The organism is Spirochaetales bacterium, assembly GCA_016930085.1.
Classification (GTDB): domain Bacteria; phylum Spirochaetota; class Spirochaetia; order SZUA-6; family JAFGRV01; genus JAFGHO01.
On the sequence record JAFGHO010000082.1, the window covers coordinates 1 to 47906 of the forward strand.

General features: G+C 50.7%; 25 protein-coding genes. 13 read left to right on the forward strand and 12 right to left on the reverse strand.

Annotated features, from left to right (window positions below):
* The 4 genes from JW881_14050 to JW881_14065 all read right to left on the reverse strand — a co-directional run.
* Positions 1-7052: DUF2341 domain-containing protein (locus JW881_14050; protein ID MBN1698633.1), on the reverse strand; the 7052-nt coding region annotated here is incomplete at its 3' end.
* A gap of 268 nt (positions 7053-7320) precedes the next feature.
* The gene (locus JW881_14055) at positions 7321-8634 is read right to left on the reverse strand and encodes an orotidine 5'-phosphate decarboxylase (protein MBN1698634.1); all 1314 of its coding nucleotides are present in this window, start codon (positions 8632-8634) and stop codon (positions 7321-7323) included.
* Positions 8635-8640: 6 nt separating this feature from the next.
* A complete protein-coding gene (locus tag JW881_14060; GenBank protein ID MBN1698635.1) occupies positions 8641-9615 on the reverse strand; it encodes a hypothetical protein in 975 nt (324 codons plus the stop codon).
* Positions 9616-9814: 199 nt separating this feature from the next.
* Positions 9815-10711 carry a hypothetical protein gene (locus tag JW881_14065; GenBank protein ID MBN1698636.1) on the reverse strand — a complete coding sequence of 299 codons (897 nt, stop codon included), beginning with the start codon at positions 10709-10711 and terminating at the stop codon, positions 9815-9817.
* A gap of 575 nt (positions 10712-11286) precedes the next feature.
* On the opposite strand from JW881_14065, the gene JW881_14070 reads away from it, so the two are divergent.
* The 4 genes from JW881_14070 to JW881_14085 all read left to right on the forward strand — a co-directional run bounded on the left by JW881_14070 (position 11287) and on the right by JW881_14085 (position 18670).
* Positions 11287-12177: a class I SAM-dependent methyltransferase gene (locus JW881_14070; protein ID MBN1698637.1), complete on the forward strand. Its 891-nt coding sequence runs from the start codon at positions 11287-11289 to the stop codon at positions 12175-12177.
* 44 nt (positions 12178-12221) lie between these two features.
* The gene (locus tag JW881_14075; protein ID MBN1698638.1) at positions 12222-14876 is read left to right on the forward strand and encodes a response regulator; all 2655 of its coding nucleotides are present in this window, start codon (positions 12222-12224) and stop codon (positions 14874-14876) included.
* Positions 14877-15131: 255 nt separating this feature from the next.
* Positions 15132-16607 (forward strand): threonine synthase, encoded by a 1476-nt coding sequence (locus JW881_14080; protein MBN1698639.1) that lies wholly within the window; start codon positions 15132-15134, stop codon positions 16605-16607.
* 35 nt (positions 16608-16642) lie between these two features.
* Complete coding sequence (locus JW881_14085) at positions 16643-18670, forward strand: ATP-binding protein (protein ID MBN1698640.1); 2028 nt, start codon at positions 16643-16645, stop codon at positions 18668-18670.
* 67 nt (positions 18671-18737) lie between these two features.
* Here JW881_14085 and JW881_14090 read toward each other — a convergent pair whose 3' ends face one another.
* The 3 genes from JW881_14090 to JW881_14100 form a co-directional block, all read right to left on the reverse strand.
* Positions 18738-19685: a response regulator gene (locus JW881_14090; protein ID MBN1698641.1), complete on the reverse strand. Its 948-nt coding sequence runs from the start codon at positions 19683-19685 to the stop codon at positions 18738-18740.
* A 104-nt stretch (positions 19686-19789) separates the two neighbouring features.
* On the reverse strand, positions 19790-21826 hold the full coding sequence (locus JW881_14095; protein MBN1698642.1) for a hypothetical protein: 2037 nt from the start codon (positions 21824-21826) through the stop codon (positions 19790-19792).
* Between the two features lie 362 nt (positions 21827-22188).
* Positions 22189-22383: a hypothetical protein gene (locus tag JW881_14100; protein MBN1698643.1), complete on the reverse strand. Its 195-nt coding sequence runs from the start codon at positions 22381-22383 to the stop codon at positions 22189-22191.
* 1 nt (position 22384) lies between these two features.
* Between JW881_14100 and JW881_14105 the strand changes: the two genes are divergently transcribed.
* From JW881_14105 to JW881_14140, 8 genes are all read left to right on the forward strand, one after another.
* On the forward strand, positions 22385-22843 hold the full coding sequence (locus JW881_14105) for a hypothetical protein (GenBank protein ID MBN1698644.1): 459 nt from the start codon (positions 22385-22387) through the stop codon (positions 22841-22843).
* Between the two features lie 239 nt (positions 22844-23082).
* Positions 23083-24936 carry a hypothetical protein gene (locus JW881_14110; protein ID MBN1698645.1) on the forward strand — a complete coding sequence of 618 codons (1854 nt, stop codon included), beginning with the start codon at positions 23083-23085 and terminating at the stop codon, positions 24934-24936.
* Positions 24937-25054: 118 nt separating this feature from the next.
* A complete protein-coding gene (locus JW881_14115; GenBank protein MBN1698646.1) occupies positions 25055-28018 on the forward strand; it encodes a fused MFS/spermidine synthase in 2964 nt (987 codons plus the stop codon).
* Between the two features lie 16 nt (positions 28019-28034).
* A complete protein-coding gene (locus JW881_14120) occupies positions 28035-29558 on the forward strand; it encodes an extracellular solute-binding protein (GenBank protein ID MBN1698647.1) in 1524 nt (507 codons plus the stop codon).
* On the forward strand, positions 29545-30726 hold the full coding sequence (locus tag JW881_14125; protein ID MBN1698648.1) for a hypothetical protein: 1182 nt from the start codon (positions 29545-29547) through the stop codon (positions 30724-30726). The genes JW881_14120 and JW881_14125 overlap by 14 nt, the downstream gene beginning before the upstream one ends.
* Before the next feature lie 17 nt (positions 30727-30743).
* Positions 30744-33593: an ABC transporter permease gene (locus tag JW881_14130; protein MBN1698649.1), complete on the forward strand. Its 2850-nt coding sequence runs from the start codon at positions 30744-30746 to the stop codon at positions 33591-33593.
* A 3-nt stretch (positions 33594-33596) separates the two neighbouring features.
* Positions 33597-34283: an ABC transporter ATP-binding protein gene (locus tag JW881_14135; GenBank protein ID MBN1698650.1), complete on the forward strand. Its 687-nt coding sequence runs from the start codon at positions 33597-33599 to the stop codon at positions 34281-34283.
* Positions 34280-35191 (forward strand): ABC transporter ATP-binding protein, encoded by a 912-nt coding sequence (locus tag JW881_14140; GenBank protein ID MBN1698651.1) that lies wholly within the window; start codon positions 34280-34282, stop codon positions 35189-35191. Before JW881_14135 ends, JW881_14140 begins: the two co-directional genes overlap by 4 nt.
* 224 nt (positions 35192-35415) lie before the next feature.
* On the opposite strand, the gene JW881_14145 is transcribed toward JW881_14140, so the two are convergent.
* Complete coding sequence (locus JW881_14145; GenBank protein MBN1698652.1) at positions 35416-36255, reverse strand: dockerin type I repeat-containing protein; 840 nt, start codon at positions 36253-36255, stop codon at positions 35416-35418.
* A gap of 367 nt (positions 36256-36622) precedes the next feature.
* Between JW881_14145 and JW881_14150 the strand changes: the two genes are divergently transcribed.
* Entirely contained in the window at positions 36623-39529 is a 2907-nt protein-coding gene (locus JW881_14150; protein MBN1698653.1) for a substrate-binding domain-containing protein, read from the forward strand.
* A gap of 1171 nt (positions 39530-40700) precedes the next feature.
* Here JW881_14150 and JW881_14155 read toward each other — a convergent pair.
* The 4 genes from JW881_14155 to JW881_14170 all read right to left on the reverse strand — a co-directional run.
* The gene (locus tag JW881_14155; protein MBN1698654.1) at positions 40701-42833 is read right to left on the reverse strand and encodes a methyl-accepting chemotaxis protein; all 2133 of its coding nucleotides are present in this window, start codon (positions 42831-42833) and stop codon (positions 40701-40703) included.
* Between the two features lie 294 nt (positions 42834-43127).
* Positions 43128-44516, reverse strand: a complete 1389-nt coding sequence (locus tag JW881_14160) for a sigma-54-dependent Fis family transcriptional regulator (GenBank protein MBN1698655.1) — start codon at positions 44514-44516, stop codon at positions 43128-43130.
* Positions 44513-46138, reverse strand: a complete 1626-nt coding sequence (locus JW881_14165) for a hypothetical protein (protein MBN1698656.1) — start codon at positions 46136-46138, stop codon at positions 44513-44515. Before JW881_14165 ends, JW881_14160 begins: the two co-directional genes overlap by 4 nt.
* 26 nt (positions 46139-46164) lie before the next feature.
* The coding region (locus JW881_14170; protein MBN1698657.1) for a molybdopterin-dependent oxidoreductase at positions 46165-47906 on the reverse strand (1742 nt) is incomplete at its 5' end.

Genomic DNA, 47906 nt, shown 5'->3' on the forward strand with positions numbered 1-47906 from the left:
CGGTTGGTCATGTCGACGATATCCGCGGCCGTTCCGATCGTCAGGGTGCCGGACACCGTGCAGTTGTAGGAGGCGACCGTCAGCCTCGAGCCGCCCTGTTTCGTGAGATTCGCGAACTCAGAACCGCCCGTGACGCAGCTCTGTCCTGCCGCGCTGTCGAAGACGACCGCGCCGCCGCCCGCCGTGTATAAGGCCGAAGACGAGACGGTCCAGTCGCCCGAAAGGGTGATGGTGTTCCCCGAAGCGGATAATGTTCCCGCGATGATGTCGATGTCGTTCGCCACTTCACAGGAAGCGGCCAGGGTAAAGGTCTGCGAGGCGCCGTTGATCTGGAGATCGTAATAATCAGGCCCGGCGTAGGTCTGGATGCCGCCGCCCGCCGTCCCGTAGACGACGGCGCCCGAATCCGCGTCCGTCCGGCTGACCGCGTCCCCGCCCCTCCGGTACAGGGTCCCTTCGTTCTGGAACGTACTGTTGATCGTCAGCGTGTTGCCTCCCGTATCGAGCGAGGCCCCGGCTTCGATGGTGATGTTTTCGACCGTAACCGGGGTCGTATCGATGACCGGCATATACGCGGGGCCGAACGGAATGACGACGGTACCGCCCGCGCCGGGCACTACCTGCGGGAACCAGTTGGTACCGGTGTTCCATGACGTGAGTGCTCCGCCCGTACCGCCGACCCAGGTAAAAAAGGTCTGGTTGATCGTCCAGTTGATGTTGTTCCCGTTGCCGATACTGTCATCGGCCGTTATTGTGTCTCCGCCCGTATTGTCCGAATCCCGTATATCGGCGAAATCGACATTTTCCGTGTTCAGGGTATTTAAAATATTCCACCTGGTCGGTCCGGATGTGCTTTCGAGCACGATGAGGTCACCCGCCGCCCCCTGAATGACGAAATTATTCTGGATTGTCTGTGTTTCGTTCGCGCCGAAGCTGAGCGTTTTCCCGGGCGTCGAACAGGTAAAATTGTAGAAGCCCGTCGTACCGGTAATCGCCGAGGGCTTGTTTTCATCGATAAATATGACGGTATTGTTGCCGTGGGTAAAGGTCCCGTTGTTGGTCCAGTCACCCCCGACATTGATCGTGTTGCCCGCGGCATCGAGCGTCCCCCCCGAAATCGCGAGGTTGTTCGCGGCCGTTACTGTCCCTGACAATGTTCTCGTCCCGGTCTGGTTTTCGAGGTTCCAGAAATCCCCGGTACCCGGCGTGAGGGTGCCGCTTCCGTCGAAGCGCACCGTCCCGCCGTTATGGGTGAACGCGCCCACGTTCCAGTCACCGGCAATGGAGGCGACACCGGTCGTCCCCGTCATTGTCGAGACCGATATGTTCCCGTTCACGTCGATCGTCCCCGTCCCCCCCGAAAGCGTTCCGGTTCCCGTTACGTCCCCGGCCGCCGTTATCGAATAACCGCCCTGCTCGAGCGTTCCGCTTCCGGAAAATGCGAGGTCGCCCGCCACACCGAGGTTCCCGGTGAGGGTGAAGGACGCCCCGTCGATCGTGAGGTCGTAATAATCGTAGCCCGTGCTTCCGTAATCCTGGATCGTACCGCCTGTGGTCCTGTAGATGGTCAATCCGGAATCGGTGTCCGTATGGCTGACGTAGTCCCCGCCCTGACGATAAAGGGTTCCTTCGTTATCGAAGTCCCCCGTAACGGTCAGGGAATATCCGTCCGTATCGAGGCTCCCGCCCGCCTGGATGGTGAGGGTTTCGACCGTGACATCCGCGTTCATGACGGGCGGGTTTCCCGTGGCCGGGATGACCGCCGTATCGCCCGCCTGCGGATAGTCGACACCGCCCGACCAGTTGCCGGTATTGTCCCAGTTCTGGTCGCCCCCGCTTCCCGTCCACGTAAAAAAGGTCGTCCCGCCGGGGAAACTCCACCGGCCCGCATCGACGCCGCTTTCCGTATCGTTGTTGCCGTCGTCGATACTCGAATCCGCCGTAATGACGGTGGCGTTGGTGATGTCGCTGTCCTGCACGCGTGCATAGTCGACATCGGCATTCACCGTGTTGATGATCCACTGATTCGCGTCAGTGCTGTCGAGGATGACATAGTCGCCGACGGCCCCCTGGATGGTGAAGGTGCCGTTTACCGCCTGCGTCGAAGTCCCCTCGAAAAGGATCGTCTTGCCCGGTGACGTACAGGAGAGGTTGTTGAACGTCGTATTGCCCGAGATCGTCGATGTCCTTGTGTCATCGTTGAAGTAGACGGTACTGGAATGATTTAATGTCCCGCCGCCGTTCGTCCAGTTTCCGCCCACAGCGATGAAGTTCGTGCCCGCATTCACCGTCGTCCCGGAGGTGAACCCGAAATCGCCAGTGACGGTAAGGGAGCGCTGCACGGTAACCGAACCGCCAATGTCCAGGATGAGGTTGTAATAATCGGGGGAACCGTAATCCTGTATCATCGTCCCCGCCCCGCCGGATATGTATTGTACGGTTCCCGAGTCCGTATCGGTTTTCGTGCATTTGTTTTCGATCGAACTGGCCGTTCTGTAGCGCCTGAGGGTCCCCCGGTTTTCGAAGCTTCCGTTGATCGTGAGGGTGTATCCGGCAATATCCAATGCCGCGCCTTCCCGGATTTCGAGATTCGTCACCGTACGATTCGCCGCTAACGCCGGCGCCGCGCCGGTCGCCTGAATGATCGCGGTATCGTTTGTCTGGGGATAGCCGGTCGAAGGACTCCAGTTTGCCGCAGTCGTCCACGACGTACTTCCCGAACTCACCCACCGGTACACGGTGCCGGAAAAGATCCAGTTCGCATTATTGTTGCCATTGTCCATCGAATTACTCGCCGTAAACGAAGGCGCGCTGACCGTACTGTACTGAATCGCCGCGTAATCCGCCGTTCCCGCCGCGGTACTGTTGACCAGGGTCCACGTCGCGGCCGAGGTCCCTTCCAGGGTCACGTATCCCCCCAGTTCGCCCTGGATGACAAAGCTGTCCGTGATCGTCTGCGAGGTGCCGGACTCAAACCGGATCGTTTTGGACGGCGTCGAACAGGTGAGGTTCGAAAAGGTCGTCGTCCCCGAAACGACGCTGATCCGGGACGCGTCGGTAAAGGTGACGGTGCTCGTACCGTAAGTGAAACCAACCGCGCCGACCGCGTTGCTCCAGCTGCCGCCGACTGTTATGGTATGGTTGTTCGGGTTGAGGGTTCCGTTCGATATGGCGAGGTTGTTCGCGACACCGATACCGGCGGGAAGGCTGAAGGTCTGCCCCGCTTCATCGATGGTGAGGTTATAGTAATCATTCCCCGTATATGTCTGTATGTTTCCGCCCGACGTGCGGTAGGTGACGGTTCCCGAATCGGTATCGATTCTGTTCACCGTATCCCCGCCCCGTCGATAGAGGATGCCCTGAACCTCGAAGGTGTTCGATATATCGAGACTGTTCCCGCCCGTATCGAACGAAGCGCCGGAAGGAATCGTGAGGTTGAAAAAGGTGGTGTTGACGCCGAGGGTTCCGGCGCCGTCGCAGATCACGGTCCCGGTTCCCGGGACAAAGCTTCCGGTGACATTCCAGTTCCCCCCCGCGTAGGTGTATCCCGATGTCGCGGTGTAATTCGCAACCCCCAAACTCCCGTTCACATCGATTGTGCCCGAGCCGCCGGCGAGCGTGCCCGTGCCTCCGAGATTCCCCGCGACCGCGAGATTATGGCCGGACATGGAAAGGCTGCCTGGGTTGTTTATCGTGAGGTTCCCCTGTACCGTCAGGTTTCCCGAAGCGGTCCTGGTTCCGGCGCTTACCCCGAGGTTGTAGAAGGTTATTGCCGGTACCGTCCCTCCGGCATCGAAACTGACGGTACCGGTATTATGGCTGAAACTCGTGACGCCCCACTCCCCGCCTATCGTCGTCGTTCCCGTTGACGCGCTATATGTCTGGACGCCGAAATCCCCCGTCACGTCGATCGAGGCGGATTCGCCCCTGAGGATACCCGTTCCGTACACGTCACCGCCGACGGTCAGTGTGCCGCTCCCCGCATCCATGGCCCCCCCCGCCCGGATGACGAGGTCCCCGTATACGGTGACGGAGTACGCGCCGGGATCGAAGGTCCCCGCCGTTATCTCGAGATCGCCCGCGACGACGAGATTCGCGCCGAGGGTAAAGGTCTGCCCGGAGCCGTCGAAACCGAGGTTATAGTAATCCGTCGCCCCGTAGTCCTGTATCGCGCCGCCCGACGCGTCGTAATAGACGACGGTGCCCGAGTTCGTATCGCTCAACGTGATGGTATCACCCGTTCTTTTTCTGATGATTCCGAAATTCTCGAACTCGAAAACCGGCGGATTGATGATATCAAATCCGTTCGTGTCAAGGATCGCCCCGTCATTGATGAATATTTTTGCGGTATCGCCAGGGGCAGGTGTATCGAGATTCTTGGTGAGTACCGGCATGACGGAAGCGCTTGCGGGAATCACCGCCCTGTCGCTGGCCAGGCCGCCCGGCACCGCGTTCTTGTCCCAGTTCGCTGCGACCTGCCAGTTGTCCGGGTCGCCGAGATCGCCGCCCTGCCAGAGATAGTCGTCATCGTCCGGATTGATGATCCAGTTGAGGTTGTTCCCTTCGTCGACGCTATTGGTGGCGGTAATCGCCGGGCCCGGACTTGCGTCGCTGTCGGACACGATAACGTCATTGACGTTATTGGCTCCCCCGGAATCGATCCGCCATTGTATTCCCGGGATCGTGCTTTTCAGGGTGGTAAGCAGTCCGTTCGCGACGCCGATATCGAAACGGACGTTGATCGTCTGGAGACTGCCCGCTTCGAATTCGAGAATTTTCCCCGCCGCGTTGCAGTAAAACTCGTCGAAGGTATTGTCGCCGGTAATGGTACTCGTCACCGTATTGTCGAGAAAATAGACGGCGCACCCGGTTTCCGCGGTAAAGGCGCCGGCATTGTTCCAGCTGCCGATGATGGTGATGTCATAGCCGTTATCGTCGAGGTCCCCCGAGGAAATGGCGAGGTCGCCGTCGACATTGATACTGCTTAAAAGCGCCGCGCCGTCAGAGACGGCGAGATTGTGGAAATTGTTTGTCCCCCCCTGGGTTATCTGTGCATTCGTCGAGGTGAGGGTAATGGTTCCGGCGGGCGGGATGAAGGTGACGGCCGAATCGTTCCAGTTTCCGGCGACAGCGTGATTGTATGTTCCGGGAGAAAAGCTTCCCGAAGCAAGTATCAACCCGGCGGTTATCGTAAGTGCGCCCGTCGCCGTACGGGTTCCGCCGTTAAGCCTGAGGGTCGAAAAACTTTCGGAAGCCACGACACCCGTCCCGTCGAACGCCACCGTCCCCGAATTGTGGGTGAACCCCCCCACGGTCCAATCACCGCCGACCGAGGTGGTCCCCGTTGTCGCGTTATAAGCGGTAATACCGAAGGCGCCGTCGATATCGATGGCCGCGGTCCCGCCGTTCAGGGTGCCGCTTCCCGTGACATTTCCCCGCACATGAAGGGTATTCGCCGCGTTGAAGGTGCCCTGAATCTTCACGTTCGCCGCCGCCGAACTCCCCGCGGAGAGGTTTCCGTTCTGCTGAAAGGTTTGGCCGGCCGGCACGTAAAAGGCTGTCCCGTCGTTCGTCGTGACCGCCGGGGTTGCCTGTGAATACGGAATGTCCGTGTCCCCGTTGTGCGCGGCGGCCATAATAGTGTTGGACATGGAGCCGCCGTTATCGTGACGCACGATAACATGGTTTTGATAGATATCCATTCCCGCGAGGTTTCCGCCATCGGTGACACTGACCGTCGCCCCTTTTTCCGTTTCCCCGTCGATAAAAAGAAGAATCGCGTTTCCGGCGGCGATATTGGCCGTGGGAACGATCAGTTCGTACATCCCGTTCGAATCAGTATCGCCGCTGAAGAGGCTTGTTCCGGCAACGGTGCCGCCATTGACGGAAAGTGCCACGGTTTTTCCCGCCCCGACGGGTGACGTCCCCTCGCCGGTATACACGGTGCCGGAGATAACTATTTCCTCACGGAAGGTGCAGTAGGAGGATGGATTGTTCTGATTATTATAGGTGGCGGCCAGCCATGCATTCGACCTTCTTGAATGTGAAATCCGTATCTCGTCGAGGCTGCCCATAAACGACCTGTCAGGGTCAATGGCATTCGCATCCCCAAAAAGGAGGTTCTGGTCCGCGGGTGAATCGGGAAGAGGTCCCGCCGCCGTTGCTTCCGGGCCATACGAACTCCCGTCCATATACACAGATAACTCTTGGGCAACTCCGTCCCATAATAGAACGGCGTAATGCCATCCTCCAGCCGTCATGTTGGCCCCGTCCCGGCCATACACCGTACTGTTGTAATGGACCTGGCCGCGGAGAGGATCATTCAGCTTGAAAAGCGTAAAGAGGGTATCATCTCCAGAGGTACCATTTGCTTTGCATATAAGGCGGAAATAGGTAGAACCGTCTTCCGAATCGTAATTCCCCGACCAGTTGTACCATACCTCCACGGTCAGGGCGGACCAACTGTTCGTGTCGAAATTATTCACGTCGATATAATCGTCGACATTTTCATCGCTTCCGTCAAACTCCTGTGCCTGCGCGATTTTCCCGGCCTGAAGGGTCCCGTTTCCGTGCTGGCTTCCGTGCGACTGGTTGGCCGTGGAATCGTAATGGATCGCGGTCGTCTCGTCGTCCGTTGCGGCCTCGTTCAGGTGCCAGACCCCGGCGTAATCCGAATCCCAGACATTTTCGGCATCCTCCTGGTTCGAGGCGGCGGAATTACCGTAATACATATAGATGACCGTATCGGACCCGGCATAGAGTGTCTGCACCTTTACCCAAGCATCGAGTTCGGTTGAGCCCGTGTCCTCGTAATACTCGATTTCATGGGGGATTTTCGTTGTCCCGTCCGAAGTGGTAAAAAGGATGTCGTCGCCGTCGGATTGTGCCGATGTGAAAAGATTGTTTGCACCGGTTATTTTAATAAGGAAAGGAAATGCGGAAAGGTTCCCTCCCATACCTAATGAAGCGCTGTCAATGGTAATCTCCTGCCGGTATTTCCAGGCAGGATCGTACCAGCCGCTTTGCGCGGAAAGAAAAACCGTCTGACCCAAAAAACATATGAGTATAAGGATGAGTTTATAGCGTAATTTCTGCCGAATCGGTTTACCCGCCCTTCTTTCGAAAACTTATACCCCTTTTAAAAAATACCCCATCTTTTTACGAAAAACAACAAAAGTACATGATTTTTATCTTCTCTTTTTAGCACAATAAAAAACAAAAATAAAGTGAGTGACCGCACGGGAAAAGGGATTTTTCCCTTCTTCCGGACGGCATTGTGACCGGATCGCCGGAGTTTTCCGGCCATTTTAGCTTTTCCGGCTATCCGATCGCGCCCCCCACGCCTTTTTTTTCCCATTTCCGCAGACTGACGACCTTGGCCAGGGTCGAATTGTTTTCCCTGATCTCCTGGCGGATACGGTTTTCCGCTTCGAGCACGTCCGAGGCCCTGTTCGCCATTTCGACGACGCGGTCCTTTTCGAGGACGATGACCCCGTCGTCGTCGGCGGCGATCCAGTCCCCGGGTTCGATCTTCTGATTCGAAATGACGATCGGCACATTGATTTCCCCCATACCGTGCGGGTCGCCGGCATGGGATGTAACGAGCTTTGTCCAGACGGGAAATCCGAGTTTTCTGATATCGGCCGTATCCCGCACCGCCCCGTTCACCACGAGGCCCGCGATCCCCTTGTTCTTCGCGCTTTCCGTCGCGAGTTCCCCCCAGATCGCCGGTGCCATGCCGCAGGCATCGATGACGATAATATCGCCTTTTTTCGCCGCATCGATCGCCTCGACCGGTTTTGCCCAGTCGCCCGGCATCGTTCTTACCGTCACGGCGGGCCCGCATACCTGAAGCCCCTGAATAAGGGGCCGTATCCCCTCGAGGCACGGTTTCCTGTGGCTTCCGTCCGAAATATTGCTGGTCCTTACCACGGAGAGGATCTTCCGGAGTTCCTTTGACGTCACCCTGCGGAAGAGTTCCGTTTTGACGGGTGTTGCGGTATCGATCGCCCGCCTGATATCGGAGGCGGCCCGTTTTACATCGATCGCCTTTGTGATGGCGCCGCCCACGATCACCACGTCGGCCCCCGCTTCCACGGCAAGGGCTGCGGTTTCGCTGTTGATGCCGCCCGCGACCGCCAGGATCAAATCGGTCTTGCGCCGTACCTGCTTCAAAAGGCCGAAGGGGTCTTTGCCCTCCATCTGCGCGTCGATAGCGCAGTGGACGTCAACCCATGCGGCCCCGAGTTCTTTGAGCCGCGGCAGCAGCGCGAGCGGGTCATCGACCCCCAGGAGGTCCACGGCCACCCTGATGCCGTAGTGACGCCCCGCTTCCACGCATTCCCGGATCGTCGATTCGGCGGCGGTCCCGAGCACGGTGATAATCCCCGCGCCGGCCTTTGCCGCGGCCTCCGTCTCGATCTTGCCCGCGTCCATGGTTTTCATGTCGGCGATAATGGTCCTGTCGGGAAAGATACTCTTCAGCTTTCTCACTGCCTCGAGTCCTTCGGACTTGATAAGCGGGGTTCCGGCTTCGATGTAATCCGCGCCCCCTTCGACGGCTTGGGCCGCGGCATCGAGGGCCCTGTTGAGATCGACAAAATCGAGCGCTACCTGTAACCGGCAATCACCCATGTTCCGTCACTCCCCCTTTCCCTGTTTTTGATACCCCGCCAACATTTCAGCGGTCAGGCGGATGTCCCGCGTAATTTCGATCCGGATTTTTTCTTCCGGCACAATGGAAGGAACGGAAAGAAAGGGATCGCCGTCCGTAGCCTCGACTTCCCCGCCGTACCGCTTCGGGACAAAGGCGGGATCTAATCTGTCCGAAGGGGCTGTCGTGAAAAAATCGCCGGGCGGCATGAGTGTCAGACCGATGGTTACCCGATAGGCGTCCCCCGCTTTGTACGGTGTGGAGTAATTGTCGTTCCACTTGCGAAAAAAATCATTCATATGAAGGATGACCCGGCACACTCCCTTTTCTTCGCGTATGATACGCGCCTCGGTATCCTTTCTGCCGCCGGGTTCAGCCGCCGCGTCCGAACTCATGCCGTAGAGACTCCCGAACGACACCCCGGCGTTTTTTTCCTTCCATCCGGCAGGATAGGAAAAAGCGTACTCCATTTCTTCCTTTCCCGCGGACATCCTTTCTTTTACCGAAAAAAGCGAGAAATCGACCGTATATATTAAGGAAGAAAACCATTCACCGGGATAATACCAGCTGTATGTTGTGCTGTCGATACGGGATGAAGATGGAATGATCCGGTTGTCAAAAACCGTTTCGATAAAGCTGTGATGATAGCGTACCTTTTTTCGGAAATATCCGGCGGCATCGAGTATCTCCCCGGAAGAAACCTCATCTCCGGTGACAATTTCAAAGGGAAGTCCTGCCGAAGGCTTCCCCCCATTGGTCACCGTTAATTGCAGGGTAAGATCGCGGGGCTGGTCTATCGCATGCAGCGCCCGATCATATTCTTCCTGGTTCCAGTAAGCGGGTTGCAGGAGTTCTTTATCGCTTCCCACACTATCCTCCATGGCGGTCAGGGTCATAAAGATCAAAAGCAGGAAAAAAACAAGTGAAAGAAATGCGAGATTCAGCAGTGTATTTTTTCTCACGAAAATGCCTTTCCGGGGCGGCCGGCGCATACCGGTCTTCGACCTATTTATAAAAAGTATAGCCTCAAACGAGCCGCCTGGTCAAGCATGGATGTCCGGCGCGTGGACGCATCTCATGCCCGGTTTCCGACCGGGGGCGCCGGCCGGTATTTTTTGCAGTACGACATATGTCGGTAATAAAAGAATGGCTTTTTTGCCCTTATTTCAGATTTCCCAATAGAATCGCACCCGCGAGGGCCAGGGCGATACCGGTCAATGTGATCGCGGCCGCTTTTGACCGCGGCTCGACTTCCTTGAAAATAAAAATTCCGATAAACGCATGAAACGCGACATTCAGCTGGGCGATGGTAAATCCCTTTCCCGTCCCGATGAGTTCCATCATACGAAGCGATGTATAATTGCCGATTCCCCATAAAAGCCCTGAAAGTATTACTCTGGAATAATGGGAAGGTTTATCGAGGAGTATTGATTTTCCGGTAAGTAAAACCAGGATTGTGCTTCCCGCGAAAATACCGACCGCCATTGGAAACGCCGCCACCCACATCGATAGCGATCCGAGCTGGATGGGAATGAAATAGGTTCCCCAAAGGATACCCGCCCCGATCGCGCCAAGTAAACCGGTTTTATACAACCGTTTGTCGGCTTTCGTTTTTTCGCCCCCGGATTTTCCCCTGGCAAAAATGATAAGGAGAATACCGCTGATGATGGTGAGGACCGCCAGTACGGAAAGACCGATGATAAAAAAGCCGGATCGAATAAACTCCCCGAAGAGAACGATTCCCCAGACGATTGAAACGAGAAGATTCATCGGCGCCCAGATGCCGACGGCTTTGGCCATTCCTATTCTGCTTGTCCCGATAAAAGCAAAATAACCGCTCAAGGCCCAGATGAGGCCTCCCGCGAACGGAAACCAGAATGTCTCGGCGGTAAGTTCCCTGAATCCCTGAACCAGTGCGACACCAAGGGCCAGAACCAGATTTGCGACCGATACGTAAAAAACCTTGATCTGCTGGTTTTTAAAGGAAATCCGCTGACTCGGTGAAAGCCACGTTCCCCATGCCAGCACGGTGACTATCGCAAATAAAATACTTTCCACCTGCCGCTTCCTTTCCTGGGAGCATTTGTCCCGAACACTATTGAACATCGCTTTGAAAGAAAAATCAAGTCCTCCGTTAAAATATTGTCGACCGCGCGCTTCCCGCCATATCCGTATAATAAGGCGATCATGGTTTCAGGCGGAATCGTTCGCATATCCCTCCGTTCGGGGAATATCGCTTTACCGCATACCGTCCTCTATATGCCAAATGGTACGGGATGTTTTGCGGTCACCATTAAAAAAAAAATTTATTGCTTGACATATAAAAATCCTTTGGGTATCCTTTTAACGATTGATGTTTGTTTGTCGATTATAAAAACAGGTGTATGTGTTTTCAAGAAAAAAGTATGAACATGAGGGTCGCTTCGGTATCAATACCAGACATTTCTCTCTTTCATATCACTCAAACGGTATATTATGCATCATTTATCATCACGATATCCTCATGCGGAAAAGCCGGCGGTGTGGCACCGGCACACTGGACAAACCGGTCCGCTGTTTGTCGAAACACGGGACGGCACGACGGGGGCGGGTATTCGATGACATAGCGGGCGGCGACAGAGGGGATCAGGCACATGGAATATTTGATGAATTATCTGCAGGGATTGGTTCAAAAGGGGGGACCGGATAAGGAGGATTACGGAAAACTGACTGCATGGGCGGACAAGGTTGTCGAATACAAGAAGAAAAAGATGATCGGTTCGGAAGAACTGTCCCGAATAAACGATATCTGGGGCGATGCGGCGTCCATGGAAACCATCCAGGGATTCGCCTTGAAACGGCCGTACGGGTATCCCGGAGATTTCGAGCTGCTGGAAAAAATATATAATAAACACCTTTCTCCGCGCCGGGAACTGGTGAAATGGGATGAATACATACACTTTCATAAAGCATCCGAAGCGCTTCGCAACAGAAAAAAATACTTCATTAACGTCATAATGGCGCATGTAAATAAAAAATTCATCGTTAATGTGTTGAATCTCGGCAGCGGCCCGGGCAGGGACATGTATGACCTGTTCAATTCCCGGGACCTCGGGAGAAAAATTCTTTTGTTCGACTGCGTCGATCATGACCTGCGGGCGATCCACTACGCCAACCGGCTGTGCCGCGCTTATCTCGATCATATAACATTTATCAATGAAAACATCCTTTTTTTCGTCCCCGACAAGCCATACGATGTTATCTGGGCGGGCGGCGTGTTCGATTATTTCAGCGACAGGATTTTCAGGCGCGTGCTGCAACGACTGGCCGGCGCCGTCAAGAAAAACGGAGAAATCGTGATCGGCAATTTTTCAGTCAACAATCCCGCCAGAAATTACATGGAGATGTTCGGATGGACATTACATCATAGAAGCCAACAGCAACTAAACGAGCTTGCACTCTCATGCGGCATAGATCAGCACGACATTACCATCGGGAGCGAAGAAACCGGCATTAACCTTTTTTTGCATATAACACAAAAATAGATTATGATTGAGACATATTCGATTTAATAAAGGGGACTTTATTTGTGAAAGAAGAACAGTCAACCGGCTTACAGGTTGAATTGAAACACGTCATTACCGGATTCAACAAGGAACTTGAAAAAGAGTTCTATAATGATTTTCTGGAAAGCTCCCTTTTTTTCATACGGGTCTCGCTCGTTTTCGGTATCATCCTCTATGCCGTTTTCGGGATTCTGGATATCTGGATTGTTCCTCAATCAAAAGAAAAAATATGGTTTATCCGCTACGTTATCGTATGTCCGATCATCACCATTTATTTGTTCATGTCGTCCGCGGTTATGTTCAAAAAGTATTCACAATTATTGCTGAGTATTTTATCGGCAATACTCGGTATCGGTATTGTGGCAATGATCGGTATGATAAAAGAATCGGAACCGGGTTTCAGGTATTATTATGCCGGTCTTATTCTTGTCACCATGGCGGTTTATACCGGCTTCCGGTTGCGTTTCATTAATGCGACAATAATGAGCTGGTTTGTCGTCTTCTCCTATGAGATTGTCGCGGTTTTTTTCAATGGCATGCTCGCCTCCCAGGATAAATTTCCGGTGTTTCTCAACAACAACTTCTTTCTCATCTCATCCAATATCATCGGGATGTTCGCTTCTTTTTCCATCGAATATTTCATCAGAAACGACTTTCTTCTGAGAAAAAAAATTAAAATCGAGGAAGAAAAGGAAAAACAACGGGCAAAGCAGGAGTTGATCAAGACAAAAATCGAGCGTGATTACGCACAATATGCCGTCCAGTCGATAGAAGAAGAAACCGATGCCGGGTTGCGCAATATCGCCCATTCCATCAAGAACAAGCACATGATTCAGCAGGCGATGAATAATGAAATAAAGGATATCGTGGTCCTGCTGAAACGTTCGATCAAGACCTTGAAAAAGACCACGCCGCGATTGATCAAGGACAACCTTTCACGGGCGCTCGAGCAGTATACCAAAAAACTCGTCTACCGGATAAAGAAAGAGAATCCCCAAACGGCCCGTATTCTTGTTTCGGAATACATGCCGGCTATAAAGGCCATGATGAAACGAATCGCCGCAGGATTCGAAGCAAGGAGTACACCGAAAATAAGACATTATATGCTCGGGAAACTCGATACGATTTCAAGAAAAATCGACAATTCACTGAATAACGCCTTCGATAACATGACCGATATCCTCAACTATATTTACGCGATTATTTCCTACCAGCGGGGAAAAGATATTTCGATGAGCGGGGAGGTATTTACCGATCTGGGACGTATTTTCGGACACATCCAGGACGCGTACGCAGACTGGCTGGCACAATATAATATCGGATTTTCATATAAAAATTACTCAGGCGAAAATGTACGATTACATATCTATGATTTTATCCTCGAGGAGGATATTCTCCGCAATCTGTTCATGAACTCACTCAGGGCGTTGATAGAAAGCGATCCGGAAAACTTAAGGCAGGACAAAAGAATATGGATTGAGGTTTTTATTCGGACACTCAAGGATTCCACGCAATACTACATCATCCATTTCAGGGACAACGGGCCGGGAATTCCCGAAAACAGGAAAAAACTCGTTTTCGAAGGATTCACATCCAAAGGAAGAGCGGCGGATGAAGACGATCCCGAAGCCAAAACGGAACACGGCATCGGATTACGGACAGTGAAAAAAAGGGTCGAAGAAGCCGGTGGCGTGATAAAGGAAACCGGGGTTTTTGGTAAAGGATGCAATGTCATCATAAAGTTCAAAAAGTACGGCAAAAAAGAAATCAAGCCGGGCGATGCACTCACCGATATTTCCGCGGGCCAGAGTATACGGGAGGTGCCGGATAACAGAAGAAGATATTCGGCGATTCAAAACAAAAATATCCTGATCGTCGATGACAGTGAAGATATCCGCGAATCCCTCGGAAAGATGTTTCGAAAAATCGGTATGCTGATCTGTTTCGCTTCGACAATCGATGAAGCGCGCGATCGTCTGTACAACCCGAATAAAAAACCCGATATCATCATTCTGGACCTCGATCTCGGCTTGCAGAAGGGCGAAATACTTCTGCTCGAAATGATCGGCAGAAAGGGCAAGGAGATACCCGTTATCGTCGTATCAGGATCGGAGAGGGCCTCGAACGATGAGGGGTTGAAACGGTTGCATGCGCGGGCGGTGTTCATCAAACCGGTTAATGAAAAAATACTCTGTGATTGTGTCTTGGATTTATTGTCGGATCATGAAGAATCGAGGGAAACAGCCGATGGGTTGAGCCGCGGCAAATGGGAAGTGCCTGAACGAATAAAAGAAAAAAAGCTTCTTATCGTCGACGATGAACCGGAACCCCGCAAGATCATCGCGGACCTTTTCGGCGGATTGACGATAATTTTTGCCGCCTCGAACAGCGAAGCGAAGGAAAAGATTATCGAATTTCAGCCCGATATTATTACCCTCGATCTCGCATTGGGCAAGGAGAACGGAAGGGATCTTCTCTCCTGGCTGACCGAAAACGAATTGGCGATTCCGGTGGTTGTCATTTCAGGCGAAATCGATGACGATGAGGACGAATCCATAGAAACCCTGATGAGGATCGGAGCCCGAAGCGCTTACCCAAAGCCTATAAACGAAAAAATCGTTTTCAACACGATCGTCAGACTGCTTGAAAAACAATCACGAGATTCATTCGTAAAGTGAGCGTAAAAAACCGTCAACGCTTGTAATATCCCGGCATCGTTTTTCCGTTCAATACATACGGCAATACTTGTGCTCCATACTTCACTGACGGTCCCGGATAATCGCATTTACGAAGCGGGATTTTCACGGAAGGGGATATTGTAAAATTTCCGAAATCAATGTAATCTGGATGACCGGATGAAGAAATTACTGCGATCCGACAGCGAGAAATAGTCCGGGAATACGGAAAAAGGGACGAGAAAGAGGGATATACGAATGCGTTATATCAGTACGCGGGCCAACTGGAAACCGGAAGCGTCAAAAACCGTTATCCGGCTCGGGATGGTGCCGGACGGTGGATTGTTCGTTCCGGAGGTCTTTCCCGCGATCGATATGGAACAAGTAAAAAAAGCATGTTCTTACAAAGATTGCGCCTTTGAAATCATGAAACAGTATCTTTCTGATTTCGAAGAACCGGAACTTCGCGGTATTATCGATGCATCATACGGAAACAACTTCAATTCTCCGGACGTCGCGCCGGTTTACCGGCTGGACGATACGACGTCAATCCTTGAACTCTGGCACGGCCCGACCGCCGCATTCAAGGACATCGCACTTCAATGTATGCCGCGGCTTCTTATCGCCGCGATGCGAAAGGAATCGGAATCACTCAGGGTAATGATACTGGTTGCCACATCGGGCGATACGGGCAAGGCGGCGCTCGAAGGGTTCAGGGATGTCGAAGGGACCACGATTATCACCTTCTATCCCAGCGACGGCGTCAGCAGTATCCAAAAACAGCAGATGGTGACCACGGAAGGACAAAATACCGCCGCGGTCGGGGTACGCGGTAATTTCGATGATTGCCAGACCTCGGTTAAAAATGCCTTTCAGGACAGGGACCTGCGCAAGGCCGCGGCGGAGCGTGGAATTGTTTTTTCATCCGCCAATTCGATTAATTGGGGGCGGCTTGTCCCGCAGATTACCTATTATTTCTGGGCATATCGTGCGATGCACAAACGGAAAATGATCGGGTGGAAAGACGGCATTAATATCTGCGTGCCGACCGGTAATTTCGGCAACATACTCGCCGCATACTACGCGTATAAAATGGGTCTACCCGTGAATCGATTGATCTGCGCCTCGAATATGAACAATATTCTTACCGATTTTATCAATACCGGGACCTACAATATCAATCGCACGTTTTATTCAACCGTTTCTCCGTCGATGGATATTCTTATTTCATCGAACCTCGAACGGCTAATATTCGATCTGACGGGCCGTGACGGGGGCAACGTGGAAGATTATTACGGGAGGCTTAAACGTGACGGGTCATTTTCATTAACGCCCGGCGCATTGAATACCATACGAAAGCTTTTTTACGGCGGTTTCGCCTCCGAAGACCGGACATATGATGCAATCAACAGGGTGTACCACGACCACTCCTATGTACTCGATACGCACACCGCTGTTGGTTATCATGTACTCTGCGGGTATCGGAAAAAAACCGGCGACATGACCCCGGCCGTCCTGACCTCAACGGCGAATCCCTACAAGTTTCCCGTCGCGGTCTACCGCGGGATTACCGGCCGGACAGTCGAAAATGACTTCGAGGCCCTTTCACTTCTTCATGAACGAACCGGCCTGCCGGTCCATCCGTGCCTTTCGGGTATCGAGCAAAAAAAAGTAACGTGTACCGATATCATCGCCCCAGATGAAATCGGCAGCTACATTGAAAAAAGCCTCTAGCCGGCCGGAACGAGAAACATTTTACGGAGAGAACGGTGAGACGAGTATTTTTCCTTCTTTTATTGTTTTCGTTTTTTTTCCTCTGTTCATGCGACCTGATCTTCTGGGGGAAGGGGGGCCTCCCGCGCGCGGTCGACGGCAGGATGGATCTCGCAAACCGGGACTTCGATCGCCAGGGAATCGTCAAACTCGACGGCATGTGGGAGTTTTACTGGAACGAACTGCTGGAACGGGAAGATTTCACTACCATGTCCGACCGGCGGGCACATGCCGGACAATACGGAAAGGTTCCCGGCCTTTGGAACGATTACGAGTATGACGGAAATACCCTTCCGTGTTTCGGCTATGGAACATTCAGACTCATCGTCACCCTTCCGTCCCATCTCGAGAGAATGGGAATAAAAGTACTCGACGCAAGCACCGCCTACCGTCTCTGGATCGACGGCACGCCGCTGTTACGGAACGGCCGTGTCGGAAAAACGAGGGAAGAAATGCGGCCGCAATATCTTCCTCGTGTGGCCCCGTTTCGTCCCGGTGATAGCGGTGAGATCGAAATCATTATCCAGGTTTCGAATTTTTATGAGGGACTCGGCGGTTTGTGGAAGAGTATCATGATCGGAATGGAACAGGATATTCTGAACGAACGCGACAAACAGATCGCCCTGGAACTTTTTCTCTCCGGTGTTCTCTTCGTCATCGGGATTTATCACATCGTGCTTTTTCTGATGGGGAAAAAAGAGCTCTCACTCCTCTTTTTCGGATTATTCTGCTGGGATATCATGATGAGGGTCCTCGTCACCGGGGAGCGGTTTCTCTTCCAGTTAATACCGGATTTCAACTGGCAGATCGGCACGAGGATGGAACTCTTCACCGTTTTTGCCGGTGTTCCGCTATTTCTCTGCTTTATCTATTTTCTTTTCCCGAGGGAATGTAAAAAACTGATCCTTCGGATTCTTTCGGGAATCGGAATTCTCTGGTCGATCGCCATTTTTTTCATTCCTTCACGTTTTTTCGATCTCATCACGAAATGTTACCAATTCGTCATCATTATATCGTGCGTATATATCATCATCATCATTGTCCGTGCGATCGCACGGAAACGTGACGGAGCCGGCTTTATCATGACGGGAGTGATTATCTTCGTCCTGACGATCATCAATGATATACTTACCGTCAACTTTATCATTCGCACGGACCTTTTCACCCCCCTCGGACTTTTTTTCTTCATACTCTGCGCTTTTGCCCTATACGAAAAATTCGTACGTGCGGAGGAACAATTACGTGTCCAGCAGGAACAGCTGATCCATGCCGACAAACTCATCTCCCTGGGAACACTCGTCGCCGGTGTCGCGCATGAAATCAACAATCCAAACAACGCGATCATGATCACCTCGGAAACCTGTTCGAAAATGTGGAAAGGATTCATGAGTGTTCTCGATGAGTACTGCGAAGCCCTCGAGGAGGTAAGCGTCGGGGGGCTTTCCGTTACGGAGATGAAAGAGGAAATCGGGGAAAGCTTCAATCGAATACTAAGGAGTTCAAGAAGAATCAAGTTTATCGTGGAAGAACTCAGGAAATTCTCGCGCAAGGATGTCGGTACTCCCCTGGAAGAAATCGAAATCAATACCCTCATACAGTCCTCGATTAGCCTTGTCGAAAATAAAATCAAAAAAAGCACGCAAAACTTTCATGTTTCTTATGGGGACAACATACCCCGGCTGAAGGGAAACTACCAGCGGCTCGAACAAGTACTCGTCAACCTTATTCAGAACGCCTGTGACGCGCTCGAGGATTCAACACAGGGAATCATGATTTCCACGGCCTACGACAGCCAAAACAGTGAAATCGTCATCAATGTCAAAGACGAAGGTTCCGGAATGAACAGGGAAACACTGAAAAGGATTTTCGATCCCTTTTATACGACAAAAAGGGATAGGGGAGGAACGGGTCTCGGGCTGGCGGTTTCCGCAAATATCGTAAAAGAACACGGCGGCACCCTCACCTTCACCTCCCAACCGGGAAAGGGAACGCATGCCAGGCTCGTTTTTCAGTACCGGGGATAGACGTTTCTACGATAATTGAATGACTGCCGGGAACCGGTCTTGCCCGTAAAAGCGGACGCCCGATCACTCAGGCGTGGAGTTGCTGTTCGCCCAGTTTTTTCTCCACGTCCCGTTTGACTTTTTCTTCAAAACCGGCATCGACAAAAATGATCAGGTCCTGCCGTGCGCAGTTGATGGGACTCGGCCCGAAGAGGGTGCAATAGAGTTTTCCTTCACCGATTTTAGGCGGTTTGATCCGCAATCGATAGGTATGCTGCACGCCGGAAGGCCCGTAACTGCCGAACTTGATTTTATATATCTGTTTATGGGAAGCGAGAACATTAAAGACGGAAATCTGGGCGTCCGCGGGAATGTCCTTGATGCTCTTTATCCTTCTGTTCCACATACTGTTATGCGATTTGCCCGGGCTGTCACTGACCTCGATATCGCGGGGTTCGACAAGAAACGCCTCGTTTCCGATAGTGTTCTTCACCTCACCGGACAGCTTTTTCACCCGCAGCTTGGTCATCATGTCTATACCGTCATCATCCATGATTTTATGCAACTCATTCTCAAACCGTTCGACACCCATAGTTTCAGCCATCCGTATGATCGCAAGGGCCTGTTTTTTTTTGCTTATCAGGTTGTCGATCTTTGTTTCGAGGTATTCCCGCTTGAACGGTTTTGGCAGAAAATCGATTGCCCCCGCTTTAAAGGCCTTGATGCCTGTTTTAAAGGGGTCGCTTTCGCTTTCCGTATGTTCGGAAAGCATAAGGGTGATGGAATCGATGTTGTTCTCGCTGACATAACGAAGCACCTCGATACCCGCATCCGGTTCCGGGAGATAATTGTCCAGAAGAATCAAATCATAGGCATAATGTTGTTTTTCGGCAATTTTAAACTTCTTTAGCGCGTCATCTTTTGAACCGGCGGTTTCACAGATATATTTTTCCTCCAATATCCGGCACAGGTGATCCCTCACGAACTTGTTGTCATCGACGATCAATATTCTCAGCTTTTCTCCGATATTATTCATTCCTTATATTATCCTTACCTTCTAGTATAACATTATAGAAGAAAAGCGGTATGATTTTCAAATGGAAAACGTCCGATAACCTTCAGATATTATCGTACACGCTGCTATCCCGCGGCAGGGATGACAAGCATGGTAATGGCATTCAATACGACGGCCATGAGAACAAGAAGTTTAAAGAAGGATTTATTCCCGTGTTGAAGTCCGAGGGCGACAAGAATAATCAACAACGGCATAAAATCGATGCTGAAGCGTTGTGTGTTATATTGAACCCAGCCATTGTTGTAATACATGAGTGTCCCGACAAGGACGATGCCGATGGAAATCCAGGCGGGAACGAGAAGACTTTTTTTCCATCGCGCCCGTAACGAATAGAAAACAAAGGGGCTCGCGAATGTAAGCGAAGTACCGAAGGGATCGAGCGGCCACCACTGGTGCACGCTTGTTACCGTGTTCGGTCCGTCGCCGTAATTCAGGTGAAAACCCTGAAGGAACATATAGACGGCGTTGAAAGGAATATGAAACATACTGAATTGTCCGTACTCCTGTACGCGGTATTGCATAAACCCGCCGAGTTCCAGATAGGCATATCCCGTGTCAAAGATATTACCGAACCGGATATAGTTGAACGCCAGATATCCGATCACACAGACGCCGAGAGTGGAGAAAAAGAAAAGGGTGTGCATGATCCTGTTTTTCATGTCCTTTCTCCGATCGTTCGTCCAGAGGCCGAACACGATAAAGAGGGCGAAAAAAATACTCAACTGGCGGGAAAGAAAAGCGAAACCCAAAAACAGACCGGCGAGGATTCCGTTTCCCCTGCCCAGTGTTTCATGCAGGGTGGCAAGCATGGCAAACACGGCAACGACATGTGCAAACCAGCATACCCCGAGGCTGTTTCTGAGGCACAGCCAGTAACCGGTCCCGAGAAAAAAGGCAAGGAGAACCCATGGCCTGACCTCACGCTTCACGTTCAGTCTGGAAAGTATCCGCGCGAGGAGAATGACACTAATAACGGCGATAAGAATCGCGATGAGGGTGACTTCCGTTTTTAATCCGAAAACGGCGACAAACGGAAGAAGGATGAGTACGGGAAACGGCGGATAGATGACATATACCTTGCCTTTATATTGAGCCGTATCGTGAAGCCGTACACCGATGTCGATTCTGCCCTCGAGGATCGCCTTTGCCTGATAGACGTAGTGGTTTTCATTTCCCGGAATCGGTTCCTGTTCGATCGATTCCCAGATATCATGGACAAACGGCAGCCCGATAATAATTACGAGCAGCAGGGCGACGATTCCTTTCGTGTAGGGGGATTGCGTGATCTTTTTAATCCCGCTCAGATGCTGTTCCGGCTGTGGAAAGAATGTATCGATCCATTTCCCGACAAAATCGGGAATCCGTTTCACGATTCCCTTTTTTCTGAGGATGATAATTCCCGTAACGATAAGCGCTAAAACGACGGCACCGAGAAGGACGATGTAGACAAGCCTTATAGCCGAAAATCCTCCCGCCGTATTTTTCCCACCCTTGTCATCTCCGGATGCGTCGGTACGCGGCGCGGGGACGGAGAATACCGCCGCGCGCGCTGGAATATCTTCGACTTCAACCACCTCTACCGCATCGAAGGAGGCCTTCCCCGTGTTCAGGCTGCCGTAGCCGCCGAGGCAGAGGGCGACCGGCAGCCGGGTCAATCCCCGCTCGGGCCTGACATACAGTTCGAGATAGCGCCATCCGGACGTCGTCCCCTTGACGTCTGGTGATGTGATAAAGTGGTTGTCGATGGAGAGATTGGCGCCGAGCAGATCGGTATCCGCATGGCCGACATTATCCGTCCTGACCCATGCGGATATTTTATAAACAGTATTTTCATTGACCGCTACTTGCTGGACGAGCCGGGCGTCGTTTTCCTCATCACTGACGATCGTGACATAATACCGTCCTTCATACGGGTCCTCTGTCTGAATCTCGAAACGCGATATATTTTTATTGAATTCCCAGACCCTCCACCAGGCGATATCGCCCTGTTCCATGCCCGGATTGCGGAGGAGGTTTTCACCGGCGTATACGACAATTGTCGTAAAACCGAATAAAATCAATATCGAGAGAATAAAAAGCAGACAGGATTTTCTATACACCATCTCTTGCTACCTTTTCGGATACGGGATACAGAAAGAGACAGGAAACATCACTTTCTTCAAAAAACTATAATCTCACCGCCCGATTCTGTCAAGCATGGGGAAAGGAAGCCGGAAAGACCGCCCGGTTTTATGGCTCTTCAATAAGGTCTTATGTCCTATCTTTGTATGGGGTATAATCCTATAATTAAAATAATGTAAATGCTTATAGTCAAATATGTAAAAACGTGATTATCTTAATAATAGAAAAGATAAGCCTGTCATTATATATCGTGGATTGGGGTGAAAGCGAAAAGCGTAACGGCATATATGGTAAGGGCAAAAGAATAAATAAAAGGAGCAAGAAAAATGAAAAAAAGAGGTGTCTATTGTGCTTCTGTTTTGTTAATTTTGTTTTCAGTCGTATGTATTATCATCAACCTCGGCGGGTGCGCGGATGTGAACGAATCGCCGAAGCCGACGGATTTACCTGTCGATGAACCGACAGCCGTACCGACCGCAGTACCCACTGGAGTTCCGACCGCAGTACCCACGGCAGTACCGACAGCCGTGCCGACCATAGTGCCGACTGCAGCTCCGACCGCCGTTCCCGGCGGAAGAGAGGGGGGAGAAGTATGGCTTGTCCCGGAAGAACTGACGGTAAAAAATAGCGATAAATTCACGATCGAAGTCCATTGCCATACCGGCGAGCAAAAACTTGCGGCATACGGGATTAGTATCAAATATAACACCTTTAATCTCGATGTCGATACCGATATAGGAACAAACGGCGTCGAAGCCGGCCCGGACGGATTCGTCGCGGCGGCCAACGCGGTCGAGGAAACAGGGACGCTTGTTATGAGCGGATTCGATACAGGCGGGAAAGGACCCTCTGAAGATCTCAATTTATTCATCACACACTGGATTGCCATAGAAAGCGGAACGACCGTGCTTGAGGTGACAATTGTGGATCTTGTCGATGAGAATACGGATCCCATAGCTAATCAGATCGCGAATGACGGGAGTGTCACGATTCAGTAAATAATCGTATAGCAGATGTTATTATTGACTAACACAAAGGGACGGCCGTTCAGGCTGTCCCTTTTCTTTTGTCTTCACGCACACACAATTTTTTCCATTACTTGGCACTCCCGTTTTCAAAGCACACCGCTTGATGAAAATCCAATGATGTATAATTACTCATCAATGATGCTTGACAAACCGGAAAATCTGTTTCAACGTGTAACAAAATGAAAAGCTATTCAATAAGGAGTTTGAAAATGAAAGAGAGAAGACAAAAAAACAAAAAACCATTGCTTTTCCTGTTGTTTCTTCTGATCGTCTCCGGCTGCAGCGACATTGGCATTTCCGAGAATGAGCCGGTAAACATGAATAATTCACTCCCGAGTATTTTTGTCGCCGACGGATCCAATGCAAGAATCTTCGGGATACGGGACATGGACGGAACGGGGTGGCAGAGTTATCCCGATCCCGCCTTTCCCATGAACAAGCCGCGATGCATCGCCGTTGATAAGGACGGGAAAGCGTATATCACCGATTACAGCAATCACCGCATCATCCGGATAGATCCCGTTTCGGGCTCGGGCTGCATCACCTTCGGCCGGCAGGGGAGCGGGGAAGGCCAGTTTTATTATCCTTCGGGCATCGCAATCGGGAACGACGGGAAAATCTATATTGCCGATACCTATAACTACCGGATTGTCCGGATGGACGATATATCGGGAGAAGGCTGGACAACCATCGGTATACAAGGAGTCGGAGATCAGCAATTCAACAGGCCTTTCGGTATCGCGACCGGTATCGACGGCCGTATCTATGTCGCCGATACCTACAATAACCGTATCGTAAGGATGGATAAGATGACCGGGGCGGGCTGGGCCGTATTCGGGACAAGGGGAAGCGGGGTCAATCAATTTTACAGATTTCAGGGTATTGCCGTGGGGCCTGACGGGAAAATCTATGTTGCCGATAACAATAACCACCGGATTGTCAGGATAAGCGATATGACGGGCAAGGAGTGGAAATCACTCGGCGGCGAAGAAGGGTCCGGAAGTGCGACGGGCCAGTTTAAAAATCCTTTCGGTATAACGGTCGACGGACAAAACAGGATATATGTCGCAGACTACAACAATTGCCGGCTTATCAGGATGGATGATATGGACGGGAATGGCTGGACTTCCTACGGGACGTATGGAGCCGGTCCGGATCAACTAGCCTATCCCCGGGACGTCGCTACCGGGAAAAACGGAGAAATTTTCATTACCGATCAAAACAATTACCGCGTCATCAAAATGAATAACATGGCCGGTACGGGGAGGAAAATATTTGGCACATACGGAAACCTGCCCGGACAGCTGCGCCGCCCGTACGGTATCGCAGCCGGTAACGACAAAAAGATTTATATTTCCGATTATGACAATCACCGGATTATACGCATGGACAATACGGCCGGAGAGGGATTGATGACCTTCGGTACGGCGGGCAATGAAGAAGGCCAATTCACGAATCCCTCAGGCATTGCCCTGGACAATGACAACAGGATCTATATTGCGGACAGGGGCAATCACCGGATCGTCCGCACGGATGACATGACGGGTGCGGGCTGGATATCCCTCGGGGCGGAGGGGAGTACCTCGCTTCAGTTTTCGAGTCCCTGCGGCGTCGCCTTAAGCCGCGACGGCAAAATTTACATCGCCGATTACGGCAATCACCGGATTGTCCGTGTCAATGACATGTACGGGAACGGATGGCAAAGTGTCGGTGGCGAGGCGGGAACCGGAACAAGGCAGTTTTCCTATCCCACCGGCATCGCTGTCGACGGGGAGAGCGTTGTTTATGTTTCCGATTACGGCAATCACCGTATAATCAAAATGGGGGATATGGATAATTCGAGCTGGTTTTCCATCGGCACCCAGGGAAACGGGGTCAATCAGTTCAGCCATCCCTGCTTTATTGCTCTTGACGATGATTCAAGGATGTATGTTACCGATTACGACAATCACCGGATCGTCCGCATGAGCGACATATCGGGAACGGACTGGACGTCGTTCGGCACGATTGGCGCCGGCGAAAACCAGATGTTTTACCCGACCGGCATCGCTTTCCGGCAATAGCCCGCGTCCGGATTCCCCTGCGCACCCGGGGTGACGACAATTGTCGTCTTTTATTGACGGCACATACTATGGCCCTTTCCCTTGTCTTTTCACCCTGCTTGGTCTATAATCCGTTTCAATGAAAGACAATGTCCGGGTCGTAAAACCGATACTCATCGCCGTTTTTTTCTTTTCCGGCGTGAGCGCCCTCATTTACCAGATCATCTGGATTCGCATGCTCGGCCAGGTGTTCGGGCTGACGGCCGTCGCCGTAACGACCGTCCTGACCGCTTTCATGGCGGGCCTCGCCGCGGGCAGCTATCTGTTCGGGAAACTCATCGACAAACGGAAGGACCCCCTTTTCGTCTTTATGCTGCTGGAAGCGGGTATCGGCGCATTCGCCCTTTTATTCCCCGTAATACTCGATGTGTTGACCGGTGTCTACACGGCCCTGACAAAGACGATACGGCCGGACGTCTATGTCAACAGTATTTTCCGTTTTGCCGTATCGTTTATCGTCCTCCTGCCGCCCACGACCCTGATGGGGGGGACCCTGCCCGTCCTGAGCAAGTATTATGTCACGTCGTTACGCGGTCTGGGCGGAAACGTCGGCCGGCTGTATGCGGCGAACAACCTGGGCGCGGTTTCAGGCTGCGTGCTTTCGAGTTTCGTCCTTATCGGGATTATCGGGCTTTCGGGAAACATTATTCTCGCCGCGTGCTTCAATTTCGGAATCGCGGCGGTCGTTTTCTTCATCAGGAAAACCCGAACCGGTGAAACGCCGCATGATAACGGGAAAAATCCGGAAGAAAGCAAAACAAAAAAAGCGGCGGAACCCGAACGGTATTCACCCGCCTTCCTGAGGCTCGTTCTCTGGGTGTTCGCGATCGAGGGATTCACCACCCTCTCCTATGAGGTGATCTGGACGCGGATTCTCCTCGGTATTTCATGCGACAGAAGCGTCTATTTCTACGCGACCGTGATTGCCGCGTTCATCGCCGGTATCTCGATCGGGAGCCTCATCATCACCCGGTTTGTCGACAGAAGGAAAAACCTCGTCTTTCTTCTCGGCGCGATCGAAATCGCGATCGGGATCGTTTCATGCGTCCTTTTGATTGTCTTCGTTCCGCTCGCGGGCCACCTCAACACGGTACGTCCGCAGTACGGCGAACCGTGGATTTTTTCGCTGGGGACGGAATATCTCCTCTTTTTTCTCCTCCTGATCGCGCCCGCCGTCCTCATGGGGACGACATTCCCCATTGTCGCCGGCATCTACACGACGAACATCGGGAAAGTTGGCCGAAAGATCGGGGTGATCGGATGCCTGGACACAATCGGTTCGATATTCGGTTCGTTCGCCGCCGGATTTATCCTTATCCCTTTTCTCGGCGTGGTGAACGCCGTCCTCGTTACCGCGGCGCTGAACGTGTGTATCGGTCTCGCCCTCATTATCGCGCATCCCCGCACAAGGAGGCCGATAAAAGCAGTCGCTGCCCTTTCAACGCTCTGCGCCGCCGTCATTGTGCTGGTTTTCGCGCCGGGGGAACGCTACTTCAGGCACTGGCAGACTGAAGAGGAAGGCGACCGCCTTCTCTTCTACCGGGAAGGACTCGGCTCCACGGTCGCCGTCCCTGAAGAGTTTGACGGTGTGAAGGAATTGGCAATCGACGGCGCGGTGACCGCGATCGCCGAATACGGAGACATCCGGGTTCACAAGCTGCTCGGGTACCTGCCCTACCTTCTCTGCGACAATCCCCGCACCGCACTCGTCGTCGGCTTCGGTATGGGCGTCACGGCGCAATCGCTGATTCAGGACGATATCGAGGAAGTGGTGTGCGTCGAAATATGTCCGGAAATCCTCTATGGTTCGACGGGCTATTTCAAGGAAGAAAACGGAGGAGTGCTTTCAGAACCCAAATTAAGGGTGGTTGTCGATGACGGCAGAAGTTTCCTGGCCGCCTCGACGGACATGTACGACGTCATCACGACAAACGCCGTGCACCCGCGGCTGAGCATCAACATCTATACGAAGGAGTTCTACGAGCTGTGCAAACGGCGGCTCAGCGAACACGGCGTTATGTGCCAATGGATGGCCACCAACTGGATGACGGAGAACGAATACAAAATGCTCGTCCGGAGTTTCGTCGAGGTGTTTCCCCACACGAGCCTCTGGGTGTGCAATATCGGTCACATCCTCCTCGTCGGGACCCCCGGACCTCTTGAGGTGGACTTCCGGAAACTGGATCTGCAGCTGAGGCGGCAAAAGGTGAAGGCCGATTTAAGGACGGTCCATCTGGACGATCCCTTTGCCCTGCTGGCCCTCTTTGCCTGCACGGAGGAAAAACTCATCCCGTATTGTTCCGATGTACCGCCCGCAACGGATAATTATCCTCTTCCCGAGTTCAGCCGTTATATCAGCAGGCATCCGAATCTCGCGATAATCGACGAACTACTGAGGTATTCAAGAAACCCGGAAAGCCGTGTTTTTAACCTGCCCGGAGGGGAAGAGGTCGGAAGAATCGGGAAGTATGTCGAGGCCGAAGTCAATTTTCTCAAGGCCCGTTACGCGGATTATGATTCGCCCGGGAGCGATACCCTTGGGTATCTTGAAACCGCGGTCCGGCTGAATCCCTATAATTACGCCTTTTATCACGCCCTGGGTGACAAGTACTCGGAAAACGGTCAATACGGGAAGGCAATCGACGCGTACCGGGAAGAGATCGCCCTTGATGAGGACAATCCCCTGGGGTATGTCAATCTGTCGTTTGCCTTCATGAGAACCGATTCCCCCGATGCCGCCATGGAAGCGGCCGGGAAAGCACTGCGGATTGATCCTGACAACGGGCTTGCACGTTATCTTCTTTCCGTTATTTACAGAATGGAACTCAGATTCGGGGAAGCCCTGGAGGAACTTGATTTCGTCGCAAAACATTATCCCACATTCATCAATGCCGTTTTCGAGACCGGGGAAGTCTATGTCGCCCTTGGCCGGTACGGCGAGGCGAAAAAAGCGTTTGAAACATTTCTCAACACTTCACGGAATAAAAAGATGAACAACGACGCCCGGCTTTTTATCGACGAAATAAGCCGGGCTGGTTATTGAAGAGAGGAAGCGTGAAATGAAACTAAGACTTTTTTTTGTCCGTATATGTTGCGCAGCCATGATGGTATTCGCGGTATCCGGGTGCAGCCCGAAAACCGACACTCTCGATCTGCTCGGCGAGGGCATCAAAAAGGTCTCCCTCGATCCGGTGACCCTCACCTTCTATTTCATCGCGAATAACGGCGATGAGGAGGCGATGCGTGACGTGCTTGATGAGGTCGAAAAAAAGGCGGCAAAGGCATTGAACGTCAAGCTGAATTTTATCTTTATACCGCACTATATTTACAGGGACACATTAAAAAGGCTGATCGCCCAGGGAGACCCCTGCGATATGTTCGCATATAATAATGAAGGAAGCGTCGATTTTCTCGAAGAAGCATATGAGAAAGGCTTTGCCCTCGATATCACCGATCTCTTTCCCAAATACGCACCCTCGTATTACAGCAGGCTGGATGACTATAAGCTCGCAGTTCACAGGCGGCACGGCAGGTTGTTTGCCGTCCCCAATAATTTCACGCAAATAAACATGATGTGCGCTATCGTCCGCGACGACCTCATGCAGAAACATAATATTCCGCCCATCAAAAACCTGGATGATTTCGATGTGTACCTCGATACGGTGAACAAAAAAGAGGATATTCTTGTCACCCTCGCAGTGTATGATACCCTTTTGGGATTGTTCGCTTCCGGCTTTGGATATGTCGTCTTCGATTACGTCCTCGGCCTTGTTTACAGATGGGACGATCCGGAAATGAAAATCATTCCGTGGGAGCAGACGCCCGAATTTCCCCGGACAGTCGAACGCGTTCATAACTGGATACGGAAAGGATATTTTCTCAAAGACACATTTTTCCTTCAACCATACGACGACCTGATCGCGAAAGGACGGATAGCGGCGGTAATGGGATATCAGCTTCAGGCGTTACGGTTCAATACCGTGCTTTTTGAAGCCGGCGTCGACTGGCGGTATGTCGAATACCCGCTTTTTCCGGATTCGATCTCGCTGCGTTATTCCTATAATATCGAAGGAATGGCGGTCAGTGCGCACTCCGAACATCCCGAGCGGGCTATGATGTTTGTCGAGTGGCTGCACGGCAACCAGGATCATTATGATCTCCTCCGTTACGGTATCAAAAAAAAACATTACCTGCTGAAAGGAGACCAGTACTACTTTCCCGAAGGGGTGACGATCAAGGACGCATTTCTCAACTGGCAGCGGACGATTTTTCTCGATATGGACTTCGAACGCACCCATGTCTCCGCCTCCAGGACATACAGGGACGAAGTGATCGCCGCTTTTGAACGCACCTCACGTTATCCCCCTCACGGCGCGTTTCGTCCGGTATATCCAGAAAATCTGATGGCGGGAAGGAGGATCGTCCTGGGCGAATTCGAACACTATATGAGAGGGGAGCGATACAATTCCGATTCGATAGAGAATTATATCAGGGAACAGAAAAAGCAAGGCATCGACAAACTCGTTGTCGAAGTCCAATCCCAGCTTGATGAATGGCGGAAGGGTAACAATGAAAATAAATAAATCCTCGTTGGCGGCAGCGGGAAAATATAGTGCGATCATCGGGATAATTGCCGGTATTGTGCTGATCGCCTCGATGAGTGGATTCTTCTTCCCGGAAGAAGAAAAGATGCTCGCACCGCCACTGAAAAAACCGGAAGAGGTCGTCTATAAAACCCACGAAGTCAAAAAGGGATCGATCGTCAAAAGCATCACCTGTACCGGTTATTTTGCCCCTGAAAAAGAGGTCGATGTGTCCTTTAAAAGCCGCGACGGGTATCTGAAAACCCTGGATGTGACCCCGGGCCAGAAAGTGGCAAAGGGATATATCTGTGCGACGCTGGACACCGACACCCTGAAGACTGAAATCAAACGGCAGGAGATCGTTCTCCGGAGGGCCCGGGACATATTCGAGAAACTCGGAAAAATCGCGGAGATCGACATCTCAATCAGCAAAATGGCCCTCGATCAGTTAAAACGCGATCTCGAACTGAAATACAGACTCAAGGAGAGTATGGCGCAGATCGAGATAGAAAAACAGGAACACTCGGTCGCCGTGGGCGAGCGCGAATACGACAAGGTCGTCATGGATTATGAATACCAGCTTGCCGCCGCCCGGAACGATATCGAAATGGCGCGTCTTCGACTGGAGGAACTCAATGATGAACTCGAAAAATCGATCATGCGGGCGCCGATTTCCGGTATCGTCGATTATGTGGCTTTTGTTCACGAGGGTGAATACCTGGAACCCTACGACACGATCGTGAAGATCGCCCAACCGGACCGGCTTATCCTCAAATACACGGGAACACAACACGATCGTTTCCGGTGGGGTATGCCGGTCGAGGTCACGATTGACGGCAAACGGTATGGGGGAAAAGTGGTCATGACACCCTTTCAGGCACCCGTCGACGATTACGACAAAATGAAAGAGACGGTGTTGATCCGGATCGATCGTCTGCCCCCGGGAACCGGGATCGACGACGACGCGACCATTGAAGCCGTATTGGAACGCGCAGACAATGTCATCGTCATACCCAGGAGACTCGTTCATTCCTACCTGAACAGGAAGTTCGTGAAAGTATTCGAAAACAATATGGTAAGCGAGCGTGATGTTGAAACGGGCATCGAGACCACATCCGAATACGAAATCAAAAGCGGTCTCGAGCCCGGCGAACTGATTGTCGAATAGGGGGAGGGGAAAGCGGGATGTTCCGGTTCGTTCTCAAGAAAATGATCAACAACCGGCTTATGGTCGGCTGCCTCCTTGCCGGATTCATTCTGGCGGTCGCAATGGTCGCTTCGATACCCCTTTACACAAGCGGCATTCTCCAGCGCCTTTTAAAAAGCGATCTCGAATCCTATCAGACGAAAACCAGGAGTTTTCCGGGAAATTATCTCGTTGCGGCCAATGTCCGTTACCTCGATGAAGACGAACGGCTTCCCGCTTACATTAATCTGAAATCGAACCTTTTCGCCGAATTGATTCCCCAGATCCCGATTCCCGTGCTATCGGTTTCAGAAGAAGTAACCATCGACTCGTATGAGATAGCGCCCGCCGTTCGGCGGGAAGCCGATCCGAAAAGCCGTTATATCACCCTCTCGGCCCTTGAGGATATGGAGGAGCATATAGAAATTCTTCAGGGCAGATATCCTTCACCCGAAATAACCGACGGCACTATCGAGGTGATCGTCACCGAAAAGTTCCTTCAGGAAAACAACCTTTATCCGGGTGAGGTATGTACGGTGGAAACCCGCATGAACGAACCGTTCACAAAGGCAGTGATCATCGGTGTTTTTACGTTTCGCGATTTTACCGATACCTATTGGGAGATTGGCGTCAATTCAACGGCCATGTATTGCGATTTTTCATTTTTTACCGGACAGATAGTGAATAAACAACGACACCTTTTGACTTCCGCCAGATGGAATATCGCCCTCGATTATCATAGACTCACCCTGGAAAATATCGGAACCATGACATCGGTCCTTGAAACCCACCACCGCCTTGCGAACAGGTACAGACATTTTTTGAGTATCGATTTCAAGGCGGAACCTATTCTCATCGATTACACAAAGCGGGAAAAACAACTCCGTCTGATTCTTTGGATCGTTAATATACCGGTATTGATTCTCATATTCTTCTATCTTTTCATGATATCACATCAAATCCTCACAAACGAACAAAACGAAATCGCGGTATTGAAAAGCAGGGGTAAAAGCTCACTCCAGGTATTGACCGGTTATGTGATCGAAAGCCTTATTATCAGCGGAATCGCCTTGATCGCGGGCCCGCCCATGGGTTTCGCGATCTGCAGGATCATGGGGGCGAGTAATGGATTTCTGGAATTCGTCCGGCGTGCGGCGTTACCTGTTGCGTTCAACGCCGACGCTTACCTGTATTCGGGCCTTACCCTCGTCTTTCTCATTGCCGTGATCGTTGTCCCTGTTATTTTCAGGGCCCGGATGAGTATTGTCGAACTTCAGCTGAAAAAGTCCGGGGGAGAAAAACCCCCGCTCTGGAAAAGATATTTCATCGACGTTTTGATCCTCGGTATCGCCGGCTACGGTATATTCAGATATCAAAGCCAGGAAAACATCATGGAAATAACCGGGGCGAGCGGGATCGATATCGGTATTGATCCGCTGCTTTTTCTTGCCTCAACCTTTTTTATCCTCGGAACCGGATTGCTGTTTTTGCGCCTTTTCCCGGTCATTGTCGGGGTGGTACATCATGTCGGGAAAAAACGATGGTCGCCCCTCATGTATGCGGCACTCCTCGAGGTAGGAAGGGCCGGGGAAAAAGGGCAGTTTTTAATGCTCTTTCTCATTTTTTCGATCGCGATCGGTATTTGTAACGCGAATATGGCAAGAACACTGAACCGAAATATCGAAGATCAGGTCAGGTACGCAATCGGTGCGGATCTCACGTTACAGCCTGTCTGGGCCCAGGACATCACATCACAGGAAGCACGAAAAAACAGGAATGCCCCCTCCTTTGTCCCTGAAGAAGAGGTGGAAGGCATATCCGCGGCTGTTCATTTCCGGGAACCTTCTTTTTTCCCGTACACGCAGATCGAAGGGACGGAAAAAGTGACCAAAGTATTTACGAAAACGTCGGGAAAGGCTTTGGTGGGGAATGACCTGATAACGAACGTCACCGTCATGGGAATCGTCCCGCACGAGTTCGGGGAGGTCGCGTGGTTCAGGAACGATCTTCTTCCCTATCATATCAACAACTACCTGAACCTCCTTGCCGATTCGCCCCAGGCGATTTTAGTTTCGGAAAATTTCGGGCGCCTGTACAAATGCCGGGAAGGTGATACGATTTCCATTACATGGGGAGATCAGGATTATTTACAGGGAACGATCTACGCTTTTGTCGACTACTGGCCCACCTATAATCCGCACTCAAGAACGACCTTCAACACCCTCCCCTCACTTGTTGTCGCCAATCTCGAATATCTACAGAACAGACTCTCGCTCGAACCGTATCAAATTTGGTTACGAAAAAAAGACGGCGCGCCGGACGAAACGGTGTATACGGATATCGAACAACGGAAACTGGAAATCAGGCAGATGGACAGTATTTCGCAGGAACTCATCAGGCGGAAAAACGACCCCCTTCTGAAGGGGATCAACGGCGCCCTCACCCAGGGATTCATTCTTATCATGTTCGTCTGTGCGATCGGTTTTTTGATTTACTGGATGCTTTCACTCAGGTCACGGATTCTCCAGTTCGGAATTGTCAGGGCGATCGGGTTGACACGGAGGGAAGTAATGACGATGATCGTCCTCGAGCAGCTGCTTATGTCGGGTAGTGCGATTTTCATGGGGATTGTCATCGGGGGAATCGCCTCGAGGCTTTTCGTTCCCTTTCTGCAACTCGTGTTCAGTTCCCGGACGCAGGTCCCCCCGTTTGCCGTGATCGCCTCCCGGGCTGATTATATCAAGATCTATGCGATTGTCGGTATCATTCTGGGAACGGGGCTTTTTCTTCTCAGGTACTTTGTAAGGCGGCTCAAAATCGGCAGGGCATTGAAGCTGGGGGAGGATTAAAAGGTGAAACCGCTTATCGTCGCCGAAAAACTTTCACGGACCTATCATTCCGGCCTGGAAGAAGTCCATGCAGTGGAGGAAGCGAATCTGACCGTCGAAAGGGGGGATCTGACGATTTTTTGCGGTCCCTCGGGTTCGGGGAAGACCACCCTTATCAATCTGCTCGGGGCGCTTGATACGCCGTCGTCGGGAAATATTTTTTTTGACGGGACGGAAATAACCTCTATGTCCGAATCGGAACAGGATTTTTTAAGAAGAAAACGGATGGGGTTTGTCTTTCAGTCCATCGGGCTTATCTCGATAATGTCGGCGTATGAAAACATCGAGTTCGGCTTAAGGGTTTCGGGATTCGCCCGTGGCGAACGGAAGGAGCGCGCCGAATACTGTCTTCAGATCGTCGGAATGCATAAACGCATGTACCACAGACCATTCGAACTCTCCGGCGGCGAACAGCAGCGTGTGGCGATTGCGAGGGCGATCGCTCATTCTCCCGATATTATATTTGCCGATGAGCCGACATCGGCGCTTGATACCATGCTCGGGATCAAGGTCCTCAATCTGTTCAAGGAGCTTTCCGAGGAAATGGGCATGACCGTCGTCATGACGACACACGATCCGAATTTCCGGGAACTGGCGGATCACGTGTATACCCTCCGGGACGGGAAAATCGCGGGAGACGTAAAAAGATGATCGAATGTGAAAACCTCGTAAAAATATATAAAACCACGGAGATCGAGGTTGTCGCGCTTCAGGGACTCGATCTGAAAGTCGATGACGGCGAATTTATTGCCGTCATCGGTAATTCCGGAAGCGGGAAAAGCACGCTGCTGAATATAATCGGCGGACTGGACAGGCCGTCAGCCGGAAAAATCAGCATCGCAGGCAGGGAGTTATACAAGCTGACGGAAAGGGAACTCGATCATTACAGACGCCGGACGGTCGGTTTCGTGTGGCAGAACAATTCGAGAAACCTCATCCCCTACCTCTCAGCCCTCGACAACGTGCGCCTTCCCATGGCGGGGATGTCCCTGAAGGAAAAAAACAGCAGGGCCCGCGAACTGCTCGAGATGGTCGGTCTGGATGATCGACGAAACCACAACCTCTTCGAACTGTCGGGCGGCGAACAGCAGCGTGCGGCGATTGCCATCGCATTGTCGAACAAACCCAGTCTCCTCCTCGCCGATGAACCGACCGGTTCCGTCGACACCGGGGCGACGAACCGGATTCTCGGCATCCTGAGAGATTTGAACAAGACCCTCAAGGTGACCGTCGTCATCGTCACCCACGACCTTGACCTCTCGAAAAAAGTCGACCGCATTGTGGCGATCAGGGACGGCAAGGTGTCGAGCGAGTTTATCCACAATCGTTTTTACAGCCGTGAGTTCAAGAAACTACACGGGTCAAAGGCACCGCACGAGTTCGGTTTTTCGGGGGACTCATCGACACACATCGAAATGGTTGTTATGGACGGCTCCGGCCGCCTGCAGCTTCCCGCCGAATATGTCGATGCATTGAAGGCGGAAGGGCATGACAAGCTGCTTGTTACAAAAGAAGGGCAGAAGATCATTCTGAGGATTCCGGAAAAAAAGAGGGAATGACCGGCCGCGCAAACGGGGTTGCCGGGACCTGCTTTCTTTTACGCACTGTTGATGACGTTTATATAGGAACCAATGCGGATTGTCCTGAAGAACAATCCGCATTGGTGAGAAGGTGACCTTTGACACCAAAGTATCAACAAGTCAGGGTAAGGGATATACCCGCGATATCATTCACATCCATTGTCCGGCCGTATAACACGTCAAGGTGCACGTACCTTCGATATCTACCTGCCCCACTTTTCCACCGCCTGGTTTCCGAGTGCCTGCTCGCCCGCAGAGTTTGCATGGCAACCGTCCGCTACCTCTGAGTTACGAAGCGTGAAGGTCCCGGAGTATATCACGTTCAGCGACGAATCATTACCCGCTTGCTGCGCGAGTCTGTCGGTCGACGGAGGTCCGTCCGCCCCTCCCGCCAGCGTACACACGTTGCCCTCCGGGTAAAGCGGCTGACCGGTGATGTAGATCGTCGCGCCGGGTGCCGCATGCTGCTTCGCGGCTGCGATCATCTGTTTCACTTCATCGTATGTCGCTCCCTGCGGGAAAATGCACACCTGCACCCACACCGCGGACGGCTTTCCGTATCTGGCCGACTGCTGGTCGAACAACTGCCATGAACTGGAATTGGGGTCAGTCCAGTTCTGGACGACCATACCTCCCGTCCCGTAACCACCCCACATACGCTGGCCGCCGACCGCACGATACCCGTTCGCGACATTCTCGGCCATCGAACATCCGCAGTAGCCCATCGTGTTAGGCCCACCGCTTGCGGGCGGCGATGTGGGATCCGGTGTCGATGTCGACGGGCATGACAGCTGGGATACCAGCCCTACCGAGTACTGTGCGACACGAAGGGCATCGACGATATTTATATCGGCGTCCCCGTTGACATCCGCAACCGAGGAATCGAAATTCGCCGGATACAGGCCCACTGCGTACTGGGCGATGAGGAGTGCATCAACAATGTCGGCCTCCCCGTTTGCATTGACATCACCGCATGACGCCGCAAACGCCTGACCCAGGCTGAATGCGATCAGAATTACTACGATAAACACCTTTTTTCTCATTTTTGAAACTCCTTTTTTATAAAATTCATCCGAAGCGTCCTCACTCCGGTGTATTAAATGCATCTACAATAGTACGTTTCATTGTACCCGGTTCTCCGTAACGGTAAACCTTCGGTTTGCCGTAAAAATACCGAAGGCGGATCGATCGCGACAACACCCTTTTTGATTTGAAATATGGCTGGATATTTCTTTCAAAGCGAGTCAATGGCACACCGGGTTCACCGGGTATTGATTTCAGGTACGATTGTATGTTATTATGACATCAGAATACTGAAAAGGCGTGATGTATTGCGGTAACGACAACTCAATAGCGTACAAATATATTCGCATGCATATATAATGCGGCAGAAACAATATGGATGATTCGATGTCAAAAAAAACCCGGCCTCGTTTCGGTGTTCTCACCGACTGGTTTCAGGGATATTATCAGTCCGAACTTATATCAGGAATCGAACACGAGGCAAAACGTAATAATATCGATGTTTTTTATTTCGTGGGCCGCTCGATCAATTCACCCTACCCCCATGAAGAGGGTTTTAATGTCGTCTACGATATGGCACTCGACGCCTCACTCGACGGCCTCGCGATACTTCCGATGATCACCAACTTCAGTACGGACAAGCAGGTGTCGGAATTCGTTTCCCGGTACGCGTCCCTTCCTCTCGTCACCATCGGCTTTACATCAACTCACGGCAACGCGATACTCACGAACAATGTGAACGGATTTCACTCACTCGTCCGGCACCTCACCGACGATCACGGCTACAGGAAACTCGCGTTCGTAAACGGTCCCGGGAAAAGCCCCGATGCAATCGAACGATCGGGAATTTATACGTCCGTGTTGCGATCCGGGGGAATACCGCTTGATTCCTCTCTTATAACAAGCGGCAACTTTTCAACCCCCTCCGGCAGAGAGGCGGTACGGACCTACATTGATGAACGAGGCCTCATACCGGGACGGGACATGGATGTGATCGTCTGCGCGAACGACCAGATGGCATGGGGCGTTTTGAACGAACTCGAAGACCGCGGCTTCAATGTACCCCGTGATGTCGCGGTTACCGGATTCGACGACATCCTTTACTCAATTTTTGAAGAACCGACAATCACTACCGTGAACCCGCATGTTTTTGAAATCGGTAAAACCGCAGTATCACTTCTCCAATCATACGACCCCGCAAGAAAGGACACGGTCTTCAACGCCGAACTCGTTATTCGCGACTCATGCGGCTGTGGCGGCGGTCGAACAAAATACAAAGGGGGTACTATCGCCCCCCGCCCGGAAACCCCTGCAAGAAAGCCGGATACCGAAAAACCCATAGCACCTGAAAACATCATCGGGCTGACTGGACAGGGCAGGGAGATGGTCATGCGTTTTGTAAAAACAATCTTCATTCTGGACGATCTCAAACGTTTGAAAAACACGAGTGAGCTGGACGAGTGGCTGGTCCGTATTCTGCCTGATTTTAAAATAAAAAGCGCCTTTCTCTTTCTCTACACGGATTTGCCCGCCCCCTCGGATTGCGTCAAACTCATCTCGGGCTACGGCAGGAAGCACCGTGACAAGGACGTAAGGGAGAAAACCCTTGTCTTACAATCGGTGTTCGGCGATATACTTGTTCACGACGAGAGACGATCCTCCTGCATCCTCCCGCTGTTCTATGAAGACGAGCAGTACGGGTTTATCGCGGTTGACGTCAACAACTATGCGTCGCTTGTATACGACACATTGAACGGGCCGATCGGCAGTACGATAAAGAACATGCGTCTCATGGTAGAGGTGAAAAGCGTGAATGAAAAGCTGGAAGAGACGAACCGCATGCTTTACAAGGCAAACGAACAAAAAACCCAGTTTTTCATCAATGTCGCACATGAGATGAAAACACCGCTTACGCTGATCCAGAATTACCTCGAACGCATTCTGGCACGCAGCAACCCCGATCCGGAACTGCATATCGTCAAACAGAACATCGATATCCTGATCGAAAATATGGTTAATTTTCTCGATGCGGAACGGCTCGAAAAAGGGAGAATGTCGTTTTCACATGATTCATTCGTCGATCTCTGTGAATCCGTACGGGAAAAGTGCATACTGTTCAGGTCCATTGCCGCAAAAAAAGACATTACCATAGAACTCAACACCATGAATAATATCGTCGTCAAAATCGACCCGTGGGCACTCGACCGGGTATTGAATAATTTGATTGAAAACGCGATCAAATATACGCCGCCGGGCGGGAGGGTCGCGGTAGAAGTGGGAAGAAAAGCCGGCAAGGCGGTATTCCGCGTAAGCGATAACGGGCCCGGGCTTTCCAAAGAGACAATCGAACACCTATTCGAACCGTATTACCAGCTTTCGAGGAAACGGTCGAGTAAACAGGGCATCGGCGTTGGATTGTCGATCGTGAAGAAAATCCTTGACGATCTTGGTGCATCGATCGTCGTTGCCAAAAGCAAAAGCGGCGGTGCCAGTTTCACCGTTGATTTTATCGAGAGTAAAGAAACTCCCGGCGAAAAAGGTCTCTCCGATATTCCTCTTTCCGAACCCGCGGCAGATATTATCTCCCCCGGGGATATCACGGAAGATGAGATATCAGGCGATAAACCCTCGATACTCATTGTCGACGACAATGTACAGATGCTTGATTTCCTTAAAACGTCACTCAAAAAAACGTACGACATATTTCCGGCACTGAACGCACGTGAAGCGCTCGCCCGGCTCGAATCCATGAAACCTCCTGAGTTGATCATTTCGGATGTCATGATGGACGGTATGGACGGACATTCGTTCCTTGCCATGCTTGCCGGAAAAGATGAATATTGCGATATTCCCTTTATTTTTCTATCCGCGGCAAACGAGCGGGACGAGGCGTTACACGGTCTGGAAGGCGGCGCGATCGATTATATCAGAAAACCGTTTTCCATTAAAGAACTCGAGAAAAAAATAGAATCCATTATCGCGCTGCGGGACAACATTCAGAAACGGGAGATAATGAAAATACGTAAAGGGATCGACGGTATGCTTTCGAGGATTGGGGGATTGAAAAAACGGAAATCAGAAAAAACCTTCGATTCCCTCTGTATCAAATACGGTCTTTCTGCCCGCGAAAAGGAAATCGCATCCCTCCTTCTGGAAGGATTTCTCAACAAGGAGATCGCCTACCGGCTTCACGTGTCCAAACGGGCGGTCGAATACCACATCACCGGCATCTTCAAAAAAGTCGGCGTCACACGGAAATACGATCTCATCACGAAATTCAATGCGCAGCCCTGAACGCTTCGGGTCTACCGGTTTATATAATGTGCTTATACCCATTCCGTGTTTGCCGTTTCCGGGTCAAGCGTATGTCGGGTCCGGCGGTTTGTATTTTCGGTTGTATTCTTCTTTTTAGAAACAATTATTCGTAATGGTCGGCCCTGAAGGTATTTATATATAAAGCGTGGGGTGGGCGGTATCTGTGTTTTTAGAGACGAAGTATCCAAAATGGTAAATAATGACTTGTATAAGTGGAAATCAATCTATTCCGACCCGGTAAATGCTGAATTATCCTAAACAATTGTCGTAAATTCCTTCGAGGATTACATCGCAGGTTTTCCTCTTCTCTTTTCCAATAACTGAATGTTTTTTTCAATTTCTGAAAAACCTTATTATTCCCATATTTCTCCACCAACGCCAAAAACAACTCCAACAACCAACGCAAAAGCTGCGCGATACTATAAGAATTCAAATCCGAGTGCAACAGCTTGATCTTTCGATACATCTCCTCAGGAAAATACACATGCACATGCTCCCTGCTTTCATCGGGATTAAACGATACCGGTTGATACCGGCTCATCCGTTGTTTTCCCCATTGATGCTCCCTAACGATCAAAGGATCGACAAGGGAGATGATCCCGACAATCACACCGGACAACGAACACCTAGTACCGAATAATCGGAAATTCCTCAGATTCTCTTTCATTGTACCGGGAATGATAAAATGGAATTCACGCAAATGCGATTGTATCATATGCCACTCCTAAAGCAACTATTCTCATACATTGTATAACGCTTAAAAAGTGCATGCCGCTTGGAATTTTTATCTTAAAGGAAATAAAAAAAGCCGGACAACCGATTAATGCGGTATTCTCCTGTCGTGATCATTTAACGATAATCATTAGACTAGCAATCATGTATAGATATTTTTGAATTACATTTTAACATTGGAGAAAGAAGCATCGATCAAATGGCTATATTATAGCCAGGCAGACTCCTACTGCGGTTTTATCACATACAGTTTTAATTATCACTAACTTGTTTCAATATAGACAATTATAGTAAATGTCAAAAAACAGTATGCTTTTTGAGAAAAGCGCTAAAACCCGGCTTAAATATGCAAGTCACTCTATAATAAACAGATAACAAACATTTCAATATGAACTCTTGTAATTGTGAGAAGTCCGGGCTAAAACTCCTCAAAATCCGAATCCAGGGTATCCGGTTTGTCTTTCTGTCCCATATCAAGGTCGATTCCCTCATCCCCCTTCTTTTTCCGGTCATCGTCCGCGACGGCGATTCCCGTCTGCTCTTTTTCTCCCGATGTCCGCTTGTAGCTTCCGGTATGATGAACGATACGGGCGACATGCCCCTTCTCCGACTTTTTTTTCATATCGATGACTCGTTCGAGACGCATTTGTTTCCCGTCGCCATATTCCTTTCCATTCGTCTTGAAGAACTCGACCGTGGATTGAAGCTGTTCTGCCTGGCTTGCTAATTCTTCTGAGGTGGCCGCCATCTCCGCCGTTGAAGAGGCATTCTGTTGAATGACCGAATCAAGCTGTATGATCGCCTTATTGATCTGGTCGGTCCCCGAGTTCTGTTCCTTGCAGGCCGCACTTATTTCCTGAACAAGTTCGGCCGTTTTCTGGATGTCCGGAACAATTCTCCGAAGTAGTTCACCGGCTTTTTCGGCAACGGCCACACTTGTGGTCGAAAGTTCGGAAATCTCTCCGGCCGCAACCTGGCTTCTTTCGGCCAGTTTCCGCACTTCGGCGGCGACAACGGCAAATCCCTTCCCGTGTTCCCCTGCCCGTGCCGCTTCAATGGCTGCATTCAGGGCAAGCATGTTGGTCGAGCGGGCGATCTCTTCGATAATCCTGATTTTCTCCGCGATTTCCTTCATTGCCCCAACCGTATCATCAACCGCTTTCCCGCCTTCCCGGGCGTCCTGCGCCGCCTTGAGTGAAATTTTCTCCGTCTGAAGGGCATTGTCCGCGTTCTGGCGTATGTTGGAACCCATTTCCTCCATGGCGGAAGAAACCTGCTCGGCGGCCGCGGCCTGCTCGTTCGCACCCTGGGAAATTTCCTCGGTACTCGAAGAAAGTTGCTGGCTGCCGGAAGCGACATTGACGGCCGCCGTTTTTATCGTTGAAATGACGTCGCTGAGATTATCGATCATGGTTTTCATAGATAAGAGCAGTTTCCCCATTTCATCTTTACGGTCGACGAGGACCCGCATGGCCAGATTTCCGTCCGCGAGCTTGTTTGCGATTGAAACCGAATAATTCAATGGTTGTGTAATTCCGCGTGTTATGACAAATGCCATCGCGATCGCGATAATCACGCAGATGACAAGAAGTATTGAAGAGATGATAATTGCACTCTGCTGTCTTTCCATTGCGACTTCAAGCGATGCTTCTTTTGCCGGATCGATCGTGTTTTCCATGACATCATCAAGGGTGGTGACAATTGAAGCATAGCTGGTATCAAGATCGTTTTCAAGTCCGGTCATTTCGACGATATTGACATGAACCTGTTCCGCATAATCGGTGAATTCATCGAGATCGCTTCTCAGGGTCTCGACGACCCTCAGCATGGCCGCTTCCCTGCCGATAACCTCGGCCCATGCATCAATCCCTTCGGACGCCACATCAAGCCGGCTCTTTACTCCGTTCCACAGTTCTTCCGTTTGAATATACGAATAGTCATGGGAGACGGTCTGCAGGTGAAGAAAATTGGCGATGACCTCCTCGTTCATTACCATGTCAATGGCACTCCACCGTATCATCTCTCTTATATTTCCCGATTTTTCGGCGCGTTCTTTGGCCGGATCGATCGTTTTCTCCATTGTTGTTTGAAGGAGTTTAATCGTCTCGGTTATAATCAAATCCCAGTTTTCTCTGAATATATCGAGATTTCCGAGCCGTTCCCGATAACTATCGGAAATGGTTTTAATGGCACCGATCCGGGTTTTGATCTGTCCGGCTATGTTCACAAGCTCCGGATTCCCGCCGACAAGAGCGTCCCATTCACGCATACCCGCATTCAATGTATTGAACCGGTTTTCGACTTCAATCATATTCACATGACTTCTGTCAAGACGGTACATCGCGATCGCGTTGATAACGGCGAGTGCTTTCTGTGTGATTCCTTCATTCATCACCATGTCGATGTCTCCCCACTCCGCATATTCGACAAACAGGGAACGCAGACCGATAATATTGAAAAGGCCCAATACGCCGATCACCAGCGTGATGATGATAATGATGACAAAACCAAGGGTAATTTTACCACCCGTACTGATATCCCTGAATTTCATAATGGCACCCTCCTTTTTTAAATACACGAATATCCCGAAACACCTTACGCAAGGCCGTTTCATTGTCTCATCCAGATTTTGAATCGCTTCCTGCTATCTACATCTGCAATCCCGTCTTGCTATATAAAGTGTAAGACTCGGAATTTTCGAATGCAATCAGGGAATGTATATTTAAATTTTCAAAAAACCTTAGAATGATTTCGAAAAACCTTACAAGTTGTATTCTTTTTGTTCGATTTGAAAATCTGAATACGCCGGGCGGCTAATATTCGATAAGGTGAGGGTATCGCCCCGTTACCCGATCCCGTATTTCTTTATTTTTGCGATGAGACTTACCCTGGAAATACCCAGAATCCGGGCAGCTTTCGTCCTGTTCATGTTCGTATATCGAAGTACCCGTCCAATGTGGTCCCTTTCAAGCTCTTCCAGGGACTGCAAAGGGGAATCATACGAACCGGGGGCCGGAACGGTGAAATCGTTAATCTCCGTTTTCGACTGTTCATGAAAATAGTGGGGGAGTGAACTCATGGACAATTCCTGTGATGATTCTATAATGATGGAACTGTTGATGATATTCATGAGTTCCCTGACATTGCCGGGAAAATCGTGGCGTTGCAACAGGGACAAGACCGGGGGAGATATCTTTGTGACATGTTTGTCGTATTTTTTATTGTACAGATTGAGAAAATGATACGACAGGAGTTCGATGTCTTCCTTTCTCTCCCGTAACGGAGGAAGGTAGATGGAATTGATATTGAGCCTGAAAAAAAGGTCTTTCCTGAAATTCCCTCTGTTGATTTCATCGAATAAATTCTTGTTCGTTGCGGCGATGATTCTCACATCCGCCTTTCTGTTAGTCGTGGAACCAAGCCGGTAGAACTCTTCCTCCTGCAGCACCCTGAGCAGTTTTACTTGAATTGGAAGCGAAAGTTCACCGATTTCATCAAGAAAGAGGGTCCCGCCGAATGCTTCCTCGATGAATCCCTTTTTATCCTTAACCGCACCGCTGAACGCCCCCTTTTCATGGCCGAAAAATTCGGAAACGAACAATTCATTGGCAAAAGCACCGGCATTCACCGCAACAAATTTTCGATCTTTTCGTTTGCTTATCCGGTGGATTGCCCGTGCGATCAGTTCTTTTCCCGTCCCGCTTTCTCCCCAGATAAGGATGCTGTTGTTCGTTGGGGCGAATTTCTCGACAAAGTGGAATATTTTCATCATTTCGTTGTTTCGAGTTATAATATCCCTGAAAATTTCCCGATGGGAGAGGCTTTCAAGTGAAAGCGGTACGAGAGATGATGTGCCCCCCCCGATGAGTTCGGAGCGGTCGATGGCAAGGCCCAGTGTGTGCATGATTTTTTCTTCATCGATGGGCTTTAACAGGTAATCGAATGTTTTCAGTTTCATCGCCTTTATGGCAAGGTCGATATCCTCGACGCCGGTAAGGACGATCGTGATGATATCGAGATTCCTGCTTCGAATGAACTCGAGGATATCGAGACCTGTGACATGCGGCATATCCATATCGAGCAGAAGAATATGAAACCCGTCGTTTTCGAGCATTGAGAAAGCTTTACGGGAATCCTGAAGGACATGGATATCGAATTTACCTGTTTGAAGAAGAAAAAGGTTCAGATAATTCAGGATAGCCTGATCGTCGTCGATAACCAGAATTCTTTTCATGACGGCATGTCCCGTCCTGTGGGGATAAGAATGGTAAAGGCCGTTCCCTTATGCAATGAACTTTCCACCTCGATGGTTCCTCTGTGTTCCTTTATAATACCATAGCTGATTGAAAGACCCAACCCCGTTCCCCCGCTTGAACGCTTTGTCGTATAAAAAGGATCAAAGATGTACTTTTTATTTTTATCATCGATACCGATACCATTATCGGTAATTCTGACAAAAACCCGGCCGGTTTTCCCGTTCAAACCGGTTTCGATGGTGATGAGCCCGCCTTTCCCTTCAATCGCCTGTGACGCATTGATAAGCATATTCACCATTACCTGCTCGAGTTTCTGGATGTTCCCCTTGAAAACGGGAATATCTTCTTTCAGGTCCAGACCGATTTTTGCATGACGCCTGATCTGATTTTCGACAAGGTGCAGACTGCTTCTAACGATTGTGTTGATATTTATATCATCTTCCAGAATACCTTCGTTTTTTCGCGCAAAATTCCTCAGTCCATCGACGATATTCTTGATTCGATCCACGCCCTGAATCATATCGTCGAGAAGAACGGGAATATGTTCCCTGAACGTCCGATAATCAAGCCGTGCGATTTTCATGTCCCTGTGCTGTTTAACGTATTCATCGGTTATCGGCAATATATCTGCGATCGACTCACGGATTATGGCAAGGTTTCCTTTAATATAAGTGTTCGGATTATTGATTTCATGTGCAATTCCGGCAACGAGCTTTCCCAGTGAAGCGAGTTTATAGGACTGGACGAGATGCCTTTCGATCTGTTTTTCCTTGGTGATATCGCTGCATTTTTCCAGCACCCTCACCACATTTCCCTGCCGGTTGATAATCGGGTAGGACTTGAGGAGGTAGGTCTTTTTGTCGATTTTCACTTCCCTTGCCAGGCTATCCTTTGATGTAAAGACCAAACGCGCGGGGCAAAAATCACAAACGGCCTTGTTATTGAATATTTTTTCGTAACACCGGGTATTGCCCGCTATAGAGGCTTTGTTCGACATGACGACGTTGAAATCAGGATCGATGACGACAATAATATCGGTAATCGCATCGAAAAACGTCTTGAGCTTTTTTTTACTGCGCTCGAGGGCTTCGGTTAATTCCTTGAGCGCCTTGTTTTTTCTGTGAGATTCTTCCACTTCCTTCGTTTTTTCACGCACGAGCACTTCGAGTTTCATTACATTTCTTTCGCGTTCTTCCTTCAGGTCATATTTTTCGATGGCCAGTGCAATTTTGTTCGATATTTCCTTGATCAGGTTTTTTTCCTCTTCGAGAAATGCCGCTTTTTTCGTATACCGGATGCGTATTTCTCCCCGCGGCTTTCCGTCGGCGACTATCGGTTGTTCGATACAATTGTCGTACTTTCCGCACTCCCCCGGTTGTTTACCGTAAAAAGAGTCGTCGATTCGTATGGTAACCTCGGTAATGTCGGGAAACTGGAACCCGTCGATGATATGGCGGACGGACCCGGAAATCGCCTCATGTATATCTTTGGCGGATTCCATTTCGGAGCTTATCGCATAAAGACACTGGAGTTCTTTTACCCGTTCCCGCAGCGCGAGTTCGATATTTTTTTTATCACGTTCACCGCTTTTCTCTTTCATCCCGGTATTCCCTTAAACATCGGAGGTTATTGCAGCGGAAGTACTCTTTTTTTTATTGTATCCCTAAAATAGTTTTCTGAAAAGAGAACGGAAGGTTTTTCCGGTCTCAATGTCCTGAAATCGGTATCGAAAACCGAGAATCGAAGCCGTTTGGCCGATGTCGTCGATTCATGAAGTGCAAGATGAGATACCCATGACTCGCCGGGTGTACAATTCCGATAAAACCTGTTGACCTCGCTTATTTCTTCACAGATCCCGGCCGCATTCTCTTCATTGAAACCGGGAATAAATCTGCGGGCAAGGCCGCAGATCACTGCAATGCCGTTTTCCGGTTCCATGCCGTCAACGACGGCATTTCCCCTGCGGATGGTCAGATCGCAGTGTGTATATGTCCCGTTTTTTTCAAGAGGAGACGATCCCGGCAGTATGATATCCGCCTTTTTCGCCGTCTCTGTGAGAAACAAATCACTGACCAGGAGAAAGTCTAGTCCGCCAAAATACTGCCTGTTTTCGGTGTGCCATAACGGGTCCTCTCCGAAAACAAGGGCGGCCTTGATCGTTCCCGATTTCATGTCCGAAAGGATATCTACCGGCCTGAAAATTCCCTCAAGATCGGTATTCCATCTTTGTGCGATCCGCTTGATATCGGCTTCTTCATGGTATGTCACGAAACCGGGAAGGTAACGCGGATCGACCCCCATATCGAGAAGGCCTTGTGAGTTCGTGTATTCCCGCAGGAGAATCAGCCCGTTGTCCCGATGACGGGGCCACCCTTTCAGCAGGAGGAGGTTCCCGATCGCCGCGAGATCATACGACGACTTGTCGACCCATGCATCGATATTATAGACGAACAATATTTTTTTTGCCGGATCGGCGAGAAGCCCGGTCAGCTTCGTGAAGGTTTCGCGCGATATTCCGGTAGCAGCGTATAGTTCCTCCTCGGGAAACGCTTCGACCATCGACCTGAAGTTTTTAAACCCTTCGATATCAGAGGGGTTTTCCTTTGCGTTTGCGCCATTTTCCAGAATTTTGCGGCAGATGCCGTTTAACAGGGCGGTATTCGAACCACGTTTCGTATGGACCCACAGATCGGCGAGCTTTGCAAGGCGTGATTCGGAGGAGTCCACGGCAATGAAAGCCGCCCCGTGTTTCATCGCCTTCCTGATCTGTAATTCCAGAACCACTGTTTCATCACCGCGTCCCGGATTTATTGTCACGATAACATCCGCCCGTTTCATATCGTCGATCGTCGCCGTCGAACAGGTAATCCCGGCACCCGCATCGAGGCCGTCCAGACCACGGCCGTATAACAGGTGGGAGAGACTCGCCACCGCGTTTGTCCCGAGTCCCGTCCGCGCGAATTTCTGTAAAAGGTAGAGTTCCTCGTTCGACAACACAGGTGAACAAAAAACAGCGACCGCGCCGGGTCCATGGGTATCGATGATCGCCTTGAGTCTTTTTTCGGTGATGTCAAAGGATTCATCAAAGCCCGCCGGCTTGTGCGTGTTCTTCTCAAGTATCATCGGTCCGGCGATACGGTCATTTTCAGTCAGGTAGCGGTGTCCGAACCGTCCTTTCATACAGAGGTAGCCCTCATTGGAAGAAACCGTCCCGCCTCCGGATATACCTGCGCAGTGAAGATGCTTGTTTGAAACATAACAGGTCACACCGTCTATTTTCTTATAATTTACCCTGCAGCCGAGTGAACAAAAATGACAGATCGATTCGTGATTGGTCCGCGCCATGGTGCCGGGTATGTGAGAGGGAA

Coding starts and splice junctions, on each gene's coding strand:
- JW881_14055 (MBN1698634.1), bottom strand. CDS start 8,634: ATGGGTGATTGCCGGTTACAGGTAGCGCTCGATTTTGTCGATCTCAAC.
- JW881_14070 (MBN1698637.1), top strand. CDS start 11,287: ATGGAATATTTGATGAATTATCTGCAGGGATTGGTTCAAAAGGGGGGA.
- JW881_14080 (MBN1698639.1), top strand. CDS start 15,132: ATGCGTTATATCAGTACGCGGGCCAACTGGAAACCGGAAGCGTCAAAA.
- JW881_14090 (MBN1698641.1), bottom strand. CDS start 19,685: ATGAATAATATCGGAGAAAAGCTGAGAATATTGATCGTCGATGACAAC.
- JW881_14095 (MBN1698642.1), bottom strand. CDS start 21,826: ATGGTGTATAGAAAATCCTGTCTGCTTTTTATTCTCTCGATATTGATT.
- JW881_14100 (MBN1698643.1), bottom strand. CDS start 22,383: ATGGTCGGCACGGCTGTCGGTACTGCCGTGGGTACTGCGGTCGGAACT.
- JW881_14110 (MBN1698645.1), top strand. CDS start 23,083: ATGAAAGAGAGAAGACAAAAAAACAAAAAACCATTGCTTTTCCTGTTG.
- JW881_14115 (MBN1698646.1), top strand. CDS start 25,055: ATGAAAGACAATGTCCGGGTCGTAAAACCGATACTCATCGCCGTTTTT.
- JW881_14120 (MBN1698647.1), top strand. CDS start 28,035: ATGAAACTAAGACTTTTTTTTGTCCGTATATGTTGCGCAGCCATGATG.
- JW881_14125 (MBN1698648.1), top strand. CDS start 29,545: ATGAAAATAAATAAATCCTCGTTGGCGGCAGCGGGAAAATATAGTGCG.
- JW881_14130 (MBN1698649.1), top strand. CDS start 30,744: ATGTTCCGGTTCGTTCTCAAGAAAATGATCAACAACCGGCTTATGGTC.
- JW881_14140 (MBN1698651.1), top strand. CDS start 34,280: ATGATCGAATGTGAAAACCTCGTAAAAATATATAAAACCACGGAGATC.
- JW881_14145 (MBN1698652.1), bottom strand. CDS start 36,255: ATGAGAAAAAAGGTGTTTATCGTAGTAATTCTGATCGCATTCAGCCTG.
- JW881_14150 (MBN1698653.1), top strand. CDS start 36,623: ATGTCAAAAAAAACCCGGCCTCGTTTCGGTGTTCTCACCGACTGGTTT.
- JW881_14155 (MBN1698654.1), bottom strand. CDS start 42,833: ATGAAATTCAGGGATATCAGTACGGGTGGTAAAATTACCCTTGGTTTT.
- JW881_14160 (MBN1698655.1), bottom strand. CDS start 44,516: ATGAAAAGAATTCTGGTTATCGACGACGATCAGGCTATCCTGAATTAT.
- JW881_14165 (MBN1698656.1), bottom strand. CDS start 46,138: ATGAAAGAGAAAAGCGGTGAACGTGATAAAAAAAATATCGAACTCGCG.